At 63.6% G+C, this 54,170-nt stretch carries 60 protein-coding genes (2 of these 60 only partly in view); 44 read left to right on the top strand and 16 right to left on the bottom strand.

Annotated features, from left to right (window positions below):
- Both sseA and EJ070_RS26880 read left to right on the top strand, forming a co-directional pair.
- On the top strand, positions 1–4 hold the final stretch of the coding sequence (gene sseA / locus EJ070_RS26885) for a 3-mercaptopyruvate sulfurtransferase (RefSeq protein WP_126094076.1). Its footprint begins 848 nt before the window's first position; only the last 4 of its 852 coding nucleotides appear in the window; its start codon lies beyond the left edge, outside the window; the stop codon is at positions 2–4.
- 5 nt (positions 5–9) lie between these two features.
- Positions 10–573, top strand: a complete 564-nt coding sequence (locus tag EJ070_RS26880) for a GNAT family N-acetyltransferase (protein ID WP_126094075.1) — start codon at positions 10–12, stop codon at positions 571–573.
- 49 nt (positions 574–622) lie between these two features.
- On the opposite strand, the gene EJ070_RS26875 is transcribed toward EJ070_RS26880, so the two are convergent.
- Positions 623–1,033, bottom strand: coding sequence for a GFA family protein (locus EJ070_RS26875; RefSeq protein ID WP_126094074.1), 411 nt, complete (start codon positions 1,031–1,033; stop codon positions 623–625).
- Between the two features lie 207 nt (positions 1,034–1,240).
- Here EJ070_RS26875 and EJ070_RS26870 point away from each other — a divergent pair, with 207 nt between their 5' ends.
- Entirely contained in the window at positions 1,241–1,708 is a 468-nt protein-coding gene (locus EJ070_RS26870; RefSeq protein WP_126094073.1) for a DUF1203 domain-containing protein, read from the top strand.
- A 397-nt stretch (positions 1,709–2,105) separates the two neighbouring features.
- Here EJ070_RS26870 and ald read toward each other — a convergent pair whose 3' ends face one another.
- The gene (ald, locus tag EJ070_RS26865) at positions 2,106–3,221 is read right to left on the bottom strand and encodes an alanine dehydrogenase (protein WP_126094072.1); all 1,116 of its coding nucleotides are present in this window, start codon (positions 3,219–3,221) and stop codon (positions 2,106–2,108) included.
- Positions 3,222–3,434: 213 nt separating this feature from the next.
- Between ald and EJ070_RS26860 the strand changes: the two genes are divergently transcribed.
- Positions 3,435–3,908, top strand: coding sequence for an Lrp/AsnC family transcriptional regulator (locus EJ070_RS26860; RefSeq protein WP_126094071.1), 474 nt, complete (start codon positions 3,435–3,437; stop codon positions 3,906–3,908).
- Positions 3,909–3,912: 4 nt separating this feature from the next.
- Here EJ070_RS26860 and EJ070_RS26855 read toward each other — a convergent pair whose 3' ends face one another.
- A complete protein-coding gene (locus EJ070_RS26855; protein ID WP_126094070.1) occupies positions 3,913–4,572 on the bottom strand; it encodes a 5-formyltetrahydrofolate cyclo-ligase in 660 nt (219 codons plus the stop codon).
- Between the two features lie 174 nt (positions 4,573–4,746).
- Here EJ070_RS26855 and EJ070_RS26850 point away from each other — a divergent pair, with 174 nt between their 5' ends.
- The 6 genes from EJ070_RS26850 (at position 4,747) to kdsA (ending at position 10,671) form a co-directional block, all read left to right on the top strand.
- Complete coding sequence (locus tag EJ070_RS26850; RefSeq protein WP_126094069.1) at positions 4,747–6,012, top strand: NAD(P)/FAD-dependent oxidoreductase; 1,266 nt, start codon at positions 4,747–4,749, stop codon at positions 6,010–6,012.
- Positions 6,013–6,152: 140 nt separating this feature from the next.
- A complete protein-coding gene (locus EJ070_RS26845; RefSeq protein ID WP_126094068.1) occupies positions 6,153–8,126 on the top strand; it encodes a bifunctional 2',3'-cyclic-nucleotide 2'-phosphodiesterase/3'-nucleotidase in 1,974 nt (657 codons plus the stop codon).
- Positions 8,127–8,353: 227 nt separating this feature from the next.
- Entirely contained in the window at positions 8,354–8,488 is a 135-nt protein-coding gene (locus EJ070_RS37495) for a hypothetical protein (protein ID WP_281059629.1), read from the top strand.
- A gap of 104 nt (positions 8,489–8,592) precedes the next feature.
- Positions 8,593–8,883, top strand: coding sequence for a Dabb family protein (locus tag EJ070_RS26840; RefSeq protein ID WP_126094067.1), 291 nt, complete (start codon positions 8,593–8,595; stop codon positions 8,881–8,883).
- A gap of 70 nt (positions 8,884–8,953) precedes the next feature.
- Entirely contained in the window at positions 8,954–9,829 is an 876-nt protein-coding gene (locus EJ070_RS26835; RefSeq protein ID WP_126094066.1) for a VOC family protein, read from the top strand.
- On the top strand, positions 9,826–10,671 hold the full coding sequence (gene kdsA, locus EJ070_RS26830) for a 3-deoxy-8-phosphooctulonate synthase (RefSeq protein ID WP_126094065.1): 846 nt from the start codon (positions 9,826–9,828) through the stop codon (positions 10,669–10,671). Before EJ070_RS26835 ends, kdsA begins: the two co-directional genes overlap by 4 nt.
- 11 nt (positions 10,672–10,682) lie before the next feature.
- On the opposite strand, the gene EJ070_RS26825 is transcribed toward kdsA, so the two are convergent.
- The gene (locus EJ070_RS26825; protein WP_126094064.1) at positions 10,683–11,372 is read right to left on the bottom strand and encodes a hypothetical protein; all 690 of its coding nucleotides are present in this window, start codon (positions 11,370–11,372) and stop codon (positions 10,683–10,685) included.
- A 140-nt stretch (positions 11,373–11,512) separates the two neighbouring features.
- Here EJ070_RS26825 and EJ070_RS26820 point away from each other — a divergent pair, with 140 nt between their 5' ends.
- From EJ070_RS26820 to EJ070_RS26755, 14 genes are all read left to right on the top strand, one after another.
- The gene (locus tag EJ070_RS26820; protein ID WP_126094063.1) at positions 11,513–11,716 is read left to right on the top strand and encodes a dodecin family protein; all 204 of its coding nucleotides are present in this window, start codon (positions 11,513–11,515) and stop codon (positions 11,714–11,716) included.
- Positions 11,717–11,801: 85 nt separating this feature from the next.
- On the top strand, positions 11,802–12,167 hold the full coding sequence (locus tag EJ070_RS26815) for a PRC-barrel domain-containing protein (RefSeq protein WP_126094062.1): 366 nt from the start codon (positions 11,802–11,804) through the stop codon (positions 12,165–12,167).
- Positions 12,168–12,560: 393 nt separating this feature from the next.
- Positions 12,561–13,835 (top strand): phosphopyruvate hydratase, encoded by a 1,275-nt coding sequence (eno, locus tag EJ070_RS26810; RefSeq protein WP_126094061.1) that lies wholly within the window; start codon positions 12,561–12,563, stop codon positions 13,833–13,835.
- 154 nt (positions 13,836–13,989) lie between these two features.
- Positions 13,990–14,313: a septum formation initiator family protein gene (locus EJ070_RS26805; protein ID WP_126094060.1), complete on the top strand. Its 324-nt coding sequence runs from the start codon at positions 13,990–13,992 to the stop codon at positions 14,311–14,313.
- Positions 14,314–14,489: 176 nt separating this feature from the next.
- A complete protein-coding gene (gene pdhA, locus EJ070_RS26800; protein ID WP_126094059.1) occupies positions 14,490–15,536 on the top strand; it encodes a pyruvate dehydrogenase (acetyl-transferring) E1 component subunit alpha in 1,047 nt (348 codons plus the stop codon).
- A gap of 15 nt (positions 15,537–15,551) precedes the next feature.
- Complete coding sequence (locus tag EJ070_RS26795) at positions 15,552–16,946, top strand: pyruvate dehydrogenase complex E1 component subunit beta (protein ID WP_126094058.1); 1,395 nt, start codon at positions 15,552–15,554, stop codon at positions 16,944–16,946.
- Positions 16,947–16,950: 4 nt separating this feature from the next.
- Positions 16,951–17,244 (top strand): DUF5076 domain-containing protein, encoded by a 294-nt coding sequence (locus tag EJ070_RS26790; RefSeq protein ID WP_189350087.1) that lies wholly within the window; start codon positions 16,951–16,953, stop codon positions 17,242–17,244.
- A 9-nt stretch (positions 17,245–17,253) separates the two neighbouring features.
- Positions 17,254–18,627 carry a pyruvate dehydrogenase complex dihydrolipoamide acetyltransferase gene (locus tag EJ070_RS26785; protein ID WP_126094056.1) on the top strand — a complete coding sequence of 458 codons (1,374 nt, stop codon included), beginning with the start codon at positions 17,254–17,256 and terminating at the stop codon, positions 18,625–18,627.
- Positions 18,628–18,642: 15 nt separating this feature from the next.
- Positions 18,643–19,068, top strand: coding sequence for a hypothetical protein (locus EJ070_RS26780; protein ID WP_126094055.1), 426 nt, complete (start codon positions 18,643–18,645; stop codon positions 19,066–19,068).
- Positions 19,065–19,703 (top strand): SGNH/GDSL hydrolase family protein, encoded by a 639-nt coding sequence (locus EJ070_RS26775; protein ID WP_126094054.1) that lies wholly within the window; start codon positions 19,065–19,067, stop codon positions 19,701–19,703. Before EJ070_RS26780 ends, EJ070_RS26775 begins: the two co-directional genes overlap by 4 nt.
- A 27-nt stretch (positions 19,704–19,730) precedes the next feature.
- The gene (gene lpdA, locus EJ070_RS26770) at positions 19,731–21,176 is read left to right on the top strand and encodes a dihydrolipoyl dehydrogenase (protein ID WP_126094053.1); all 1,446 of its coding nucleotides are present in this window, start codon (positions 19,731–19,733) and stop codon (positions 21,174–21,176) included.
- A gap of 120 nt (positions 21,177–21,296) precedes the next feature.
- Positions 21,297–21,554 (top strand): GlsB/YeaQ/YmgE family stress response membrane protein, encoded by a 258-nt coding sequence (locus EJ070_RS26765; RefSeq protein ID WP_126094052.1) that lies wholly within the window; start codon positions 21,297–21,299, stop codon positions 21,552–21,554.
- A 130-nt stretch (positions 21,555–21,684) separates the two neighbouring features.
- Entirely contained in the window at positions 21,685–22,650 is a 966-nt protein-coding gene (gene lipA, locus EJ070_RS26760; RefSeq protein WP_126095920.1) for a lipoyl synthase, read from the top strand.
- 8 nt (positions 22,651–22,658) lie between these two features.
- Positions 22,659–23,114, top strand: coding sequence for a type II toxin-antitoxin system RatA family toxin (locus EJ070_RS26755; protein ID WP_126094051.1), 456 nt, complete (start codon positions 22,659–22,661; stop codon positions 23,112–23,114).
- A 3-nt stretch (positions 23,115–23,117) separates the two neighbouring features.
- On the opposite strand, the gene EJ070_RS26750 is transcribed toward EJ070_RS26755, so the two are convergent.
- Positions 23,118–23,606, bottom strand: coding sequence for a CinA family protein (locus EJ070_RS26750; protein ID WP_126094050.1), 489 nt, complete (start codon positions 23,604–23,606; stop codon positions 23,118–23,120).
- Positions 23,603–24,832 carry a bifunctional 2-C-methyl-D-erythritol 4-phosphate cytidylyltransferase/2-C-methyl-D-erythritol 2,4-cyclodiphosphate synthase gene (locus tag EJ070_RS26745; RefSeq protein WP_126094049.1) on the bottom strand — a complete coding sequence of 410 codons (1,230 nt, stop codon included), beginning with the start codon at positions 24,830–24,832 and terminating at the stop codon, positions 23,603–23,605. The genes EJ070_RS26750 and EJ070_RS26745 overlap by 4 nt, the downstream gene beginning before the upstream one ends.
- Before the next feature lie 139 nt (positions 24,833–24,971).
- Between EJ070_RS26745 and dusB the strand changes: the two genes are divergently transcribed.
- The 3 genes from dusB to ntrC are packed head-to-tail and all read left to right on the top strand — an operon-like array spanning position 24,972 to position 28,596.
- Positions 24,972–26,000, top strand: a complete 1,029-nt coding sequence (gene dusB, locus EJ070_RS26740; protein WP_126094048.1) for a tRNA dihydrouridine synthase DusB — start codon at positions 24,972–24,974, stop codon at positions 25,998–26,000.
- On the top strand, positions 25,997–27,139 hold the full coding sequence (locus tag EJ070_RS26735; protein ID WP_126094047.1) for a nitrogen regulation protein NR(II): 1,143 nt from the start codon (positions 25,997–25,999) through the stop codon (positions 27,137–27,139). The genes dusB and EJ070_RS26735 overlap by 4 nt, the downstream gene beginning before the upstream one ends.
- The gene (gene ntrC / locus EJ070_RS26730; RefSeq protein WP_126094046.1) at positions 27,136–28,596 is read left to right on the top strand and encodes a nitrogen regulation protein NR(I); all 1,461 of its coding nucleotides are present in this window, start codon (positions 27,136–27,138) and stop codon (positions 28,594–28,596) included. Before EJ070_RS26735 ends, ntrC begins: the two co-directional genes overlap by 4 nt.
- A 98-nt stretch (positions 28,597–28,694) precedes the next feature.
- Here the strand turns inward: ntrC and EJ070_RS26725 are convergent, their stop codons facing one another.
- A complete protein-coding gene (locus EJ070_RS26725) occupies positions 28,695–29,585 on the bottom strand; it encodes an NAD-dependent epimerase/dehydratase family protein (protein ID WP_126095919.1) in 891 nt (296 codons plus the stop codon).
- Positions 29,586–29,702: 117 nt separating this feature from the next.
- Here EJ070_RS26725 and EJ070_RS26720 point away from each other — a divergent pair, with 117 nt between their 5' ends.
- From EJ070_RS26720 to hflX, 6 genes are all read left to right on the top strand, one after another.
- Complete coding sequence (locus tag EJ070_RS26720; RefSeq protein ID WP_126094045.1) at positions 29,703–30,524, top strand: AraC family transcriptional regulator; 822 nt, start codon at positions 29,703–29,705, stop codon at positions 30,522–30,524.
- A gap of 168 nt (positions 30,525–30,692) precedes the next feature.
- Entirely contained in the window at positions 30,693–32,984 is a 2,292-nt protein-coding gene (locus tag EJ070_RS26715) for a PAS domain-containing sensor histidine kinase (RefSeq protein ID WP_126094044.1), read from the top strand.
- A complete protein-coding gene (locus tag EJ070_RS26710) occupies positions 32,974–34,335 on the top strand; it encodes a sigma-54 dependent transcriptional regulator (protein WP_126094043.1) in 1,362 nt (453 codons plus the stop codon). The genes EJ070_RS26715 and EJ070_RS26710 overlap by 11 nt, the downstream gene beginning before the upstream one ends.
- A gap of 172 nt (positions 34,336–34,507) precedes the next feature.
- Positions 34,508–35,371: a D-amino-acid transaminase gene (locus EJ070_RS26705; protein ID WP_126094042.1), complete on the top strand. Its 864-nt coding sequence runs from the start codon at positions 34,508–34,510 to the stop codon at positions 35,369–35,371.
- A gap of 143 nt (positions 35,372–35,514) precedes the next feature.
- Positions 35,515–35,760, top strand: coding sequence for an RNA chaperone Hfq (gene hfq / locus EJ070_RS26700; RefSeq protein WP_066989720.1), 246 nt, complete (start codon positions 35,515–35,517; stop codon positions 35,758–35,760).
- Positions 35,761–37,149 carry a GTPase HflX gene (hflX, locus tag EJ070_RS26695; protein ID WP_126094041.1) on the top strand — a complete coding sequence of 463 codons (1,389 nt, stop codon included), beginning with the start codon at positions 35,761–35,763 and terminating at the stop codon, positions 37,147–37,149.
- A gap of 8 nt (positions 37,150–37,157) precedes the next feature.
- On the opposite strand, the gene mazG is transcribed toward hflX, so the two are convergent.
- Both mazG and EJ070_RS26685 read right to left on the bottom strand, forming a co-directional pair.
- Positions 37,158–37,982, bottom strand: a complete 825-nt coding sequence (mazG, locus tag EJ070_RS26690; protein WP_126094040.1) for a nucleoside triphosphate pyrophosphohydrolase — start codon at positions 37,980–37,982, stop codon at positions 37,158–37,160.
- An 81-nt stretch (positions 37,983–38,063) separates the two neighbouring features.
- Complete coding sequence (locus EJ070_RS26685) at positions 38,064–39,248, bottom strand: amino acid aminotransferase (RefSeq protein WP_126094039.1); 1,185 nt, start codon at positions 39,246–39,248, stop codon at positions 38,064–38,066.
- 191 nt (positions 39,249–39,439) lie between these two features.
- Between EJ070_RS26685 and EJ070_RS26680 the strand changes: the two genes are divergently transcribed.
- The 5 genes from EJ070_RS26680 (at position 39,440) to EJ070_RS26660 (ending at position 42,999) form a co-directional block, all read left to right on the top strand.
- Positions 39,440–39,985: a sigma-70 family RNA polymerase sigma factor gene (locus tag EJ070_RS26680; protein ID WP_126094038.1), complete on the top strand. Its 546-nt coding sequence runs from the start codon at positions 39,440–39,442 to the stop codon at positions 39,983–39,985.
- The gene (locus EJ070_RS26675; protein WP_126094037.1) at positions 39,982–40,755 is read left to right on the top strand and encodes an anti-sigma factor; all 774 of its coding nucleotides are present in this window, start codon (positions 39,982–39,984) and stop codon (positions 40,753–40,755) included. The genes EJ070_RS26680 and EJ070_RS26675 overlap by 4 nt, the downstream gene beginning before the upstream one ends.
- A 38-nt stretch (positions 40,756–40,793) precedes the next feature.
- A complete protein-coding gene (locus EJ070_RS26670; RefSeq protein WP_126094036.1) occupies positions 40,794–41,510 on the top strand; it encodes a Bax inhibitor-1/YccA family protein in 717 nt (238 codons plus the stop codon).
- Between the two features lie 191 nt (positions 41,511–41,701).
- A complete protein-coding gene (locus EJ070_RS26665; RefSeq protein ID WP_126094035.1) occupies positions 41,702–42,574 on the top strand; it encodes an aldose 1-epimerase family protein in 873 nt (290 codons plus the stop codon).
- Between the two features lie 14 nt (positions 42,575–42,588).
- Positions 42,589–42,999 (top strand): hypothetical protein, encoded by a 411-nt coding sequence (locus EJ070_RS26660; protein ID WP_126094034.1) that lies wholly within the window; start codon positions 42,589–42,591, stop codon positions 42,997–42,999.
- Here EJ070_RS26660 and EJ070_RS26655 read toward each other — a convergent pair.
- On the bottom strand, positions 42,996–43,439 hold the full coding sequence (locus tag EJ070_RS26655) for a class I SAM-dependent methyltransferase (RefSeq protein WP_126094033.1): 444 nt from the start codon (positions 43,437–43,439) through the stop codon (positions 42,996–42,998). The genes EJ070_RS26660 and EJ070_RS26655 overlap by 4 nt on opposite strands.
- Before the next feature lie 119 nt (positions 43,440–43,558).
- On the opposite strand from EJ070_RS26655, the gene EJ070_RS26650 reads away from it, so the two are divergent.
- Positions 43,559–43,951 carry a GFA family protein gene (locus EJ070_RS26650; RefSeq protein WP_126094032.1) on the top strand — a complete coding sequence of 131 codons (393 nt, stop codon included), beginning with the start codon at positions 43,559–43,561 and terminating at the stop codon, positions 43,949–43,951.
- A gap of 51 nt (positions 43,952–44,002) precedes the next feature.
- Here the strand turns inward: EJ070_RS26650 and EJ070_RS26645 are convergent, their stop codons facing one another.
- Entirely contained in the window at positions 44,003–45,520 is a 1,518-nt protein-coding gene (locus tag EJ070_RS26645) for a winged helix-turn-helix domain-containing protein (RefSeq protein ID WP_189350085.1), read from the bottom strand.
- Between the two features lie 125 nt (positions 45,521–45,645).
- On the opposite strand from EJ070_RS26645, the gene EJ070_RS26640 reads away from it, so the two are divergent.
- A complete protein-coding gene (locus EJ070_RS26640; RefSeq protein ID WP_126094031.1) occupies positions 45,646–45,900 on the top strand; it encodes a DUF1127 domain-containing protein in 255 nt (84 codons plus the stop codon).
- 62 nt (positions 45,901–45,962) lie between these two features.
- On the opposite strand, the gene EJ070_RS26635 is transcribed toward EJ070_RS26640, so the two are convergent.
- A complete protein-coding gene (locus tag EJ070_RS26635) occupies positions 45,963–46,874 on the bottom strand; it encodes an agmatinase (RefSeq protein ID WP_126094030.1) in 912 nt (303 codons plus the stop codon).
- 441 nt (positions 46,875–47,315) lie between these two features.
- On the opposite strand from EJ070_RS26635, the gene EJ070_RS26630 reads away from it, so the two are divergent.
- Positions 47,316–47,771 carry a phasin gene (locus EJ070_RS26630; protein WP_126094029.1) on the top strand — a complete coding sequence of 152 codons (456 nt, stop codon included), beginning with the start codon at positions 47,316–47,318 and terminating at the stop codon, positions 47,769–47,771.
- 151 nt (positions 47,772–47,922) lie between these two features.
- Here the strand turns inward: EJ070_RS26630 and EJ070_RS26625 are convergent, their stop codons facing one another.
- The gene (locus tag EJ070_RS26625) at positions 47,923–48,360 is read right to left on the bottom strand and encodes a CBS domain-containing protein (RefSeq protein ID WP_040971192.1); all 438 of its coding nucleotides are present in this window, start codon (positions 48,358–48,360) and stop codon (positions 47,923–47,925) included.
- A 532-nt stretch (positions 48,361–48,892) separates the two neighbouring features.
- Here EJ070_RS26625 and EJ070_RS26620 point away from each other — a divergent pair.
- The 3 genes from EJ070_RS26620 (at position 48,893) to EJ070_RS37645 (ending at position 51,243) form a co-directional block, all read left to right on the top strand.
- On the top strand, positions 48,893–49,342 hold the full coding sequence (locus tag EJ070_RS26620) for a hypothetical protein (RefSeq protein ID WP_189350083.1): 450 nt from the start codon (positions 48,893–48,895) through the stop codon (positions 49,340–49,342).
- A 76-nt stretch (positions 49,343–49,418) separates the two neighbouring features.
- On the top strand, positions 49,419–50,903 hold the full coding sequence (locus tag EJ070_RS26615; RefSeq protein WP_126094027.1) for a multicopper oxidase family protein: 1,485 nt from the start codon (positions 49,419–49,421) through the stop codon (positions 50,901–50,903).
- Between the two features lie 13 nt (positions 50,904–50,916).
- On the top strand, positions 50,917–51,243 hold the full coding sequence (locus EJ070_RS37645; RefSeq protein WP_126094026.1) for a hypothetical protein: 327 nt from the start codon (positions 50,917–50,919) through the stop codon (positions 51,241–51,243).
- 285 nt (positions 51,244–51,528) lie between these two features.
- Here EJ070_RS37645 and EJ070_RS26605 read toward each other — a convergent pair whose 3' ends face one another.
- The 3 genes in view from EJ070_RS26605 to metG are tightly spaced (at most 3 nt apart) and all read right to left on the bottom strand, a layout consistent with a single transcriptional unit that may run on beyond the window.
- Positions 51,529–52,350 (bottom strand): MBL fold metallo-hydrolase, encoded by an 822-nt coding sequence (locus EJ070_RS26605; RefSeq protein ID WP_126094025.1) that lies wholly within the window; start codon positions 52,348–52,350, stop codon positions 51,529–51,531.
- A 3-nt stretch (positions 52,351–52,353) separates the two neighbouring features.
- On the bottom strand, positions 52,354–53,148 hold the full coding sequence (locus tag EJ070_RS26600; RefSeq protein ID WP_126094024.1) for a TatD family hydrolase: 795 nt from the start codon (positions 53,146–53,148) through the stop codon (positions 52,354–52,356).
- Positions 53,148–54,170, bottom strand: partial view of a methionine--tRNA ligase gene (gene metG, locus EJ070_RS26595; RefSeq protein WP_126094023.1) — the 3' portion only. It continues 528 nt past the right edge of the window; only the last 1,023 of its 1,551 coding nucleotides appear in the window; its start codon lies beyond the right edge, outside the window; it ends in the stop codon at positions 53,148–53,150. The genes EJ070_RS26600 and metG overlap by 1 nt, the downstream gene beginning before the upstream one ends.

The following is a 54,170-nucleotide window of genomic DNA, read 5'->3' as shown; positions in this document are numbered from 1 at the left end:
ATGACGGCGATGGAAAATAGTGTGCCTAAGGATATCGAGGTCACGGTCACATTTCTGGAAATGCATGTGCCGCCGGCCGCGTCGCCGCCGCTGCCGTACAACCGCCAGATCGCGCTGCTGAGGACCAAGGACGTTCCGCTGCATTTCTACCGCTATCTGATGGATCGCGTCGGACGCAAATGGCACTGGGTCAATGTGCTGAGGCTGAGCGACGAGGAACTGGCCGCCGGCCTGCATCGCGAGGACCGCGACATCAGGGTGCTCTACCTCGACGGCTCCCCGGCCGGCTTCTTCGACCTCAAGCCGCATCTGCCGGACGAAGTGGAACTCGCCTATTTCGGCATGATGGAGCACGCGCACGGCCAAGGCATCGGCCGCTGGTTCCTGGGTGCCGCGATCTCGGCTGCCTGGGCGTATGGGCCAAGGCGCGTCACGGTGCAGACCTGCACGCTCGACCATCCGGCGGCGCTGCCGCTTTACCAGAAGCTCGGCTTCACACCGGTGGCGCAGAAGAAGGAGGTCGTGCATCCGATGACCTTCGCCGAGCGCTCGGCGAGTGTGATGAGGCCATAGTTCGGGGCGGAGCTAGGCAGCAAGGAACCGGTCGACTGCGTCGATGCCCCTACGCCACCGGCGGCGGCTGGCCCTCGAAGGTCGGCAGCGAGGTGTCGATACAGGCCCAGGGAGGCGCCTTGCTCGTCCAGATCGTCGCTGCGGGCCGGATCACGTGCGGATCGTCGAGTGTGCCCGCGCGCACGAAGATCAGATGCGGGCGCGATTCGGCTTCACTAAAGAGATGCACGCCGCAGGCTGGGCAGAAGCGCCGGTGCATCCTGTTGCCGCTGTCGGCCTCGCTTTCGTAATCGCGCATCTCGCCGGCGATCTTGATGTGCGCTGTCAGGAAGCAGACGCTCACCGCAGCATTGCCAGCCGCAATGTACTGGCAGAAGCGGCACCAGCACAGCCGCGCTGTGATGGGCTCCGCGCGGCTCTCGTAGCGGACTGCGCCGCACAGGCATCCTCCAGTGATCATGCTCGGATCATCGCCAGACCTCAGCCGCCCACGCGCCACAGCCTTCTTCTGCGATCATCTTGGCGCGGAGTGCCGTGCCTGGCGAGTCTGATAACGCACTATTTCGATATTGCGCTCCGAGCAACGCGCGGTCCGCTTGGCAGGAATCGGGTGGGAGGCGCCGTCGCGCGGGCATAATTTCCGGTCAACGACACCGGAGATTTCGCCATGAGCATCCAGTTCAAAGCCTTGCCGACCGAAGCCGTGCGCGCCTTGCAGCGGGGAGGGCCGGACGCCTACGGCCGCACGTCTGAGCAAAGGATTTCCGACGGCGACGGCGTGCCGTGCCGGCATTGCATGAAGAATGTCGCCGCGGGCCAAGGCTATCTCATCCTCGCCTACCGGCCTTTCCCGGAACTTCAGCCTTATGCCGAGACGGGGCCGATCTTCCTGCATGCGCAGGAATGCGAGCGCGCCGCGGAGGCGGATGCGCTGCCCGAGATGCTCGAGAGCAGCGACTACATCGTGCGCGGCTATGGCAAAGACGACCGCATCGTCTACGGCAGCGGCGCCGTCATCGCGACCGGCGACATCGCGGCCCGCGCCGAGACTTTGTTCGAACGCGACGACATCGCCTACATCCACATCCGTTCGGCGCGAAACAATTGCTACCAGTGCCGGATCGAGCGGGCATGAGGGAAAAAAGATGCCCGCCGATGGTCTGGCGGGCAGTTGGGAAAAAGCCTGCGACAGAAGCCATTGGCGAAATCGCCAAGCAGGCCGGTCGTGTCTAGGCACTTTTCCCCGGCGCCGAATGTGAAACGCTTCACACAACGCATATTGGAGGGTCGGCATTTTCGAAGTCGAGAGAGCGCCAGTAACGCTGTCGCATTGCCGTCGTATAACCGCGTTAAAAGGATAGTCGTTGATCGATGGCCGACCGCGGATGGACCGGCGGCACATCGCAACACCGAGGAAGCGGGGCTCTGGCTCCGCTTTTTTGTTGCCCGGATTTCTCGCGCGAGAACCAGAAAAGAAAAAGCCCGCCGGAAGGGCCGGCGGGCGCGACAGGAGGAAGCTGTTTTCTTCTAAATCAGGCGGCGAGAACCGCCTTCGGCTCGACCATTTCGTAGCCGAGCGCTTCGGCGACGGCGCGGTTGGTGATCTTGCCCTTGTGGACATTGAGGCCGTTGCGCAGGTGGTGGTCGTCGACCAGCGCCTTCAGGCCCTTGTCGGCAAGCTGCAGGCCGTGGTGCAGCGTCGCGTTGTTGAGCGCATGCGCGGAGGTGACCGGCACGGCGCCCGGCATGTTGGCGACGCAATAGTGGATCACGCCGTCGACCTCGTAGGTCGGCTCGGCATGCGTCGTGGCATGCGAGGTCTCGAAGCAGCCGCCCTGGTCGATGGCGACGTCGACGAGCACCGAGCCCTTCTTCATGCCGGAGAGCATTTCGCGGGTGACGAGCTTGGGTGCGGCGGCGCCCGGGATCAGCACCGCGCCGACGACGATGTCGGCCGAGAAGCACTCTTCTTCAAGCGCCTCGACGGTCGAGTAACGCGTATGGACGCGGCCGCCAAAAATGTCGTCGAGCTGGCGCAGGCGCGGGATCGAGCGGTCGATTATGGTAACGTCGGCGCCGAGGCCGGCGGCCATCTTCGCCGCATGCAGGCCGACGACGCCGCCGCCCAGCACCGTCACCTTGCCCGGCAGCACGCCGGGAACGCCGCCAAGCAGCACGCCGCGGCCGCCATTGGCCTTCTGCAGCGCGGTGGCGCCAGCCTGGATCGACAGGCGGCCGGCGACTTCCGACATCGGCGCGAGCAGCGGCAGGCCGCCACGGTCGTCGGTCACCGTCTCATAGGCGACAGCGGTGACGCCGGACGCCAGCAGGCCCTTGGTCTGCTCCGGATCCGGAGCAAGGTGGAGATAGGTGTAGAGGATCTGGCCGTCGCGGAGCTGGACCCATTCGTTGGGCTGCGGCTCCTTGACCTTGACGATCATGTCCGACTTGGCGAACACGTCGGCGGCCGTCTTGGCGATGGTGGCGCCGGCGGCGCGATAGGCGTTATCGTCGGCACCGATGCCGGCACCGGCGCCGGTCTCGACCAGCACCTCATGGCCATGCGCGACATATTCGCGGACCGAGCCGGGCGTCAGGCCGACGCGATATTCGTGGTTCTTGATTTCCTTGGGGCAGCCGACGCGCATTTTCTTCTCCTGTCCGGCCCTTGAAAGGGCGCTCTCCCTGTTATTTCCGGGCATGCCGTTAGGCCCAAAACCACCTCGCAGTCTTGGGCGACATGCATGAGACGCAGTGAAGCATGAATCGTTCCGTATGTGTTTGCGAATGCGCTTGCGGTAGCGTCGAGTCTTCGATAATCGTTGCGCGAAATACCCATATGTTCGCAGGAACCACGAAAAATGTCGCTCGATAGGATTGATATCGCCATTCTGGAAGCTTTGCAGAAGGATGGCCGGATCCCCAATGCGGCGCTTGCCGAGAAGGTCGGGCTGTCGCAGTCGGCGTGCTCGCGCAGGCTCGACAATCTGGAGAAATCCGGAACCATCCGCGGCTATCATGCGCGGCTTTCCAACGCCGCGCTCGGCCATCAGATGACGGCGATCGTGCATATATCGCTGTCGGGGCAGTTCGAGAAGACGCTGTCGGACTTCGAGGCGGCGATCAAGCGCTGCCCGAACGTGCTTTCTTGCCATTTGATGTCGGGCGAATACGACTACATCCTGCGCATCGCGGCGAAGGACCTCGCCGACTATGAGCGCATCCACAAGGAGTGGCTGTCCGCCATGCCGCATGTGACGAAGATCAACTCGTCCTTCGCCTTGCGCGAGATCATCGATCGCACGGCGGTGGGCCTAAGGCCGGAGATGGCCTAGGCTTCTAGGCCCCATAGGCCTCCGTCACCACCTCGCTCATCGGGATGTCGTGCGGCCGCGGGTAGATGGTCGGAATGCGCTGCAATTCATAGCCGACGCCGATGACCAGCGGCCGGAACGGCATCGCGGCCAGCGTGCGATCGTAGAAGCCGCCGCCATAGCCCAGCCGGAAGTTGCCGGGAGCGATGCCGACCATTGGCGAGATCACGATGTCCGGCAGCACCGGATCGCCCACGGCGGGGATCGGAATGTTCCAGACACCCTTTTCCAGCCGGTCGCCCGGCGCATAGGCGCGAAACACCAGTGGATGGCCTTTCTCGATGACGACGGGGAGCGCCGTGCGGCCGCCGCGTTCGTTGACCGACACCATCCAGCCGCGCAGATCCGGCTCGCCGCGGAACGGCCAGTAGAGGCTGACCATGCGGCCGGCAACGTCGCCGATCAGCGCGTCGAGGCTCTCGGCAATGCGCGCCGACATGGCCGCGCGTGCATCTGCTGAGACGGCAAGCCGGGCGCCGATCAACCGTTCGCGCTCCGCCTTGCGCCAGCGCCTGACATCGGTCCAGTCGGAGAGCGGCATCCGATAAGTCGGGTCGAGTTCGTGCATGAAACAAGGCGGCGAGGCGTATTGGGCTGGGCTCTCGTCATCGCGATTGTCAGTCATGCTTCACTCCTGTCGCTCTGCCCCACGCTATACCCGACGCTCCCAGAGCGGCATGCGCGTTCACGACACCCAGCGGCGACTCCCGGGCAGGAGCGTGGCCAGCGGCAATGTTGTTGCAGTGCACAAAACTGCTTACATCTAGGCTATCTGGTTGGTTTGGCGAGGTGACTGAGAATGGACGAGGCCAAGCATCATGTCGTTGTCGTCGGCGCGGGCTTCGGCGGTCTCGAACTGACCCGCGCGCTGGCCGCAGCGCCGGTGCGCATCACCATGATCGACAAGCGCAATCATCACCTGTTCCAGCCGCTGCTTTACCAGGTGGCGACCACCTCGCTGGCCACTTCGGAGATTGCCTGGCCGATCCGGCATCTGCTGCGCGAGCGCAGGGACGTGACGACGCTGCTTGGCAATGTCACCGGTGTCGACCGCCAGGCCAAGCGCGTATTGCTCGATGATGGCAGCGCCGTCGCCTACGACACGCTGGTGCTCGCCACCGGCGCGCGCCACGCCTATTTCGGCCACGACGAATGGGAGCCTTTCGCGCCCGGACTGAAGACGCTCGAGGACGCCACCGAAATCCGGCGCCGCATCCTGCTTGCCTTCGAGCAGGCAGAGCGAGAGACCGATCCGGCCACGCGCCAGGCATTGCTGACGCTGGTCATCGTCGGCGGCGGGCCAACCGGCGTGGAGCTTGCCGGCACCATTGTCGAGCTCGCGCACGACACGCTGCGTGGCGAATTCCGCAACATCGATACGCGGCAGGCGCGCGTGGTGCTGATCGAAGCCGGCGACCGGATACTCGCCAATTTCGCGCCGGAGCTCTCAGCCTATGCGCGGAAAGCGCTGGAGCGGCTTGGCGTGACGGTCGAGCTCGGCCATGCCGTCACGCAACTGGATGCCGAAGGCGTCGTCTTCGGCGACACTCATTTGCCGGCAAGGACCATCCTGTGGGCGGCCGGCGTCGCCGCTTCCCCGGCAGCGGAATGGCTGGGAGCGTCGGCCGACCGGGCCGGCAGGGTGCTGGTCGAGCCCGATCTCACCGTGCCGGGCGGCCCGGACATCTTCGTCATCGGCGACACGGCGCATCTGTTGCGGCCGGATGGAAAGCCGGTGCCGGGCGTCGCCCCCGCGGCCAAGCAGCAGGGCCAGCATGTCGCCGCGACCATCAAGGCGCGGCTTGCCGGCGATACGGCGCCGCGACCGTTCCGCTACCGGCATGATGGCGATCTGGCGACGATCGGCAAGCGCGCCGCTGCGATCGACTTCGGCTGGATCAAGCTCACCGGCTGGCTCGCCTGGTGGCTTTGGGGCATCGCCCACATCTATTTCCTGATCGATTTCCGCAACAGGCTCGCGGTTTCGCTTAGCTGGCTATGGATATATCTCACAGGGCAGCGCAGCGCCCGGCTGATCACCCAGGGCGACGACGACAAGCGCTGATTGCCCGCCAAGCCTGTTTCATCGACGCGTCACCTTGTCGTGATCAACAGGCTTCCAACAGACGTGGACTCAAAGTGCCTTCAGCGCCATGTTCCGAACCCAGGGGCAGGGGTTGTCGCGTTGTCGAAGAGGAGGAAGCAATGTCACAACCGCTCGTCACTCGCCGTTCGCTGCTGGCCGGCGCCGCCGCCAGCGGGGCGCTGATCATGTTGCACCCGTTTTCCGTCCGTGCTCAGGCCAATCAGGCGCACCTCAGGATCATGGAGACGACCGACATCCATGTGAACCTGCTGCCCTATGATTATTACGCCGACAAAGCGAACGACACGATGGGCCTGTCGCGGACGGCTTCGCTGATCGAGGCGGTGCGCAAGGAAGCCGCCAATTCGATGCTGATCGACAATGGCGACCTTTTGCAGGGCAATCCGATGGGCGACTACGTCGCCTACGAGAAAGGCCTGAAGGACGGCGACCTGCATCCGATCATGAAGGGCATGAACCTGCTCGGTTATGAATGCTCGACGCTCGGCAACCACGAATTCAATTACGGCTTGTCCTTCATGGACAAGGTGCTGGCCGGCGCCAATTTCCCCTTCGTCTGCGCGAACCTGATCCGCGGCACCGCGCTTGCCGCCAACCCGCGCGACGACAAGCTCTACCTCAAGCCCTATGTCATCCTCGACAAGAAGATCAAGGACGGGTCCGGCGCCGAGCAGCCGATCAGGATCGGCGTCATCGGCTTCGTGCCGCCGCAGATCATGGTCTGGGACCTGAAGAACCTCGAAGGCAGCGTCAAGACGCGCGACATCGTCGAAGCGGCCAAGGCCTGGGTGCCGCAGATCAGGGAGGAGGGCGCCGACATCGTCATTGCGCTCTCGCATTCCGGCATCGACGTCAAGCAAGGCGACATGATGGAGAATGCCTCGTTCTTCGTCGCCGGCGTCGAGGGGATCGATGCGGTCTTCACCGGCCACCAGCATCTCGTCTTCCCCGGCAAGAAGGATTTTCAGGCGCTCGATGGCGTCGACACCGAGAAAGGCACGCTGCAGGGCAAGCCGGCGGTGATGGGCGGCTTCTGGGGCTCGCATATGGGCTTGATCGACCTGCTGCTGGAGCGCGACGGCTCGAAATGGCGTGTCGTCTCGGCGACCTCCGAAGCGCGGCCGATCTATGAGCGCGTCGACAACAAGAACAAGGCGACGGTCGGCGACGACAAGCGCATCATCGCCGCGCTCGAGCAGGATCACGAGGCGACACTCGCCTATGTCCGCCGCCCCGTCGGCAAGACCTCCGCGCCGCTCTATTCCTATTTCGCGCTGGTCGCCGACGATCCCTCGGTGCAGATCGTCAACCAGGCGCAGAGCTGGTACCTGAAGGACATATTGAAGAGCACGCAGTGGAAGGATGTGCCGCTGCTCTCAGCGGCCGCACCCTTCAAGGCCGGCGGACGCAATGGCGCAGACTACTACACCGACGTTCCGGTGGGCGATGTCGCCATCAAGAACGTCGCCGATCTCTATCTTTATCCCAACACGGTGCGGGCGGTCGAAATCACCGGCGCCGAAGTCAAGGAATGGCTGGAGATGTCGGCGGGCATCTTCAACAGGATCGAGGCCGGCAAGGCGGACGAGCCGCTGATCAACACCGATTTCCCGTCCTACAATTTCGACGTCATCGACGGCGTCACCTACAGGATCGACCTGTCGCAGCCGCCGAAATACGATTCAAAGGGCGGCGTGGCCAACGCCGGCTCAAGCCGCATCGTCGACCTTCAATTCGACGGCAAACCGATCGATCCGGCGGCGAAATTCGTGGTCGCCACCAACAACTACCGCGCCGGCGGCGGCGGCAATTTCCCCGACATCAACGCTTCCAAGATCATTTACGAGGCGCCGGACACCAATCGCGACGTGATCGTGCGCTACATCGTCAGCGAAGGCACGATCAACCCGTCGGCGGACGGCAACTGGTCGTTCGCGCCGTTGTCTGGAACCAGCGTCGTCTTCGAGACCGGCCCCAGGGCGAAGGACTTCATCGATCAGGTGAAGTCGCTGAAGATCGAGCCGGCGGGCGAGGGCGAGGCGGGATTTGCCAAATACCGCATCGCGCTTTGAAGCGCGGCAGGGCCGAATCCATATCCACCGGCGCGCCGGAAGGTCGCATAAGGAGTTTTTGTGGTCGCACGCTGCGGCTCTTCATGTCGCGGCTCCGCAGGCATCGCCCGCCGAGGGTGAGGCATCAAAACTGCCGGGAAGGCGCATGAAGCACAAAAAGCAGTGCCCTCGGACAATTGCCGCCAAGGCTCTCTGGTTCCGGCCGGAGACATGCGTTAGCTTTAGCCATGCGTTATGTGATCGTCATCGTCGCCATCACCTTCTTCCTGATCTGGGACGGCCTCTACAATCAGGGCCGCTACCTCGATGCGACCGTCAGGGAGATGTCGCGCATCGTGCGCTACGTCACCGGAGCAGCCTGAGGCCGGCGCTGCCGTCTCGACTGCAGGGCGCGACATCGTTGCCGGTTGACGCGACGGCCCCGCTCCCACAAAAACGCGCTCACCTGTCGATCAAGGAGGCTGGATTGATCCGGCACATCGTTTTCTTCAGCGTCAGGCGCAAGGAAGATGTGGGGGCCGTGCGGTCCGGCCTGCAGGCACTGGGCCATATCCCGCACTCGAAACATTTCGAGGTGACGCTCAACACCAAGGTCGATCTGTTCTCCAACGCGATCGATGTGGTCGTCTATGCTGAATTTGAGGACGAGGCAGCCCTCGCTGCCTATAAGGCACATCCGATCTATGCGGAGACGACCAGCAGGGTGAAGCCGTTGCGCGAACTGCGCTATTCGGCGGACGTCGTGGCCGCCGCCTGAACCAGCGGCCAGTCGCTTCGCTGACGCCGGGCCTTGAACCCGTTCCCGGAATGAGGCAAACCGCGCCGGCATGATCGAAACTTCGACCCACCCGCTCGACCATTTGGTTCTGCCCACACGGAGCCTCGAGGTCGCGAGGCAGCGCCTCTCGTCGCTCGGCTTTATCGTTGCGCCAACCGGCGTCCATCCTTTCGGAACCGAGAACGCTTGTGTTTTTCTCGCCGATGGAACCTATCTGGAGCCGCTGGCCATCAGCGATGAGCAAACGGCGGTGAGGGCGATAGGCGAAGGCAACGTCTTCGTCGCGCGCGACCGCCTTTACCGCAACAAGCTCGGCGACGAGGGTTTTTCCGCTATCGTTTTCGGCACGGCCGATGCCGATGCCGACCACGCGCGCTATGTCGAGGCGGGAGTGTCGGCGGGAGATACGCTGAGCTTTTCGCGCGCCTTCACCGACGCGGGCGGGAAAAGCGATATGGCGTCGTTCAAACTGGCATTCGCGACCGGCAGGGAGGCAACGGACGCATTCCTCTTCGCCTGCGAGCGCATCAACGCGCCGAACATCGACCGCACCGCGCTGCAGGCTCACGCCAATGGGGCGACCGGCATCGTCGAGATCGTCGCGGTCAGCGACAGGCCTTCGAGCCAGGCCGGGCTGGTGTCCACCGCTGCCGGCAAGAGGGTGGAAGCGGGCGACAAGGTTGAGTTGCCCAACGCCATCCTGAGCATCATGGCGCCCGACGCATTTGCCTCACGCTTCGGTCTCTCGGCGGGGGTCTCTTCGGATATGCGTTTTGCGGCGGTCATTTTCTCGATCCGCGACACGGCCGCCGCCGCGCGCCTGCTTGCAACGAACGCGATCGAACACAACATGAGCGGCAACGATATTGTCGTGCCGCCGGCGCCCGGTCAGGGCGCGGCCTTCATCTTTCGGGAGATCCCATGAGCGAGCCCCTGGCGCCTAATACATCGGTAACTGTCGGCAAGGTCGTCTTCGCGAACAATGCGCCTTTGTCGCTCATCGCCGGCCCATGCCAGCTCGAATCGCGCCAGCACGCCTTCGACATGGCCGGCGCGCTGAAGGAACTGACTGAGCGGCTGGGCATCGGCCTCGTCTATAAGACGAGCTACGACAAGGCTAACCGCACCTCGCTGTCGGCGACGCGCGGAGCCGGGCTCGACGCGGCGATGCCCATCTTTGACGATCTGCGCAAGACGTTTTCACTGCCGGTGCTGACCGACGTCCACACCGAGGAGCAATGCGCGATCGTGGCGCCGCATGTCGACGTCCTGCAGATACCGGCCTTCCTTTCGCGCCAGACCGACATGCTTGTCGCCGCTGCGCGGACCGGCAAAATCGTCAACGTGAAGAAGGGCCAGTTCCTCGCGCCCTGGGACATGAAGAATGTCGTCGCCAAGATCACGGGTTCCGGCAACCCGAACGTGCTGGTCACCGAGCGCGGCGCATCCTTCGGCTACAACACGCTGGTGTCGGACATGCGCGCGCTGCCGATCATGGCCGAGATCGGCGCGCCGGTGATTTTCGACGCCACTCATTCCGTGCAGCAGCCGGGCGGGCAGGGCGCCTCCTCCGGCGGTGAGCGGCGCTTCGTGGCAACACTGGCCTGCGCAGCCGTCGCCGTCGGCGTCGCCGGGGTCTTCATCGAGACCCACCATGATCCGGACAACTCGACCTCTTCCGACGGCCCCAACATGGTGCCTCTCAAGGACATGCCGGCCTTGCTGGAAAAGCTGATGGCATTCGACCGCGTCGCAAAGGGGCGCTAAGTCCCGCCCCGTCATTCTCTGCTTCCGGCGCCACGCATGTCGATTGCGAAGACGGCGTAGTAGTCCAGCCCCCGCATGGGAGCGCTGACGGTCAGGATCCATCGCACATTGCCATCCACCCGCTCATATATCGGCGGCCCTTTGGAGGCCAGCGCCTCGGGCGGTATCTGGAAAGCGAAGGGAATGCCTGCGCTCGACCGGATCGACGCGCATGGCACGGCGATCGTTTCCTGCCATTTGAGCTCGTCCTTGTAGGTCGATTTTTGCGTCCCGCTGGTGTTCACGATCGGGCCGCCGACCCGGTAGGTGCGGATGCACTTCAGTTGCACCGTGTAGTCGCCGTCCGGCGCCAGATCGCGGCTTGATCGTACCGAACCTTCGAAGCGCCGGCCGGCCGTCGCGGGTCCGGCGACAAGTGTCGTCGTGCCGAACTTGCGAACCCGCAACGTGTCGCGGATCGCCTTCAGCAGCGAGTAGAGCGCAATGAGGACGAATACGACGGGGATGAAGATCAGCGGATTGAATTCGCGATCCGTGACGTCGAAGTTGAGTGGGAGCTCGAACCACCAGACGATCAATATGCCGATCAGGCCCATGCCGCCGGCAAAGAAGTATCCGCTGGACGCATTGGCGGCGTTGGCGTCGACCACCGGCGCCGGCGCTTGCACACTGGTCTGCCGCCGATTGCGCTTTCCGCTCATCGCCACCCCCTGATGCGACAATGCCATGCAATGCGACGGGGAGCCAATGCTGGCGAGCCTGCAATCTCGTCTGGCTTGTCGCTGGCAACCGCCGGCTGTACGCTCTTCTTCGCAACTGAGTGCGTTGGCAGGAGGAAGCCATGTCTGTCGCCCGGGTCACCGAGATCACGTCGTCGTCCAACAAAAGCTTTCAGGACGCAATCGAGAATGGCATTGCGCGCGCCGCAAAGACCCTGAAGAACGTGGAAGGCGCCTGGATCCAGGACCAGAAGATCGTGATCGAGAACGGCAAGATCTCCGCCTATCGCGTCAATATGAAGGTGACCTTCATCCTTGCCGATTAGGATCAGGCCGCCGGCGGAAAAGTCTGGAACCTTCGCCCGCTCCCCTCATTGTCCAGACGGACATTCAAATGAGAGGAGCACAACAATGACCACCCCGTCTGGGCATACCGAAGCCATTGCCGCCTCACGCGTCATCGGTACTTCGGTCTACAACACCGCCGGCGACAGCATCGGCAGCATCGAGGATGTCATGCTCGACAAGATGTCGAACGGCATCATGTTCGCTGTGATTGGCTTCGGCGGCTTTCTCGGCATGGGCGAGAAATATCATGCCGTTCCGTGGGCGACGCTCGACTATGACGAAGATAGAGGCGGCTATGTCGTGCCGTTCACCAAGGACCAGCTCAAGGCGGCGCCGGCCTACTCGATCAAGGAGCTGACCGGCGCCGATGGCGAAGCAGCCCGCGATGCGTCCTTCCAATACTATCACGTAAAGCCTTACTGGCATTGACCAACCAGGTCGGCTGGCTGAAAGCGAAAGGCCCCGGAGAACCGGGGCCTTGAACGTCTCAACCACTCTGTTCGAGCTACTCTGTCGCGTGAAAAAGCTCCACGGAGCTTTGCTGGGGTTTCTGGCTGTCGCACGACGTCAGGAACGCAGCCGCGATCAGGAACAAACTCACGATACCGCTCAACTGGGACATGGCGAAACTCCTCCTGTTTCGCCCCGCGCGAACCCGATCATAGTTCAGAAGGGCCGGTCATGCGCATGACTTATGATGACAGAAATTTGCGCATCGTGACTCTTGCCGCCGGCAATATTTGCAGGCGGCCCGATTGCCTTTTGCGGTGCTTTGGCTAAGAGGGGCGCGACGCTTCAATCGATCAATCGGGGACATCGCAAATGACCGCCATCATCGACATTGTCGGGCGTGAAATCCTGGACAGCCGTGGAAATCCGACCGTTGAGGTCGACGTGGTGCTGGAAGACGGCTCGATGGGCCGCGCCGCGGTGCCGTCCGGCGCCTCGACCGGCGCGCACGAGGCGGTCGAAGTACGCGACGGCGGACCGCGCTATCTCGGCAAGGGCGTCGAGCGCGCCGTCGAGGCGGTGAACGGCGAGCTGTTCGAGGCGATCGGCGGCATGGAGGCCGAGAACCAGATCCATATCGACCAGACGATGATCGAGCTCGACGGCACGCCGAACAAGAGCCGCCTCGGCGCCAACGCCATCCTCGGCGTGTCGCTGGCGGTTGCCAAGGCTGCCGCGGATGCCGCCGGCCTGCCGCTCTACCGCTATGTCGGCGGCACCAAGGCGCATGTCCTGCCGGTGCCGATGATGAACATCATCAATGGCGGCGCCCACGCCGACAATCCGATCGACTTTCAGGAATTCATGATCCTGCCGGTCGGCGCGCCGACGCTGCGCGACGGCGTGCGCTGGGGCTCCGAGATCTTCCACACGCTGCGCAAGAAGCTGAAGGACGCCGGCCACAACACCAATGTCGGCGACGAGGGCGGCTTCGCCCCCAACCTGAAGAGCGCGCCGTCGGCGCTCGATTTCATCATGGAATCGATCGAGAAGGCCGGCTTCAAGCCGGGCGAGGACGTAGCCCTCGGCCTCGATTGCGCCGCGACCGAGTTCTTCAAGGACGGCAACTACGTCTATGAGGGCGAGAAGAAGACGCGCGATCCGAAAGCGCAGGCGAAATACCTTGCCAAGCTCGCCTCCGACTATCCAATCATCACCATCGAGGACGGCCTTGCCGAGGACGACTGGGAAGGCTGGAAGATACTGACCGACCTGATCGGCACGAAGACCCAGCTTGTCGGCGACGACCTCTTCGTCACCAACACGGCGCGGCTGCGCGACGGCATCCGCATGGGCGTCGCCAATTCGATCCTGGTCAAGGTCAACCAGATCGGCTCGCTGACCGAGACGCTCGACGCCGTCGAGACCGCGCACAAGGCGGGCTATACCGCCGTCATGTCGCACCGCTCGGGCGAGACCGAGGATTCGACCATCGCCGACCTCGCCGTCGCCACCAATTGCGGACAGATCAAGACCGGCTCGCTGTCGCGCTCGGACCGCATGGCCAAGTACAACCAGCTCATCCGGATCGAGGAGGAGCTCGGCAGGCAGGCGCGCTACGCGGGCAAGTCGGTGATCAAAGGCTGATCCGGCTCATTTGGAACCATAAAAGGGCGGGGACATCCCGCCCTTTTTTGTTCTTGCAAACCTCGACCCGACCGGCCGTAACCGTCCATTAAGCACAATCGGGCGAAAAAGACTCAAATGGCCGCTTGCGTTCGCGGCCGCGAGGGTTCGGGTCATGTGGACACGTCAGCACAAGAAGAGAAACACCGGCCGGCTGATCATTCCGTCGTTGTGCGTGCTGTTCCTGACCTATTTCGGCTTCCATGCCTATCATGGCGAATTCGGCATCTATTCCAAGTATCGGCTGCAGGCCCAGGCGGCCGAACTGCAGGCCCAGCTCGACGCGGTCAAGGCGCGCCGGGTCGATTTCGAGCGCCGCGTCCAGCTCCTCCATGAAGGCACGCTGGAAAAGGACATGCTTGACGAACAGGCTCGAAAGGCGCTCAATCTCTCGCAGCCCGACGAAATCACCATCATGCTGCCTGCCTCGACGAAATAACCGAATTCCGGTTAATCGAACTTATTCGCAATGATTCTAGTCGCTTAGACGCATGCCAGCCATGCATTTTTCAGCATGGCGCAATGCACCCTTGCGTGTTAGCCTCGCTCAAATCGGTGGGGAGGCGATCGCTCTCCCTGAAATGTCCGCGAAGAGACGCCAACAGGGAGTGATGCATGGCCACCGCCGCCAGAAAAGCGCCTGCCAAATCCAAATCCAAATCCGACGGCAAATCGCCGAACCTTTCCGCACCAAAGCCAGCCGAATTCACCAAGGAAGAAGAGCTTTCCGCCTACCGGCACATGCTGCTCATCCGCCGCTTCGAGGAGAAGGCCGGCCAGCTCTACGGCATGGGCTTCATCGGCGGCTTCTGCCACCTCTATATCGGTCAGGAAGCCGTCGTCACCGGCATGAAGATGGCGCTGATCGAAGGCGATCAGATGATCACCGCCTACCGCGACCACGGCCACATGCTGGCGATGGAGCTTTCGCCGCGCGGCGTCATGGCCGAGCTCACCGGGCGCCGCGGCGGCCTGTCGAAAGGCAAGGGCGGCTCCATGCACATGTTCTCCAAGGAGAAGCATTTCTACGGCGGCCACGGCATCGTCGGCGCGCAGGTGTCTCTGGGCACCGGGCTCGCCTTCGCCAACCGCTATCGTGAGAACAAGAATGTCTCGCTGACCTATTTCGGTGACGGCGCCGCCAACCAGGGCCAGGTCTACGAGAGCTTCAACATGGCTTCGCTGTGGAAGCTGCCGGTGATCTTCATCATCGAGAACAACCGCTACGCCATGGGCACGTCCGTGTCGCGCTCGTCCGCCGAGACCGATTTCTCGCATCGCGGCGCATCCTTCAAGATCCCCGGCATCCAGGTCGACGGCATGGATGTCCGCGCCGTAAAGTCGGCCGCCGAGCTCGCCACCGAATGGTGCCGCGCCGGAAACGGGCCGCTGATCCTCGAAATGCAGACCTACCGCTATCGCGGCCACTCGATGTCCGATCCGGCGAAGTACCGTTCCAAGGAGGAAGTGCAGAAGATGCGCTCGGAGCACGACCCGATCGAGCAGGTCAGGGTGCGGCTGCTCGACAAGAAGTGGGCGAGCGAGGACGAGCTCAAGGCCATCGACAAGGAAGTCCGCGACATCGTCGCCGACGCCGCCGAATTCGCCCAGAACGACGCCGAGCCGGATCCGTCCGAGCTCTGGACCGACATCGTACTCTAAGGAGAGGGCAAGGACATGCCGATCGAAATTCTCATGCCCGCGCTTTCCCCGACGATGGAAGAGGGCAATCTTTCCAAATGGCTGAAGAACGAGGGCGACAAGGTCGTCGCCGGTGACGTGATCGCCGAGATCGAAACCGACAAGGCAACGATGGAAGTCGAAGCCGTCGACGAAGGCACGCTGGCCAAGATCGTGGTTCCCGCCGGCACCGAAGGCGTCAAGGTCAATGCGGTGATCGCCGTGCTTGCGGTCGATGGCGAAGACGTCGACAAGGCCGGCGAAGGCGTCGGCGAAGAGCCTGCCAAGGCCGAACCGGCTGCGGCAGCGCCAGCGCCGGCCGCAGCCAAGAGCGAAGCCGCGGCACCCGTCGCGGCCGCGCCGAAAACGGAAGTCGCGGCCGATCCGGACATCCCCGCTGGCACCGAGATGGTCTCGACCACGGTGCGCGAGGCGCTCCGCGACGCCATGGCTGAGGAAATGCGCCGCGATGGCGACGTCTTCGTCATGGGCGAGGAGGTCGCCGAGTACCAGGGCGCCTACAAGATCACGCAAGGCCTGCTGCAGGAATTCGGACCGCGTCGCGTCGTCGACACGCCGATCACCGAGCACGGCTTTGCCGGCGTCGGCGTCGGAGCGGCCATGGCCGGCCTGAAGCCGATCGTCGAGTTCATGACCTTCAATTTCGCCATGCAGGCGATCGACCAAATCATCAACTCGGCCGCGAAGACGCTCTATATGTCCGGCGGCCAGATGGGCGCGCCGATCGTGTTCCGCGGACCGAACGGCGCCGCCGCGCGCGTCGCCGCCCAGCACTCGCAGTGCTACGCCGCCTGGTACAGCCACATCCCCGGCCTGAAGGTGGTGATGCCGTATACGGCGGCCGACGCCAAGGGCCTGCTCAAGGCGGCGATCCGCGACCCGAACCCGGTCATCTTCCTCGAGAACGAGATCCTCTACGGCCAGTCCTTCGACGTGCCGAAGCTCGACGATTTCGTGCTGCCGATCGGCAAGGCGCGCGTCCACAAACAGGGCAAGGACGTCACCATCGTCTCCTTCGGCATCGGCATGACCTATGCGGTCAAGGCGGAGGCCGAACTGCGCGGCATGGGCATCGATGCCGAAATCATCGATCTGAGGACCATCCGCCCGCTCGACTTCGACACCATCATCGCCTCGGTGAAGAAGACCAACCGTCTCGTGGTGGTGGAAGAAGGCTTCCCGCAGAGCTCGGTCGGCGACCACATCGCCAACCAGGTCTCGCAGCGCGCCTTCGACTTCCTCGATGCGCCGGTGATCACCATCGCAGGCAAGGACGTGCCGATGCCTTATGCGGCCAACCTCGAGAAGCTGGCGCTGCCCAATGTCGGCGAAGTCGTCGAGGCAGTCAAAGCCGTCACGTACCGGGGTTAACAAGATGTCGCGCGAACTAGAAGTTCCCGCGATGGTCGTCGAGAGTAGCGAATTCAATGAAATACTCCGCGTCTGGATTGGTTCGGACGCGGTCGTCACGATGCAAGACCTCTTTGGACCAAACGCTCACAACTGGGGAATGGTGCTTGCTGATATCGGCATGCACATAGCCAGGATGAGACTGGAACAAGATGGCATACCTGAAATCGAGACGCTTCAGGCATTGGAAGAAGGCTATCGCGGCAGAATGTCGGAGCAGTTCAATATCCAGCACCGTTCGCTGACCGGGCGGAACTGAGGAGGAAAAATGCCGATCAACATCACCATGCCGGCGCTCTCTCCGACCATGGAAGAGGGCAATCTCGCCAAGTGGCTGGTCAAGGAAGGCGACAAGGTTTCGCCCGGTGACGTGATCGCCGAGATCGAGACCGACAAGGCGACGATGGAAGTCGAATCCGTCGATGAAGGCACCGTCGCCAAGCTCGTCGTTCCGGCCGGAACCGAAGGCGTCAAGGTCAACGCCGTGATCGCCATCCTGGCCGGTGAAGGCGAGGATGCCCGCGCTGCTGCAAAAGCCGACGGCGGCGCCGTGCCGAAAGCGGAAGCCGCGAAAGCGGAGGCTCCGAAGGCCGAAGCGCCCAAGGAAGCGCCGAAGCCGGCAGCTTCCGCTCCAGCGCCTGCACCGGCTAAGGCCGAGCCCGCTCCGGTCGCCAACGGCCATGCCGGCGGCGAGCGCGTTTTCGCTTCGCCGCTTGCGCGCCGCATCGCCAAGGATGCCGGTGTCGACGTGGCGGCGCTGGCCGGCTCCGGTCCGCACGGCCGCGTGGTGAAGGCCGATGTCGAGGCGGCGATCTCTTCCGGCGGAGCCAAGGCAGCGCCTGCCGCCAAGGCCCCGGCCGAGGCACCGGCGGCCGCGCCGATTGCGAAGCCGATGTCGGACGATCAGGTGCTGAAGCTGTTCGCGGAAGGCTCCTACGAGCTCGTCCCGCACGACAATATGCGCAAGACCATTGCGCGCCGCCTCGTCGAGGCCAAGAGCACCATCCCGCATTTCTACCTCACGCTCGACTGCGAGCTCGACGCGCTGCTCGCGCTGCGCACGCAGCTCAATGCGGCGGCGCCGATGCGGAAGACCGAGAAGGGCGAAGTTCCCGCCTACAAGCTCTCGGTCAACGACATGGTGATCAAGGCGATGGCGATGGCGCTGATGGCGGTGCCGGACGCCAACGCCTCCTGGACCGACAGCGCCATGGTCAAGCACAAGCATGCCGATGTCGGCGTGGCCGTGTCGATCCCCGGCGGCCTGATCACCCCGATCATCCGCCACGCCGATGAAAAGACGCTGTCGGTCATCTCCAACGAGATGAAGGATCTGGCGAGCCGTGCCCGCAGCCGCAAGCTGAAGCCAGAAGAATACCAGGGCGGCACCACGGCCGTCTCCAATCTCGGCATGTTCGGCGTCAAGGATTTCGCCGCCGTCATCAACCCGCCGCATGCGACCATTCTCGCGGTCGGAGCCGGTGAAGAGCGCGCAGTGGTGAAGAAGGGCGAGATCAAGATCGCCACCGTGATGTCGGTAACTTTGTCCACCGATCATCGTGCCGTCGACGGCGCGCTCGGCGCGGAACTGCTCGGCGCCTTCAAGCGCATGATCGAGAACCCGATGGGCATGCTGGTCTAGGAAGGAAAAGAGGCGGTGCGGAAGTTCTTCACCAGCCTTTTCGCCTTCATCCTATCCGGTCTGGCTGGCGGACTGGTCGTGCAGGAACTGGCCGTGCTTACCGGCGCGACCGAAGAATACATTCTGGTCTTCGCCGCAACGGTGATGATCCTCATCGTCGTGACGATCGCCTTCTTCCTGGTCCAGTTCCGCGCTGAGCCGGTTCGGGCGGTCGACCGGATGTTCTGGTGGCTGCTTGCGATCTTCGCGATCATTCTGGTCGCGCTCGCCGGTTGGACGTTTTCGGTGCCGCCCGAGAACCGGGCGACCGCAAGCGACCTTTCGATCGTTGCCGGACTGATCCTGCCCGGCGTTGTGGCGATCATCGTGCAATGGCTGTTCGTGCGCTGGCGGCTCAAGCGCTCGTCGGCACCGTTCGGCAGGGATGGGGTAAGGGCATGAAGACAATTCTCTGCTACGGCGATTCGCTGACCTGGGGCTACGACGCCGCCAGCCTCGGCCGCCATGCGTTGGAAGACCGCTGGCCGAGCGTGCTCAAGGCGGCGCTGGGCGAGGGCATTGAGGTCATTGCCGAGGGCCTCAACGGCCGCACCACTGCCTTCGACGATTACCTGGCCGGTGCGGACCGCAACGGCGCGAGGACGTTGCCGACGATCCTGACGAGCCACGCGCCGCTCGACCTTGTCATCATCATGCTCGGCGCCAACGACATGAAGCCATGGATCCACGGCAATCCCGTCGCCGCCAAGCAGGGCATCCAGCGCCTGATCGATATCGTGCGCGGCCATGACTATCCATTCGACTGGCCGGCGCCGCAGATACTCATCGTCGCGCCGCCTGCGGTAACGCGCACCGACAATGCCGAATTCAAGGAAATGTTCGCCGGCGGCGACGACGCCTCGAAGCGCCTGGCGCCGCAATATTCGGCGCTGGCCGACGAGGCCGGCTGCGGCTTCTTCGATGCGGGCACCGTGGCAACGACAACGCCGCTCGACGGTGTCCATCTCGATGCCGAAAACACACGGCGGATCGGCCAGGCTCTGGCCCCGCTCGTGCGTGTGATGCTCTCACTCTAACCCCCAGAAAGATCAGGGAGAAAACCCGTGGCTGAGAACTACGACGTTATCATCATCGGCTCAGGTCCCGGCGGCTATGTCACCGCGGTGCGTTCCGCCCAACTCGGCTTCAAGACGGCGATCGTCGAACGCGAGCATCTGGGCGGCATCTGCCTGAACTGGGGCTGCATCCCGACCAAGGCGCTGCTGCGCTCGGCCGAGATCATGCATTATTCCGACCACCTCAAGGATTACGGCCTGAAGCTCGACGGCAAGGTCAACCCCGACACGGCCGCGGTGGTCGACCGCTCCCGCAAGGTGTCGCTCAGGCTGAACGGCGGCGTTGCCTTCCTGATGAAGAAGAACAAGGTCGACGTCATCTGGGGCGAGGCGAAGCTTTCCAAGCCCGGCGAGATCGTGGTCTCCAAGACCGCCAAGAAGCCGATGGAGCCGCAGCCGCCGGTGCCGAAGGGCGTCAAGGGCGAGGGCACCTACACCGCCAAGCACATCATTCTGGCGACCGGCGCCAGGCCGCGCGCGCTGCCCGGCATCGAGCCGGACGGCAAGCTGATCTGGACGTATTTCGAGGCGATGGTGCCGAAGGAGATGCCGAAATCGCTGCTGGTGATGGGCTCGGGCGCCATCGGCATCGAGTTCGCCTCCTTCTACCGCACAATGGGCGCGGACGTGACGGTGGTCGAGGTCTTGCCGGCGGTGATTCCGGTCGAGGATGCCGAGGTCTCGAAATTCGCGCAGAAGCAGTTCGAGAAGCAGGGGATGAAGATCCTCCTCGAAGCCAAGGTGACCAAGGTCGAGAAATCAGCCAATTCGGTCACCGCCCATGTCGAGATGAAGGATGGCAAGGTCGAGAAGATCACCGCCGACCGCATGATTTCGGCTGTCGGTGTGCAGGGCAACATCGAAAATCTCGGCCTCGAGGCGCTCGGCGTGAAGACGGATCGCGGCTGCGTCGTCGTCGACGGCTACGGCAAGACGAACGTGGCCGGGATCTATGCGATCGGCGACGTCGCGGGACCGCCCATGCTTGCCCACAAGGCCGAGCATGAGGGTGTCGTCTGCATCGAAAAGATCGCCAATTTCCCCGGCGTGCATGCCATCGACAAGTTGAAGATCCCGGGCTGCACCTATTGCAGTCCGCAGGTCGCGTCGGTCGGCCTGACCGAAGCCAGGGCCAAGGCCGAAGGCAAGGACATCCGCGTCGGCCGCTTCCAGTTCGGCGCCAACGGCAAGGCCATCGCGCTCGGCGAGGACCAGGGCTTCATCAAGACCATTTTCGACAAGAAGACCGGACAACTTCTCGGCGCGCATATGATCGGCGCGGAGGTGACCGAGCTCATCCAGGGCTTCGTCGTGGCGATGAACCTGGAGACCACCGAGGAAGAGCTGATGCACACGATCTTCCCGCATCCGACCCTGTCGGAGATGATGAAGGAAAGCGTGCTCGACGCCTATGGCCGCGCTTTGAACGCATGATAAATGGCCAATCGGTGATAGATTGGTTGGGCGAGACTCAGACGCGGCAGCCGGAGGACTTTGACGGCAGGGCAGTTCGTATCCGGATGCATTTTCACCTGATCGAGGAGGATTTGGCATATGGACGTGAATGGCGTGGGCTGGATTGCAGCCATCATCATAGGCGGCTTGGCCGGATGGCTCGCCGAAATGGTCATGAAGAGCAACACCGGCATCTTCATGAACATCATTCTGGGCATCGCCGGCGCGGTGGTGCTGAACGCAATCCTGAGAGCGCTCAACGTCGAGGCCTTCGGCGTCGGCTGGTTCGCCTATCTGATCACAGGCTTCATCGGCGCCTGCCTGCTGATCTTTGCGGGTCGGCTGGTGCGCCGCTGAGCCCCGGCGAACGCCGCTATGCGAAAATGGCCGTGGCGGCATGCGCCGGCGCGGCCTTTTTCTTTGCTTCGAAAAGTCCTAGATGACGCAGACGGACGGTCGCGTTACCAGCGGCCGCGAAGGGTTTGAGATGGTCACTGTTCTCGACACGATCGCCAACGCGCCGCGCCCGCGGCACCCCGAAAAGGCGCACAGGCCGGACCAGGAAGTGCTGCGCAAGCCGGACTGGATCCGCGTCAAGGCGCCGGTCTCGAAAGGCTATGCCGAGACGCGCGAGATCGTGAAGTCGAACAAGCTGGTGACGGTGTGCGAGGAGGCCGGCTGCCCGAACATCGGCGAATGCTGGGACAAGAAGCACGCCACCTTCATGATCATGGGCGAGATCTGCACGCGCGCCTGCGCCTTCTGCAATGTCGCCACCGGCATCCCGACGGCGCTCGACCCGGATGAGCCGGCGCGCGTCGCCCACGCCGTCAAGCAGATGGGCCTCAGCCACGTCGTCGTCACCTCGGTCGACCGCGATGATCTGGACGACGGCGGCGCGCAGCATTTCGCCGACGTCATCCATGCCATCCGCGCGGCCGCGCCCTCGACGACGATCGAGATCCTGACGCCCGATTTCCTGCGCAAGGACGGCGCGCTGGAGGTCGTCGTGGCGGCCAAGCCTGACGTCTTCAACCATAACCTCGAAACCGTTCCGTCGAACTACCTGACGGTCCGGCCGGGCGCCCGCTATTTCCACTCCATTCGGCTGCTGCAGCGGGTGAAAGAACTCGATCCGTCGATCTTCACCAAATCCGGCATCATGGTCGGTCTCGGTGAGGAGCGGAACGAAGTGCTGCAGCTCATGGATGACCTGCGGTCGGCCAATGTCGACTTCATGACCATAGGCCAATACCTGCAGCCGTCGAAGAAGCACCATCCGGTGATCCGCTTCATCACGCCCGACGAGTTCAAGTCCTACGAGACGATCGGCAAGACCAAGGGCTTCCTGCTGGTGGCGTCGAGCCCGCTGACGCGCTCCTCGCATCACGCCGGCGAGGACTTCGCCAGGCTGCGTGCGGCGCGCGAAGCGCAGCTCGAGAAAGCCGGCTGACCATCTAAATGCCGAAATTCGAAGCCATCCGCCGCGTCACCCACACGCCGCAGGAGATGTTCGCGCTGGTGGCGGATGTCGAGGCCTATCCGCAATTCCTGCCGCTCTGCGAGGCGCTGACGGTGCGCTCGCGCAAGGAGCGCGACGGCCGCACCATCCTCGTCGCCGACATGAGCATCGGCTACAAGGCGATCCGCGAGACCTTTACCACGCAGGTGCTCCTGAAGCCGGACGAGAACGCCATCGACGTCAAATACATCGACGGCCCATTCAAATATCTCAGCAACATCTGGCGCTTCGATCCGGCCGATCGCGGCTGTGAGGTGCATTTCTTCATCGACTACGAATTCAAGAGCCGCATTCTCGGAGCGCTGATGGGGACGATGTTCGACCGCGCCTTCCGCATGTTCTCCGAAGCCTTCGAGAAGCGCGCGGACGTGATCTACGGCGCGAAGCCGGCCTGATCTTCACTCAGCTCCAAGCGCGCGCAGCCCAAGCTGCAACGCGTGCCGCACCGTCTCGTGGCGGATGAACTCGCGGCCCTTATGCGCAAAGAGCTGGCGCTCGGCGACGACCGGCTGCCCGGTAAGCGCTACCCCGAACCAGACGAGGCCGACCGGCTTTTCCGCCGAACCACCGGTGGGGCCGGCGATGCCGGTGACGGCAAGCGACAGGCTCGCGCGCGAATGCGTGAGCGCGCCTGCCGCCATCTCGAGCACCGTCTCGCGCGAGACGGCGCCATGCGCGTCGAGCGTTGCGGCGGAGACGCCGAGCATCTCCATCTTTGCTTCGTTGGAATAGGTGACGAAGCCGCGGTCCACCACGGCGGAAGAACCGGCAATGTCGGTGAGTGCGGCAATGATCATGCCGCCGGTGCAGCTTTCGGCCGTCGCCAGCATGATGCCGCGCTGCTGGCAGGCCTGGAGCAGGGCGATGGCGAGTTCGGCGTTGCTCATTTGGGGACATCTCCCGGGAAAACCACGCTTGCGGTGGCGATCGCCGCTATGCCTTCGCCGCGGCCGACAAAGCCGAGCTTTTCGTTCGTCGTAGCCTTGATCGAAATGCGTTCGGCCGCAATGCCCAGCATCGCCGCCAGCGCCGCCGTCATCGCCTCGCGGTGGGGCCCGACACGCGGCGCTTCGCAGATCAGAGTGATGTCGGCATTGGCGATGCGCCCGCCATGCTCGCGCACCAGCTTCGCTGCATGCTCGACGAAGATCTTCGAGGCAACACCCTTCCATTGCGGGTCCGATGGCGGGAAATGCGTGCCGATGTCGCCGGCGCCGCAGGTGGCAAGCAGCGCGTCGGTAAGCGCGTGCAGCCCGACATCGGCGTCCGAATGGCCGGAGAGTTTTCGATCGTAGGGAATGGCGACGCCGCACAGCGTGACATGGTCGCCGGGCTCGAAGGCATGCACATCATAGCCATTGCCGGTGCGGATGTCCGGAAAGCGCGGCAGCGCGTTGGAAAGCCGCTGGTCGGCCATCGCGATATCCCTTGCCCAGGTAAGCTTCACATTGTCCGGCGAGCCGGCGACGATCTTGACCGGAATATGCGCCCATTCGGCGATCGCTGCGTCGTCGGTGAATTCGGACTTGCCCAAATGATGCGCCTTCTCGTGGGCCGCCAGCAGCGGCCAGAACGGAAAGCCTTGCGGTGTCTGCGCGGCATGCAGGCCGGCTCGCGACACCGTCTCCTCGATCATGCCCGTTGCGGATTCCCGCTTCAGCGTGTCGGCGACGGGAAGGGCGGGCAGCGCGCCCTGCCGTTCCCCGATGGCGTCGATGATGCGGTCGATCAGCCCGGCATCAAGGAACGGGCGCACCGCGTCATGCACCAGCACTTTTCCCGGCGCCAGATCCCTCAATGCCAGGAGACCGAGCCGAACCGAGGCCTGGCGGGACGAACCGCCAGTGACCGCGAAAACACGCTTGGCATTCGCTCCCGCCGCGCGCTCGAAGAGTTCGGCATCGTCGGCGTGGATCGCCACGACCACCGGGCCAATTCTCGGATGTGAAAGAAACGTCTCCAGCGTGTGCGCGATGACGGCGCGGCCGCCGATACGCTGATATTGCTTCGGCCCATCGGCCTGCCCGGCACGGGCGCCGCGCCCGGCGGCGACGATCACAACGCCGACTTTGCCGTCTGCGTCCAAACCCTGATTTTCACTTGCGTCGGTCATGGCGAGAGGCTTAGTCGCGGCTCGAAGGGAAGGCCAGCATTTTCCAAAATGCGCCTTAATGTGACGTCATTGCGCGTTGCACAATGCCTTGCATCTGGCTAGAGAATGTGCAGCAATTGAACATGCTTGGTTTTTGTGCATGCCTGAATTGATCACATTGGCTTCGCCACTCGACATTGGCGGCGTGAAGATACGCAACCGCGTGTTCCTTGCGCCGATGTCGGGCATCACCGACGAGCCATTCCGCCAGCGCGCCCACAACCATGGCGCCGGGCTGGTCGTGTCGGAAATGGTGGCCAGCGGCGAACTGGCCAAGGGCAGGGCCGGCTGCGACCTGCGCATCCGCCATTCCGGGCTGCCCGTCCACATGGTGCAGCTTGCCGGCCGCGAGGCGGCGCACATGGCCGAGGGCGCGCGAATCGCCGCCGGCGAGGGCGCCGACATCATCGACATCAACATGGGCTGCCCGGCGAAGAAGGTGACGGGCGGCTATGCCGGCTCGGCGCTGATGCGCGATCTCGATCATGCGCTCTCCCTGATCGAAGCTGTGGTCGGCGCCGTTTCGGTGCCGGTGACCGTCAAGATGCGGCTCGGCTGGGACGAAAGCGCGCTCAACGCGCCGATGCTGGCGCGCCGCGCCGAACAGGCGGGCGTCCGGATGGTGACCGTGCACGGCCGCACCCGCTGCCAGTTCTATCAGGGCAAGGCCGATTGGCGGGCCATTGCCCGTGTCAGGCAAGCGGTCTCTATCCCGGTGGTGGCCAACGGCGATGTCGGCTCGCCGGAAGAGGCGGCGACGATCCTCGAACAGTCGGGCGCCGACGCGGTGATGATCGGCCGCGCCCACTACGGCGCGCCGTGGGCCGCGGGCAGTGTCGCGGCGGCTGCCGCCGATACATCGACGCACGGCATTCCCGAAACGCCGCAAGCGCTCGCCGACTACGTCGCTGCGCATTACGAGGACATGCTCTCGCTCTACGGCGTCGAAAGCGGGCTGCGTCAGGCGCGCAAGCATCTCGGCTGGTATCTCGACCGGCACGCGGCCAGGGCGTCGGCGGAGCAGCGGAAGCGTATCCTCACCTCTTTCGAGCCCACGGAGGTCATCCGAGGGCTGCGCGAGGCTCTTGCCGATCCTGTCATGCTGACCGAAATGCGGAGCGCGGCATGAAGGCGAGCGCTCCACAGCCAACCGAAATGGCGGATGCCGCCAACATCGTGCTGAACACCATCCGCCGCCCGGTGATCATGGTCGATGCCGACGGCTTCATCACTTTCGCCAACGCGGATGCCGAGGATTTCTTCCGCTCCAGCGCTACCATGCTCGCCCGCAACACTTTGTCCAAGCTGGTGCCGTTCGGCAGCCCGCTGCTGACGCTGGTCGACCAGGTGCGCGAGCGCCACGCGCCGGTCAACGAATACCGCGTCGACGTCTCCTCGCCGCGCCTCGGCATCGAGAAGATGGTCGATCTCTATGTCGCGCCGGTGCCGGAGTTCCCGGGTTCCGTCGTGGTGATGTTCCAGGAACGGTCGATGGCCGACAAGATCGATCGTCAGATGACGCACCGGGGTGCCGCCCGTTCCGTCACCGGCCTCGCGGCTATGCTGGCGCATGAGATCAAGAACCCGCTTTCGGGTATCCGCGGCGCCGCCCAACTGCTCGAACTGTCGGCCTCCGACGAGGACCGCGCGCTGACGAGGCTGATCACCGACGAGACCGACCGCATCGTCTCGCTGGTCGACCGCATGGAGGTGTTTTCCGACGAGCGGCCGATCGAGCGCTTCCCCGTCAACATCCATGTCGTGCTGGATCATGTGAAGGCAATCGCCAAAAATGGTTTTGCGAAGCGAATCAAGATTTTGGAAGAGTATGATCCATCGCTTCCTCCGGTCTTCGCCAATCGCGACCAGTTGATCCAGGTGTTCCTGAACCTGGTCAAGAATGCCGCCGAGGCGATCGGCGCCGACCCGCAGGGCGAGATCGTGCTGTCGACCGCCTTCCGGCCCGGCATCCGCGTTTCCGTGCCCGGAACGCAGGACCGTGTCTCGCTGCCGCTGGAATTTTGCGTGCACGACAACGGGCCCGGCGTTTCCGAGGACATCCTGCCGATCCTCTTCGACCCATTCATCACCACCAAGCCGAACGGCTCCGGCCTTGGGCTGGCGCTGGTTGCAAAGATCGTCGGTGAGCATGGCGGCATCATCGAATGCGATTCGACGCCGCGCGGGACCACGTTCCGCGTCCTAATGCCGGCCTGGAAGGAGACTGCGCCCGGCGCCGGCGACGAAGCTGAAGGAGACCGCAAATGACCGTTCGCGGCAATATTCTCGTCGCCGACGACGATGCGGCCATCCGCACCGTGCTCAACCAGGCGCTGTCGCGCGTCGGCCATGAGGTGCGCGTAACCTCGAATGCCTCGACGCTGTGGCGCTGGGTGGCAGCGGGCGAGGGCGATCTCGTCATCACCGACGTGGTGATGCCGGACGAGAACGCCTTCGACATGCTGCCGCGCATCAAGAAGGCGCGGCCGGAGCTGCCGGTCATCGTCATGAGCGCGCAGAACACCTTCATGACCGCCATCCGCGCTTCCGAGACCGGCGCCTACGAATATCTGCCGAAGCCGTTCGACCTCACCGAGTTGCTCAACATCGTCAATCGGGCGCTGGCCGAGCCGAAGCGGCCGAAGCTCGATTCGCGCGCCGACGAGCAGCCGGAGACGATGCCTTTGGTAGGCCGTTCGGCAGCCATGCAGGACATCTACCGCATGCTGGCCCGCATGATGCAGACGGACCTGACGGTGATGATCAGCGGCGAATCCGGGACCGGCAAGGAACTGGTGGCGCGCGCGCTGCATGAATATGGCCGCCGCCGCGGCGGGCCTTTCGTGGCAATCAACATGGCGGCGATCCCGCGCGACCTCATCGAATCGGAACTGTTCGGCCACGAGAAGGGCGCCTTCACCGGCGCCCAGAACCGCTCCACCGGCCGCTTCGAGCAAGCCGAGGGCGGCACGCTGTTCCTCGACGAGATCGGCGACATGCCGATGGAGGCGCAGACGCGCCTGCTGCGCGTGCTGCAGCAGGGCGAATACACGACAGTCGGCGGCCGTACCCCGATCAAGACCGACGTGCGCATCGTCGCCGCCACCAACAAGGACTTGCGGACGCTGATCAACCAGGGCCTGTTCCGCGAAGACCTGTTCTACCGCCTGAACGTCGTGCCGCTGAGACTTCCGGCGCTGCGCGAGCGGTCGGAAGACGTCCCTGACCTTGTGCGGCACTTCTTCAAGCAGGGCGCCAGCGAAGGCCTGCAGACCAAGCGCATTTCGGCGGGCGGCATCGAGCTGATGAAGCGCTATCCCTGGCCCGGCAACGTGCGCGAGCTCGAAAACCTGGTGCGCAGGCTGGCCGCGCTCTATTCGCAGGACGAGATTTCGGCCGAGATCATCGAGACGGAACTCAAGACCGGCGAAAGGCCTGTGGTGCCGGGCGTCGGACCGCTCATCCCCGACGATCTGTCGATCGGCCAGGCGGTCGAGCATTTCCTGCAGCGCTATTTTGCTTCCTTCGCCGGCGAACTGCCGCCGTCGGGGCTTTACCAGCGCATCCTTGCCGAGGTCGAGTATCCGCTGGTGCTGGCCTCGATGACGGCGACGCGCGGCAACCAGATCAAGGCGGCCGAGCTTCTGGGCCTCAACCGCAACACGCTGCGCAAGAAGATCCGCGAGCTCGGCGTCAACGTCTACAAGGCCTCAAGACAGATCTAGACCTTCGATGCCTGCCAGATGCTTTGCCGGCCCCATCTCGTTTGTTCAGCCCGTCAGCCGACGGGCGGAACGCTTTGTTTCTACTTCATATAATTGGTTCAGAGATAGTCTCTGACGGTGTCCGCGATCATTACATCAAGGCAGCTGGCCTTCACGCCGAGGAGATGCTCGGTATCGGAAGAATCGACCAGCAGCGGGCGATCGAAGAGATATTTCATTTCCACGAGCTCATGCATGCCCAGGGCTTCCATCTCGGCGATGGAATAGCAACGCATTGACGCAACCTCCCTTCCAAGCATCGCCGCGGTTCTGCGGATAAGATCGCGGGGCGAAGCGTATTGCGACGGGACATGGAAGGCTCGTCCCCATTCACCCGTGTAGAAGGCTGACGCGACGAGCGTCCGGGCGACGTCCTTGATGAAAGCCCAGGCATGATCGGCGTCGAGGTCTCCCAAGAAGGCGACGGGCTTTCCTTGAACGATGGATGGCAGTGCGAGAAGCGAGAAGTAGGTGACCGCGCCATGCCCCAGATAATCGCTGGAACGCACCTCGATGGCCGGTACGCTGGCTCGAGACACACGCTGCCACATTATCGTCCGAACAGTGCCCTTCCTCGATGTCGGGTCGAGCGGCAAGTCTGAGTGAAGGGAACTATCAGCGTTTTCGCCGTAGCCGTAGAGGTTTCCGAGCAGGATGATCTTCGCATCGACGGCCTCCGCCGCGCGCACCGTGCCGTCGACGATCGGAAAGAAGTCGGTCGGCCACCGGTGATAAGGCGCCATGGCGCACATGAAGATGGCATCCGCGCCCCGGCTGATGCGTGAAAGTTCGGCGGCATCGGTGGCGTCCGCCTGCCTCGCGCGCACGCCGGGCAAATCGATATCGCTCCCGCTCCTGCTTATGAGGACGACATCATGCTCCTGCTCACCGAGCAGGCGCGCCGTCTCGCGCCCGACCGGGCCTGCTCCGACGACAACATAGTAACTCATATGAACCTCTTTGCGTTGGCAAACGAGGCGCAGGTCTAAAGGGCTTCGGCATTGAAAATCGCGCAGGAACCGCCAAATGTTGAGCAGGTTCTGCCATGATTTTGAGGCTCGTTTCACATGCATCCGCAGTTCACTTCGGCCCGGGCCTCGGCTGGCATATCAATCGCTTCACGGCATGTCGAAGCAGGCACCTATCGGCTGCCGCGGGCGGATCATCACCGCATCATGGTTCATGCCAGCGCGGCGACGCGCACCTATTGCAATGACGCCGGGCGATATTTCTTACGGCGAGCTGGTGACATTGATTTCGTACCCGCGGGACAGGAGGGCGGGTTCGAGGCTGAAACCTCATTCGAAACGAGGGAGGTTCGCTTGCCGCCTGCCATGCTCGAGGGTGTGGCGTCGGAGATTGAGGGCAGCGCAAGGGCGCGTCATTTCGACATGCGGCACCTGCTTCGGGACGAACGTATCGAATACCTCGTCCGGGCACTTGAAACCGACCAAGACGCAGGCTCGCCGGGTGGGGCTCTGTTCGCCGAAAGTGTCGGCATCGCGCTTGCGGTGCGGCTGGTTGGTCTCGACGATCTGGAGACGGATCGAACGGTTCGGCTGTCGGATGCGCAGTTCAAACGTATCCTGGACTATATCGACGCGCATCTTTCCGAACCGCTCACGATCGATACGCTGACCCGCATCGCTAACGCCAGCAGCTCGCATCTCAGGACATGGTTCAAGGCGGCGACCGGCATGACCCTTCACCGCTATGTGCTGCGACGCCGGGTTGAGCGTGCCCGTTCCCTGATTCTGGGAAGTGACCTCAGCACCAGCGAGGTGGCCTATCTGACAGGCTTCGCGCATCAGTCGCATCTGGCGCATTGGATGCGCCGCGAGATCGGGCAGACGCCGCGCAGCTTGCGACGGGCGCGACCGGAGCAGTGACGCGAGCCATCGCATCGCCGGCCGCATCGTTCGGCGGTATTGGATCACCGGCATTGTCCTTTTTGCGTGATTGAGCCGGGGAAAGATTTCCGTCCCGGCCACACTTGTTGCATAATCGCCACAATGCGTTGCATACATCCGACGCTATGACCGACTCTAGACGGCGATATGGCTGCTGAGGCTCCAACACTGAACCAACCGCTTTTCAGCCGGGCTGGCGTACCCGACGGCCGCCGGTTGCTGGCGCTGCCGGGCGTGGTCGCGATCGTGGGCGCCATGATCACGGCGGCGATCTCGTTCGCCATCCTGGTCGGCGCGACGCCGATCGCGCCGAACGCCGACACGACCTGGGCGCTGATCGCGCTCAACGCTGTCTTCGTCCTGTTCCTGATCGCGCTCGTCGCCCGCGAGGTGCGTCGCATCGTCATGGCCCGCCGGCACGGCAGGGCAGCCTCACGGCTGCATGTGCGCATCGTCGCCATGTTCGCGCTGGTCGCCGCCATTCCGGCGATCATGGTGGCAATCATCGCCTCGATCACGCTGGATATCGGCCTCGACCGCTGGTTCGAAATCCGCACCAAGACCATCGTCAATTCCTCGCTGTCGATCGCGGATGCCTATGTCCAGGAAAACGCGCGCAACCTACAGGGCACGACCCTGTCGATGGCCTATGATCTCGACGCGTCGCGCACGCTCTATGGCCTCGATCGAAACGGCTTCCTTGACCTCATGAACAAGGAAGCCGTCGGCCGCGGGCTGGCGCATGCGGCGCTGATCAAGCCCGACGGCTCCTTCGTGATGAGCGCCAAGACCGACGCCGATTTCGCCATGCCCGAGCCGCCGCCCGGCGCTGTCGATACCGCCGCCGATGGCAAGCCCGTGCTGATCGAGCCGCGAACGCGCAACATCATGGGTGCCATCGTCAAGCTGCGCGAGATCGAGGGCCTTTACCTTTACACGATCCGGCTGGTCGACCCCGAAGTGATCCGCGCGCGCCAGATCGTCAAATCCAACACCGACGAATACCGTAACCTCGAGGACAACCGCCGCACTTCCCAGGTGGCCTTCGCGCTGCCCTATCTGTCGCTGACGCTGATCATCATCCTGTCGGCGATCTGGACCGGCATTGCGGTCGCCGACCGGCTGGTGCGGCCGATCCGCCAGTTGATCGGCGCGGCCGACGAGGTGGCGACCGGCAATCTCGATGTCGCCGTTCCCGTACGCCATTCGGACGGCGATGTGGCCTCGCTTGGCGACACCTTCAACAACATGATCCTCGAGCTCAAATCGCAGCGCAACGAGTTGCTATCGGCCAAGGATCTGATCGACGAGCGGCGGCGCTTCTCGGAGGCGGTGCTGGCAGGCGTCACCGCCGGCGTCATCGGCGTCGATCCGTACGGCATCGTCACCATCGTCAATCGCTCGGCCGAAACGATGCTCGCGATCTCGGCAAGTGCCGCGCTCGGACAGAACCTGTCGGCCATCCTGCCGCATGTCGGCCGCGTCTTCGAGATCGGCCGCCAGTCCGGCAAGCCGGTCTATCGCGAGCAGGTCACCTTCTTCCGCGCCGGCATGGAACGGACCTTCAATGTCCAGGTCACAGTCGAGGCAGAAGACGAGGCCGCAGAAGAAAAATCCTATGTCGTCACCGTCGACGACATCACCGATCTGGTTCAGGCGCAGCGCTCGTCCGCCTGGGCGGACGTCGCGCGGCGCATCGCCCATGAGATCAAGAATCCGCTGACGCCGATCCAGCTCTCGGCCGAGCGCATCAGGCGCCGTTACGGCAAGGTCATCACCGAGGACCGCGAGGTCTTCGATCAGTGCACCGACACCATCATCCGCCAGGTCGAGGACATCGGCCGCATGGTCGACGAATTCTCGGCCTTCGCCCGTATGCCGAAGCCGGAGATGAAAGTCATCGATCTGCGCGAATCGCTGCGTGAGGCGTCGTTCCTGGTGGAAGTCAGCCGCTCCGACATTGCCTTTGAGCGCGATTTCGGCAACGAGCCGCTGAAGGGCACGTTCGACAGCCGCCTGATGGCGCAGGCTTTCGGCAACGTCATCAAGAACGCCGCCGAGGCCATAGATGGACTTGATGCGAAAGACCGTTCCGACGGCACAATCCGGATTCAAGCCGGGCGCCAAGATAGCGCCATAAGAATCGACGTTATCGACAACGGCAAAGGGCTGCCGCGCGAGAATCGGCAGAGGCTGCTCGAGCCCTATATGACGACGCGCGAAAAAGGCACCGGCCTTGGCCTCGCTATCGTCAAGAAGATCGTGGAGGACCATGGCGGCCGGCTCGAATTGCACGACGCGCCGCCGGATTTCCACGGCGGCCGGGGCGCGATGATCTCGATCATCCTGCCGCCGGCGGCGGTCGTAGCCGCGCCGCCACGCGGCGAAGGCCGCAACGAACACGAACGAGAAACTGAAAAGGTCGGTAATGGCGTCTGACATTCTCATCGTCGATGACGAGGAAGACATCCGCGAACTAGTCGCCGGTATCCTGAGCGACGAAGGTCACGAAACCCGCACGGCACACGATGCCGACAGCGCGCTGGCAGCAATCGCAGATCGGGCGCCACGGCTGATTTTCCTCGATATCTGGCTGCAGGGCTCGCGCCTCGACGGTCTGGTGCTGCTGGACGAGATCAAGACGATGCATCCTAACATGCCGGTGGTGATGATCTCCGGTCATGGCAACATCGAAACGGCGGTGTCGGCCATCCGTCGCGGCGCCTATGATTTCATCGAGAAGCCGTTCAAGGCCGACCGCCTCATCCTGATCGCCGAACGCGCTCTGGAGACGTCCAAATTGCGGCGCGAGGTCTCCGATCTCAAGCTGCGCAGCGGCGAGACCTTCGACCTGATCGGCATGTCGTCAGCGATGAGCCAGTTGCGGCAGACCATCGAGCGCGTCGCGCCGACCAACAGCCGCGTCATGATCATCGGCCCGTCCGGCTCCGGCAAGGAACTGACGGCGCGCGCCATCCACGCGCTGTCGGCACGCAAGAACGCACCTTTCGTGACCTTGAGCGCTGCCACCATCACACCCGAGCGCATGGAGATCGAGCTGTTCGGCACCGAATCGAACGGCACCGAGCGCAAGGTAGGCGCGCTGGAGGAGGCGCATCGCGGCATCCTCTACATCGATGAAGTCGCCGACATGCCGCGCGAGACGCAGAACAAGATCCTGCGCGTGCTGGTCGAGCAGCAGTTCGAGCGGGTAGGCGGCACCAAGCGGGTCAAGGTCGACGTCCGCATCATCTCGTCCACCTCGCAGAACTTGGAGGCGATGATCGCCGACGGCCGTTTCCGCGAGGATCTCTACCACCGCCTGGCGGTGGTTCCGGTCATGGTGCCGGGGCTCGCCGAGCGGCGCGAGGATATCCCGTATCTCGTCGACAATTTCATGAAGCAGATCGCGCGCCAGGCCGGCATCAAGCCGCGCCGCATCGGCGACGACGCTTTAGCCGTTCTGCAGGCGCATAACTGGCCGGGCAACGTCCGCCAGTTGCGCAACAATGTCGAGCGGCTGATGATCCTGGCCCGCGGCGGCGACGCTGATGCGCCGATCACCGCCGACCTTCTGCCCTCCGAGATCGGCGATGTCATGCCGCGCACGCCGAACCAGTCGGACCAGCACATCATGGCGCTGCCGCTGCGCGAGGCGCGCGAGCAGTTCGAGAAGGACTATCTGGTCGCTCAGATCAACCGCTTCGGCGGCAACATCTCGAAGACGGCCGAATTCATCGGCATGGAGCGGTCCGCTCTGCACCGCAAGTTGAAGTCGCTCGGTGTCTAAAGCAATTCCAGGAAAAGTGCGCAGCGGTTTTCCGTCCGGAATTGCGATGCTCAGAGCGGGGCGGCGATCCTCTCAAACGCTGAACGGCTCCAGGATCGCTTGGTCCACCCGATTGTTCATTACGGCAGCGGCGGAATCGCCTAAGAAAGCCGAATAGCTCCGAGGGGTTTCCATGCCGCGCATTGCCTATGTCAACGGGCGCTACGTCGCCCATGCTCAAGCCCGCGTCCATATCGAGGATCGCGGCTACCAGTTCGCCGACGGCGTCTATGAGGTCTGCGAGGTGGCGCGCGGCTTTATCGTAGACATGCCGCGCCATCTTGCCCGGCTCAAGCGCTCGCTGAAGGAGCTGTCGATTGCCTGGCCGGTTTCGGAAGATGTGCTGCCGCTGCTGCTGCGCGAGGTGGTGCGCCGCAACCATGTCGTCAACGGCCTCGTCTATGTCCAAGTGACGCGCGGCGTCGCCGGCCGCGACTTCGTCTTTCCAGGGGCAGGCATCAGGCCGGCCCTCGTCATAACCGCCCGCAAGGCCGATCCTGCTGCCGCCGCCAAGCGTGTGGAGACCGGCATCAAGGTGATCACCGTGCCGGAGAATCGCTGGGATCGCGTCGATATCAAGAGCACCGGCCTTCTCCCCAATGTTCTGGCCAAGCAGAAGGCCAAGGAAGCCGGCGCCCAGGAGGCCTGGTTCGTCGACGCCGACGGCACGGTCAAGGAAGGCGGCTCGTCCAACGCCTGGATCGTCACCCGCGACGGCGTTCTGGTGACGCGGCCGGCGGAGCACGGCATCCTGCGCGGCATCACGCGCACCACGCTGTTCGATGTCGCGGCCAGGCTCGGTCTGAGGATCGAAGAACGGGGGTTTTCGGTTGCGGAAGCCAAGGCGGCGCGCGAGGCGTTCATCAGTTCCGCGACCACGATTGCCATGCCTGTGGTCGAAATCGATGGCGCGCCGGTCGCAAACGGCCACCCTGGTTCCATGACACTTTCGTTGCGGCAGGCCTTTTTTGACATTGCGGAAAAAAGTCCGGCCTGATAACCGCAAAGGTGGAATGAACCTCAACTATCTCGTTCTGCTTGTCGTTTAGGCGGCAAGAGGGGGTTTGCGCGCTTGACACGTGCCGCGTAATTTGGCGCATTGGCCCGCAAACCGAAGGGGATCGGCGAAAGACAAAAACAATGGCGGAACGATCGCAAAACCTTCAGGACCTGTTCCTGAATTCAGTTCGCAAGAGCAAAAATCCACTTACCATCTTCCTCATCAACGGCGTGAAGCTGACCGGCGTCGTCACTTCGTTCGACAATTTTTGTGTGTTGTTGCGGCGCGACGGGCATTCCCAGCTCGTCTACAAGCACGCCATTTCCACGATCATGCCGAGCCAGCCGGTACAGATGTTCGATGGCGAGGAAGGCCAGGGCGCCTGATTGGCACGTGAAAAGGACGCGGACCGCAGCGTTCGCGGGAAACAAGGGCACCAGCTCGGGCCGGAGGCTAAGGATCCGACCCGGGCGGTCGTCATTGTGCCGGTGCTTACCCGTCAGCCGCGCGGCGAAGACGATTCGAACCGTCCGCGCCTGAGTCGCTCGGCCGATGCCCGCCACGACGAAGCGGTCGGCCTTGCGAGCGCCATCGATCTCAATCCGGTCCACACCGCGGTGGTGACGGTCGCCGACCCACGCCCGGCGACGCTGCTCGGCAGCGGTAAGGTGGCGGAGTTCGCCGACATCGTGAAGGAGCGCAAGGCGGAGCTGGTCATCGTCGACCACCCGCTGACGCCGGTGCAGCAGCGCAATCTCGAAAAGGAACTCAACGCCAAGGTGCTCGACCGCACCGGGCTGATTCTCGAGATCTTCGGCGAGCGCGCGCGGACCAAGGAAGGCACGCTGCAGGTCGAGCTGGCGCATCTCAACTACCAGAAAGGCCGGCTGGTGCGGAGCTGGACCCACCTCGAACGGCAACGCGGCGGCGCCGGTTTTCTCGGCGGTCCCGGCGAAACACAGATCGAGTCCGACCGGCGCATCCTGCAGGACAAGATCACCAAGCTGAAACATGAGCTGGAGACGGTTCGCCGCACGCGCGACCTGCACCGGGCCAAGCGCAAGAAGGTTCCTTTCCCGGTTGTAGCGATCGTCGGTTACACCAATGCCGGAAAATCGACGCTGTTCAACCGGATGACCGGAGCAGGGGTTCTGGCCGAGGACATGCTGTTCGCCACGCTCGATCCGACACTGCGCCGCGTGCGGCTGCCGCACGGCACGCCGATCATCCTGTCCGACACTGTCGGCTTCATCTCCGACCTGCCGACGCATCTGGTCGCGGCCTTCCGGGCGACGCTGGAAGAGGTCGTCGAGGCCGATCTCGTGCTGCATCTGCGCGACATTTCCGATCCCGACACGGCAGCGCAGGCGGAGGATGTCGAGCGCATTCTCGGCGATCTCGGCGTCGATGCCGCGGACACCAGCCGCGTGATCGAGGTGTGGAACAAGATCGACCTGCTCGACGAAGGCAATCGCGAGCGCCTGCTTGTCGGGAGCGCCGGCGGCAAGGCGCCGCCGATCGCGATATCGGCGGCGACCGGCGAGGGAATCGACGCGCTGAAGGCGCTCATCGAGACCAGGGTGTCGGGCGAGCTCGAAACAATGACGGTGACGCTGAGCCCGGCCCAACTCGGCCAGGTCGACTGGCTCTACCGCAACGGCGATGTCGTCTCACGGACCGACAACGAGGACGGCAGCGTCACCCTCTCGCTGACGGCGACGCACAGCGCCCGGCAAGAGATCGAGAGCAGGCTGCATCGCAAGACAGGCAGTTAACCTGCTGCTTATTTTGCGCTTTTGGCCTGCTGCCAGAGCGCTTCCATCTCGTCCAGCGTCGCTCTCTCGAGCGTACTACCCGCAGCCTCCAGAGCCTGCTCGACATAGTGGAATCGCGAGCGGAATTTCTCGTTGGTGCCGCTGAGCGCGGCTTCGGCATCAAGCTTCAAATGGCGGCCGAGGTTGACGACGGCAAACAGCATGTCGCCGAACTCGTCCTTGATGGGCGCTGCGTCACCCGTGGCGAGCGCCTCGCGCAACTCGCCGATCTCTTCCTCGATCTTGTCGAGGATCGGCGCCGCCTCGCTCCAGTCGAAACCGACGCGGGCCGCTTTCTCCTGCAGCTTGAGCGCACGGGTCAAGGCAGGCAGCGCAACCGGCACGCTGTCAAGATAACCCTTGCCGTGATCTTCCGGGTCGAGGCCGCGCGCGATGCGGGCGTTGCGCTTGTCGGCCTTCTCCGCCGACTTGATCTTCTCCCACATGCCCTTGGCCATGCCGGCGCTGCGCGCTTCCTCGTCGCCGAAGACATGCGGATGGCGGCGGATCATCTTGGTGGTGATGGCCTCGACGACGTCGCCGAACGCGAACTCGCCGGCTTCCTCGGCCATCTGCGCATGATAGACGACCTGCAGCAAGAGGTCGCCCAGTTCCTCGCGCAGATCGTCGAGATCGCCCCGCGCGATCGCGTCCGCCACCTCATAGGCTTCCTCGATCGTGTAGGGCGCGATGGTCGAGAAATTCTGCTCGATGTCCCATGGACAGCCAGTCTTCGGCGCCCTGAGCGCCGCCATGATCTCGATCAGCCGGGAAATGTCCTTCGAGGGTTTCATCTTGCAAACTCTAGCGCGCGCAGCGGCAGGCGGCCAATCCCGCTGGCCGGCAAAAGCCTATTGTCCACAGTTGCGCCGTTTTCAGTCGAGAACCGAGACGATCGCCTTGGCGAGATCGTCCATGCCGTCCTCCGGCAGGCCGGCCACGTTGATGCGGCTGTCGCCAACCATATAGACGGCATGTTCGGTGCGCAGGCGCTCGACTTGGGCTTCCGTCAGCCCGAGGCGGGAGAACATGCCGCGATGGCTGGCGACGAAATCGAAGCGGTCGGAGTTGGACTGCCGGCGCAACGCCTCGGCGAAAGCGACGCGCAGCCTGAGCATGCGCAAGCGCATCTCTTCGAGCTCCGCTTCCCAGTCCTTCTTGAGCGAGGCGTCTTCCAGCACCATGCGCACGGCCGCCGCGCCGTGGTCCGGCGGCATTGAATAGAGCGCTCGGGCCGCCGCCAGCATCTGGCTCATCGCCACATCCGCCTGCGCGCTGTCCTTGGCCATGATCATCGCGGCGCCGACGCGGTCGCGATAGACGGCGAAATTCTTCGAACAGCTCGAGGCCACGACCATTTCCGGGACCTTGTCGGCCAGCAGCCGCAGTCCGGCGGCGTCGGCGTCGAGGCCTTCGCCGAAACCCTGGTAAGCGATATCGACGAAGGGCAGCAGGTCGCGCTCGAGCAGCACCTCGGCAACCTTGGCCCACTGCGCCGCATCGAGATTGGCGCCCGTCGGGTTGTGACAGCAGCCATGCAGCAGCACGACATCGCCGCTGTTGGCCGTCTTGAGCGCCGCCACCATGTCGTCGAAGCGGACGGCGCCCGACGCGGCGTCGAAATAGGGATAGTCGCGCACCTTGAGGCCGGCGGCGCGCATCACCGGCAGGTGGTTCGGCCAGGTCGGATCGGACAGCCAGACCGTCGCGCCGGGGCGCGTGCGCTGCAGAAGTTCCGCCACCAGCCTGAGCGCGCCCGATCCGCCCGGCGCTTGCGCCGCGCGGATGCGCGAAAGATCCGCCTTCTCGCCGAAGGCAAGCTTGATCATCGCGGCGTTGAAGCCGGTATCGCCGGCAAGACCGAGATAGGTCTTGGTGTCCTGGCTGGCGAGCAGCCGCTTCTCCGCCTCGCGAACGGCGCGCATCACCGGTGTTTTGCCATCCCGATCCTTGTAGACGCCGACGCCGAGGTCGACCTTGCCGGGCCGCGTGTCGGCGCGGTAGAGGCCGATCAGGGCGAGGATCTTGTCGGAGGGCGCGGGCTGCAGGTTTTCGAACATCGATGAGGCTCCAATGGCGGCGGAGTGATACGCAAATCGGCCGCGCTTCGCCAGCGGTTTTCGTTCGCCATGTCTGAAGCGGACAAGCGTCGGCATCTGGACGGCTGGCGAGCCGGCGACTGGCAAAGTCTCGGCTGGTGGCGTGTCCCGTAATCGCAAAAGAAAGCGGCGGGCGGGATTAAAGTCCCCACATGCTCCGTAAACAGGGCATGAAACGGTCGATGGTCGATATTGTCGGGCAGTTGGGGTCGCTGCGGCGCTACGCGCGCTCGCTGACGCGCGACAGCGCCGATGCGGAGGATCTGGTCCACGATGCGCTGGTGCGCGCCTATGAGCGTCGCGGCACCTTTCGCTCGGGCGGCAATTTGCGCGCCTGGCTGCTCGCGATCGTGCACAACATCTTCATCGACGGTGTGCGCTCGCGCCGGTCGGAAGCCGCGCGCATCGAGCAGGCCGGACATCTTGCCGATGTCAGCGCACCCGCGCCGCAGGATCACCGGGTGCGCCTCTCGCAGGTGCGGGAAGCCTTCCTGTCGCTGCCTGAGGAACAACGCTCCGCCCTGCATCTCGTCGCCATCGAAGGGCTGAGCTACGCCCAGGCAGCGGAAGTCAGCGGCGTGCCGCTCGGAACGTTGATGTCGCGCATCGGCCGCGCGCGTGCCGCGCTGCGCGAGATGGAGGAGGGCGCTTCGGCGCGCGGCAAAAATCACCTGAGGATCGTGGGAGTTGAACCATGACCGCTATCGTCGATCCCGTAACCGATGCCGATCTCGACGCCTATGTCGACGATCAGCTCGACGTTGCCCGCCGCATCGAGGTCGAGGCGTTCCTGTCCGCCCGTCCCGAGGTGGCGGCGCGGGTGATGTCCGATCTCAGGACGCGCGACGAGTTGCGCGTGGCGTTGGCCGGGTCGGGCGGCATGGCGCAGCCGGCAACAACCGAGGCGGCGCGCCGGCTGGAGAGGGCGCTCGCCAGGGATCGCGTCTTTTCCGTGCTGCAGCGGGCGGCCGCGGCCGCCGTGCTGGTGGCGGCGGGCTGGCTCGCCAACGGCTTCTTCGGGCCGATCGCGGTGACCAAGGTTGTCGCCTCGACGCAGCCGCCCGCCTATGTCGAGGAAGCGGTGAGCGCGCACCGGACGACGCTGGTGCGCGAGACGATGCCATCTCAGGCCGAAGCGCCAAATTACAATGCCGACGAAATCCGCGCCGCGACAGCGATCGTCATGCCCTCGCTTCCCGATGACTGGAAGATACGAGACGTCCAGATCTATCCGTCGCGTTTCGGGCCGAGCGTCGAGATGGCGGTCGAGACGAAGGACCTCGGCCTGGTGTCGCTCTTCGCCATCAGGCCGGGCACGTTCGACGTGGTGAAACCGACGGTCGCGCCCTCGGGCGATATCTCATCCGCCTATTTCCAGATCGGCGAGGTGGCCTACGCCGTCGTCGGACGAGGCGATGCCGGCGATCTCGACCGGGCCGCCGAAAAGCTGGCCCGAACGCTTTACTGAAACGCCCAATCAAACCGATCCAACCAAGGAGAACCCAAATGAACAGCCCCAATCTGGGATACCGAATGGGCGCCGGCGTCCAGACCGGCGCGGTCTATGACGAGGGCCTGCGCAAGCACATGCTGCGCGTCTACAACTATATGGGCCTCGGCCTCGTCGTCACCGGCCTTGTCGCCTTGGCCGTCGCCTCGACGCCGGCGCTCTACGTGCCGATCTTCTCCAGCCCGCTGAAATGGGTGGTGATGCTGGCGCCGCTCGCCTTCGTCATGCTCTTCTCGTTCAAGATGCAGACGATGTCGGCGGCAAGCGCGCAGGCCATGTTCTGGGCCTTCTGTGCCGTCATGGGCCTGTCGCTCGCTTCCGTGTTCCTGGTGTTCACCGGCACCAGCATCGCGCGCACCTTCTTCATCGCTGCGACGATGTTCGGCGCCACCAGCCTCTATGGCTACACGACCAGGCGCGACCTGACGCAGTTCTCGTCCTTCCTGATCATGGGCCTGATCGGCGTGGTGATTGCCAGCCTCGTCAACCTGTTCCTGGGCTCGACCGCGCTGCAGTTTGCCATCTCGGTGATCGGCATTGCCGTCTTCATCGGCCTGACCGCCTGGGATACGCAGACGATCAAGGAGCAGTATGCCGACAATTTCGACGCGGAATCGCAGCAGAAGCTCGCCGTCTTCGGCGCCTTCTCGCTCTATCTGAATTTCATCAACATCTTCCAGCTGCTGCTGAATTTCACCGGCGAGCGCGAATAGTCCGGACCGTAGCAGGCACCACTGCTGACCTTGGCGTGGCTGGAGGGCAACCTCCGGCCACTTTTTTCGGGCAGGCACGGGTCGTGGATCGTTCGTCCTGAAAGCGTGAAGTGCGTCATGGCCCGCCGCCCTTGAGTTCACGCGCGGCCTTTTGCTAGCCTGCCGGGCACACGAGCCAGCCGCGAGGTCACATGGAACAGGATAGCCTGATGCTTCACGGTGACGGCATCTCGGCGACCATCGTCGGGCAGGGCGCCGAATTGGTTTCCTTGCGCGACGCCGACGGCACGGAGCTTCTGTGGCAGGCAGGGCCTGCCTGGCGGCGCCATTCCCCAGTCCTGTTTCCGATCGTCGGCCGGCTCAAGGGCGACCGGTTGCGCCATCGCGGCCAAAACTATCCGATGACGCAGCATGGTTTCGCCCGCGACAGGCGCTTCGCCTGGGTGCAGCGGACGCCTTCGTCCTGCACCCTGGTCCTAATGGACGGTGCCGAAACCAGTGTCCATTACCCATTCGCTTTCTATCTGACCGTAAGCTATAGCCTCGCTCCTCGGCAGCTAGACGTGACCTTCGAAGTTACCAACATAGGCGAAGAACTGCTGCCGGCCTCGATCGGCGCTCACCCCGCCTTCAACTGGCCGCTGCTGCCGGAACTGCCCAAGGAAGCCTATCGGCTGACCTTTGCCGACAATGAGCCCGCGCCGATCCGCCGCCTGAAGGATGGGCTTTTGCTCCCGGCACCGCAGCCAACGCCCATCGAAGGCAAGGCGCTTGCGCTCTCCGAACGGCTGTTCGACGATGACGCGGTCATCCTGGACCAGCCTGCCAGCACCAGCGTCCGCTATGCCGCCGACCGCGGCCCATCGATAGAGATGTCCTGGCAGGGGTTCAACGAGCTGGGCATCTGGTCCAAACCCGGCGGGGCGCCGTTCCTGTGCATCGAGCCCTGGCATGGCCTCGCAAGCCCGGTCGATTTCGACGGCGAATTTGCCGACAAGCCAGGCGTGATGCTGATCGAGCCGGGCGCGAAGCGGACCCTGAGCTATCAGATCGGCGTCGGCTGAGAGCCGTCGAAGCCATGGCGTTCGCGATCAAGGCCGAGATCAGGGATCCGCAGGCGGAGACATTCATCTTCGCCGCGCAGAAGACCATGTATGGCGGCAAGCAAATCGCCGAGGGCGACGTCATCTTCCTGTTCGCCAGCGAGAACGAAGGCGGGCAGGGACTCGTCGCGCGCGGCATCATCACGCTGTCCGAAGCCGCCCCCAGAAGGCCCGACCTCGAACGGCAGACGCCGCGCGTCAGTGTTTCCATCCGCCGCACCGCATCGACCGCTCGGCGATTGGGCCGGGACGAGCTCAAGCGGTTCAAGGACTGGAAGGACGGTCGGCCCGAGACCGAGCTCAATTTCAAATTCTACCGCCAGGCGACGAACAAGGTCATCGGCATTTCAGGCGAGACGGCTGCGTTTCTCGACGGGTTTTTCTAAAGAGGCAGGGCGCCCCCTAACTCGACCTCCTTCAGTGGATCGCCGCCGTCGATGAACAGCCGGCCACCTGGTTTCAGGGCGGACTTGATGCGCGTCAACGCCGCCCGGCCAGCCTCGGGGTGACGCCCGTCAAGGGCGCCGACCCGCATCGCAAAGGCGATATCGAAGAGGTCTTCGCCTGACCTCAACGCGAAGTCCTCGATCGCTACGCACCTGAAATCAAGGCAGCCCAAAGCCATCTCATCGGCCGATCCCGCCCGCGCCAATTGGATTGCCTTTTCCGAACGGTCGATGGCCAGAATGAAGCCATGGCCGATACGGCGAGCGACGGCACGAGCGGCAACGCCGGGGCCGCATCCGATCTCCAGGACGCGAAGTCCCGGTTTCAATGGGAGAGCTTCGACGAAAGCGGTTATCCGCTCGGAGATTCCGGCAGCCATGAGACAAGTTATGCAATTCGGTTTGGGGGCCAAGCAAGCGAGACGGCGCAGCTTTCATGGACGGCTCGGCGCGGTTCGTTGTAAACGTTCCGGCCGATCGATTTTGGAGGAGACGCAACATGGACAGGTTCACGGGCGGTTGCCTGTGCGGCAAGGTCCGGATCGTGGCGTCGGGTCGCCCATACAGGGTCGGCATTTGTCACTGTCTCGACTGCCGCAAGCATCACGGGTCGCTGTTTCACGCTTCCGCGATTTTCCCTCAAGATGCGGTGACGATCGCCGGCGAAACGCGCGACTATGCCGGGCGGTTCTTCTGCCCGCGCTGCGGCTCGTCCGTTTTCGCGCGCACCGCGGACGAAATCGAAGTCAGCCTGGGATCGCTGGACGCCCCTGACCAACTGAGGCCAACCTACGAACTGTGGACCGTCCGCCGCGAGTCCTGGTTGCCGCCGTTTCCGCTCAACAGACGATACGAACGTGATCGCGACGCCACGGGCCGTTTTGAGGAGTAGGGGGCGACCGCCTTCCGGATAGGATGACCGTTTGGAGGGGCGCGCCGACCGTCACTCCGGCAAACCAGCCTTGCGAAAGCCGTCGACGAAATGCTCGAGCGTCGCGGCGTCGCGGAACGGTTCGGTCCAGACCCAGTGGCTGGTGCTGAAATGCGGGTTGGCGACGAGGAACATCTCGACCTCTGCGCGCGCCTCGTCGAACCGGCCGAGTTGGGCAAGGCTTGCCGCCAGGAAACGGCGTGAGCTCGTGCGATAGGTCTCGTCCCTGCGCAGCGTCTCGACGGCGGCTTCGTACTCGCCGGCCGCATACTGCGCCTGGCCGAGTGTCAGATAGTACCAGCTCGGCGGATAAGGGTTGAGCCGGAACGCCTTGCGAATGTGCTCGAGGCTTTCCTCGATCTGGCCGGCCAGAACCTCGATGTCTGATATCGTCGCCCAGGTGTCGGCATCGTTCGGGTCGAGCTCGATCGCCTTGGCGAATTCAGCGTCCGCCTCGTCGAAGCGGCGCTCATAGGCAAGCAGGTTGGCCAGCACCCAGTGGCAGCCGGCATCGTTGGGATCGATCGCGACAGCCTTGCGCGCCAGTTCCAGGGCGACGCCGCGGTTGGGTTCGATGGGTTCGCCCCAATGCACCCATCCCATCCAATGGTTCATGGCAAGCCAGCGATAAGCCTCGGCATAGTCCGGATCGAGCGAAACCGCGCGCATCAGCATCAGATGCGCTTCCCGTGCCGTCTGCGGCGAGTCGTCGATCAGCTTGCGCGCCCGCACGCACAGATCATAGGCCTCGAGGTTCCTGGGCCGGTTGCGCGGCGGCGGCGCGCGCAGGCGGCCGAGCAACGCCTCCACGATCTTGGCCGTCACCTCGTCCTGGACGGCAAAAATATCTTCCAGGCTGCGATCGAAGCGTTCCGCCCACAGATGTTCGCCGCTCACCGCGTCGACCAGTTGCGCGTTGATGCGCACGCGCCCGGCGGCGCGTCTTGCGCTGCCCTCCAGCAGGTAGCGCACGCCAAGCTCCTCGGCGATCCTGCGCACGTCCATCGCCTTGCCTTTGTAGGCAAAGACCGAGTTGCGGGCGATGACGAACAGGCCGGCATTCCTGGACAGGTCGGTGATCAGATCCTCGGTCAGCCCATCCGCGAAGGAGTCCTGCTCGGGATCGCTGGAGAAAGCAACGAAGGGCAGCACCGCTATCGATGGCTTGCTGGGCAGCGGCAAAGGCTTTCGCACCGCGCCGCCGAGCTGTTCGATCGCTCCGGTGAAGCGGTAGCCGACGCGCGGAACCGTGGCGATCCATTCACCGCCATCGGCGGCCGGACCGAGCAGCTTCCTGAGCTGCGCGATCTGAACGGTGAGGTTGCCTTCCTCGACGGCCGTGCCCGGCCACGCAGCATCCATCAACTCGGCCTTGCCCAGGATTTCTCCGGGCCGTCCGGCGAGCGCGGCAAGCAGCTTTATCCCGCGATTGCCAACGGCAACAGGGACATCGTTCCGAAGGAGCGTTCCCGCACCCGGATCAAGCACGAATGGACCGAAGGCGAAGCGCGAGCCCTGCATGCGGCGCATCTATAGTCCGTTTGGAACTTTTTGGAACTATTTGGGAGGGCTTAATTACGGCGCTGTTCGCCTCCTGCAGAATTCAACCTCTTTCAGGTCGATCGCCTACGGGCCTCAACCATCAGGAGGTTGCCATGAACGATATTTTTGCCCCGGCGCCGCATCAGGCAGCGTGCAGAGCGACGGTCGTAAGGCCGTCGAAAATGTCGCCTCGGCGTTACAGCCTGGCGACCCTGCGAAGCATCGTCGCGGGTTGGCGCGAGCAGACGCACTTTCGCTGGGACCTCAAGCGAATCTCGGAAACCAATCCGCATCTGATCGACGATATCGGTTTGACGAGACATCAGGTGGACGAAGAGATCGCCAAGCTGCCTTTCTGGCAACGATAAAGGAACGTTTCCAAAAGGGTAGGGCGGTTGCCTCGTGCAATATCTGGAGGCCGAAGCCGGGTCTAACCCTGCCGGACGATGGCGCCGATCGCATTGACGATAAGTCTCGCTGCGGTGAGCGCCGACAGGCCGTCAATGTCGGCGGGAGGATAGAACTCGACGAGATCGAACCCGGCGATCCTGCCCCGCTTGCCGAGACCCGCGATCAGGTCGATCACCTGCGTGTAGGTGAGACCGCCGGGTGTGCGCGCCGCCACGCCTGGCATGATGAAGGGATCGAGGCCATCGCAGTCGAGGGTGACGACGACTTGCGCGCCTTCCGGAATATGCATGAGAGCGGCTTCGACGCCTTGGGCATGAACCTCGCGGGCGGTCACGAAGCGGCTGCCGTAGCGCCGCGCCGCTTCGATTTCTGCGCGGCGTGCGCTGCCGACGCTGCGCAGGCCGACCTGTACGATGCCGGCGATATGCGGCATCTCGCTCGCCCGGCGCATCGGGCTCGAATAGCCGAAGCGTTCGCCATCGACCTCGTCGCGCCAATCGATATGGGCATCGATCTGCAGGATCCAGACTGGCCCGTGATCCGTAAAGCCGGCGAGGAAGGGAATGACCACGGAATCGTCGCCGCCGAGCAGGGTCGGCACAGCCTGCAATGCCAGGACCTCGCGCGTCTTCGCCTCGATCCGGGCGCGGTTGCCGTCATTGTCGTGCATGATGGTCAAGACGTTGCCGGCGTCGACGCAGCAGACCGGCTTGCCGTCGAACAGCGGGCCGCCGAGATCGAAATCCCAGTTCTCGATCAGCGGCGCATCGCCCTGGCTCGCCGCGCGGATGGCACCGGCGGCCAGGACATAGCCGCTGCTGTCCTTGCCGGGATAGGTGCTGCCGTGACCGGCTCCGAAGATCACCGCGCGGGGTGTACGGCCTTCTGCGAGGCGATCGGGAAAGCCGAGAAAGGAAGGTGAAGCGGTCATTTCTGGATGGCCTTGATTGTGAATGCCGGCGCGAACGAGCAGCTTGGGGCAGGCTAGTTGCTTGTTCGGTTCGACGCCATCACCGAAATCGCGAGCGAGCCGGGGCGAAGCTTGCATTGTTGCAACCAAGTTCGAACAGGGCAGGGTGCGAAGCAGACCTGCGACCCTGTTACAAAAGCCGCACTCTGCCACGTCGTGAAAATCGAGCGCGAAATGGGGTGCTACGGCGCATCACGGACGTCCAGCCATATCCTTCGCTGCGTTGCCAGCTGATTGGCTCCCCTCCTGCCCTGTTTCTTCTGAAGACTGCAGGAAAAGCCCAGTTTCAAATATAAATATATTGCGCTGCAACAAAATGTTGCACTGCAGGTAATACTGCCACATACTGCTCTCGCTGTTCTGGGGCGCGGGCGAGACACATCGTCAACCGGAGGATAGGAAATGTCCAAGACCACCGACAAACCCACCGAAACCGCCGGATTTCCAGCAGTCGACGCTGGCAAGGCCACCGATCAACTTCGTGCAGTCGCCGAAACGGGCGTGGAGCAGTCGAAAGAAGCTCTTGCAAAGTTCCAATCGGGCGCTGAAGACGCCCGGAAGGCGCTTGAGTCGACCGCCGAAACCGCGAAATCGGTCGGCAACGAGCTGTCGCTGAAGATGATCGCCGCGTGGCGCGCCAATGCCGAAGCTGATTTCTCGCACGCCGAAGCTCTGGTCCGTGCGAAGTCGCTGCCGGAAGTTTTTGAGTTGCAGACGACCTTCCTGCGCAAGCGCCTGGAAATGGGTGCCGAGCAAGCCAAGGAATTTCAGGAACTCGCTACAAAAGCGGCGACCGACGTTTCCAAGCCGGTCAAAGCCGCCTTCGAGAAGGTGTTGCAGGATCTCAAGGCCGCCTGATTGTAATCCGAGTCCGAGGGAACAAGCTGTCATAGCGCGCGGACAGGGGTACGAAAGCCAAGCTTTGCAATGCGATCGCAGATATTTTGGGCGGCATGCCAGGTTCCGTTCACGCATGCCACCCATTCGTCGCAAAGCGCCCCTGAAAACCTCAGGCGGCCCGCAAGTGCCGTTCAGCGTCGCGTGCGGCGATTTTGGCAAGCGGCGCGAGGATCGCACTTTCGGCCTTCAGCGCGACATCACCCAACGAGATGAGGCCCGTCATCCGTTTCTGCCGGTTGAGCACCGGAAGGTGATGCACCTGACGCTCCTGCATTTGCCCAAGCGCCTGTTCCAGGGTCTGATCCTCGAAACAGAAGAATATGCCGGGCGACATCACCGCGCGGCATGTCAATTTATCGAGGCTCTCGCCGGCGGCCACGGCGCGGCACGTGATGTCGCGATCCGTGATCATGCCAACGAGCCGATCATTTTCGCCGATCGGCACGCAACCGATACCTTCATCGCGCATGACGCGCGCGACTTCCCGTATCGGTGTATCGGGGGAGTACCAACGCACTTTCCCCGTCATCGCTTCCTTTACCAGCATGGTCGCCTCCATGTGGCCTGGTCCCATCGGGATCGCGGACGGATGCAGCACGAGAGACAGGACCTGGCAATAATCATTGCTGCGGACAATTCCGCCCGCGAAGTCCTGGAAATGACTATGCACCCGAACGATACGGTCTGGCCAGACTCTATTCGGGCCGGTCGGATCCGAAATGACGAGCAGGCCCCCAAACGACTCGGTAATAGCTGATCCGGTCGCACGCCTCGCGAGTGGCTACATCAGATGTTGCAACCAAGTTCGAATGTCGCGTTGCCAGCAAAATAGAAATCGCGATGGGCGTCATCCGCCGATCAACGACCTTCGACAACATCTTCCGCTCACCCAGAACCAATCCCACCGGCTGTCGGCATCCAGCAAAGGGGGCGACATTTCTGGTTCCTTGATAATGAGCTATCGGATCTGAAGTGATCCATCAGCGGCGGCAGGCGGCGAAGGCACATCGCGGCCGGGCTCGGCCTCTTTGACTTAGCGCAAATTCCGGCTGGCTCCTTCAGGTTATGATTGTTGCAGAATGGCCCACTATTCAGGAAGAAGGGATTTGGTTCGGAGCATCATCCGATCAAAACTGGGCGGCCCAATGCGACATTCGTTCGACTTCGAAGTGTTGCGTGGGGTGGCCATCTGTCTTGCGTTGCTGATGGCGCTGACCACGGTCCTTCACGGCCACGTCAACGCGGTCGCTGCTCCGCATGGCATCCAGTGGTCAGCGCAGCATAACCATGGCTCCGCAGCGATCCGGCATGATGGCCGTCACGCTCCGTGCAATGGCGTTGGGCACACGCATAATCAAGGAATATGTTTTGCCGCCGCTTCGGGCTGCTCTTTCTGCGTTCCAGTTGACGCTCAAGCATTCGTGGTGACATCGCACGCCCAGCCGGTCGCGACTGCGCCGCCCTTTGCTTCTTCTCCAGCAGACGTGCCGATTCGTCTGCGCCCTCCAAAACTCACCGTGATCGCCTGAGCGCACGAACCCTCGCGTCCGCGCGCTTCGCCGCCGGTCAATCCGGCCTCGAGTCACGAAACATGAGAGCTTTACAATGCAATCCATATCCCGTCGCCAGTTCCTGGCGTCCACGGCGGCTGCCGGCGCTGCGAGCGTCATCCTGCCGCTGATCACTGCTCATGCCGCGCGAGCGGCCAAGCCTACAATCATCCGGGCCGATACCCGCGTCATCGACGTTGCCGGCCGTGCCGCCAAGGTCTTCGGTCTCGTCCAGCCCGATGGCACGCATGGGCTTACCATGTCGGCAGCCGACGGCTTCCAGGTCCGGCTCGAAAACGCGCTCGCCGCGCCAACCTTGATCCATTGGCACGGCCTGACGCCGCCGTTCGGGCAGGACGGCGTGCCGGATCTGCCGCAGCCGTTGCTGCAGCCGGGCCAAAATCACGACTACAGCTTCCCCGTCGCCGCACCCGGCACTCATTGGATGCACGCCCACACGCTGCAGGAACAGCAACTCCTTGCCGCGCCACTGATCGTCACGGATCCGGCCGATGAGGGCAGGGACGAGCAGCCCGTGGTGGTGCTGTTCCACGACTTCAGCTTCAAGACGCCCGAGGAGTTGCTGGCCGGCCTGACCGGATCGGCGCCCGCATCGGGAACCAATGGCATGGCCGGTCACTCGATGTCGGGCATGTCAGGCATGGACATGCAAGGCATGTCCAGCGGGCAGGGCATGGCCATGCCAATGGACACCAACGACATCGAGTATGACGCCTACCTGGCGAACGACCGCACGTTGGACGATCCGCAGGTGTTCGCAGTCGAGCGGAACGGCACGGTCCGGCTGCGGCTCATCAATGGAGCGACCGCGACGGCATTCTGGATCGACACCGGGTCGATCGAAGGCGAGGCAATCGCCGTCGACGGGAATCCTGTCGCTCCCGTGCGCGGCCGCCGCTTTCCGCTCGCCATGGGCCAGCGCATCGACATCCGGCTGCGCATTCCGGACGAGACGGGGGCCTGGCCGATCCTGGCGCTGCGCGAGGGCGGTGTCGAGCGCACCGGCTTCGTGTTGGCAACGAAGGGAGGCGCGGTAAAGCGCATCGCGCCCGCTGGCGAACAGGCCACGACCGCGCTCGACCTTGCATTCGAGTCCGGTCTCGTCGCCGCCAAGCCCCTGGCGGTGACGCCTGCGGACCGGAACCAGCCCATCGAGATCGGCGGCACGATGCAGGCTTACTCCTGGACGATCAACGGCAGGACATGGGCCAACCATCGGCCGATCCCGGTGCGGAAGGGGGAGCGCATCGAACTGACGCTGCGCAACACCAGCATGATGGGCCATCCCATGCACCTGCACGGCCACCATTTCCAGGTGGTCGCCGTCGACGGCCGCCGCTTCGCGGGAGCCGTCCGCGACACCGTCTGGGTGCCGCCGATGCGCGAGGTGACGGTGGCGTTCGATGCCGCCAACCCTGGGACATGGGCGTTCCACTGCCATCACCTCTATCACATGGCGACCGGCATGATGACCGTCGTCGACTACTCCGCGGGACCGCTTTCGAGGATAAGACCATGAGAAATAAACGCAGATACGGTGCCGTCGCCCTGTCGGTCGAAAACCGGTAGGGCGCTTCGTCTATGTCGCCAACCAGGGTACCGAGGCCAAGCCGAACGACACGGTCTCCGTCATCGACGTCGCGAGCGGCAAGGTCGTCAAGACGATCCACACCGGTGCCGGAACGCATGGAGTCGTTGTCGGCAACGACGCCTTCGTCCTCGTGACCAACATCGTCGACGGCACCGTGTCGCTGATCTCGGTCAAGGACCAGGCCGTCCTGACGTCCTATGCTGTCGGCAAGGGGCCGAACGGGATCACGTACCAGTCTGCCGGCCCGATCCCGGGCGATGCAGGCTGAAGGGGCTGACGACAAGCATATGCCGCCGCTCCATCGAAAAGTCGCATAAGATAGATTATGGAACTGACAGGCCCAGCGTAGGCTTGGGAATTGCTGGAGTTTCAGTCGCTTTGCGCCACGGCAAAGGCGCTGACTGGTCGAAAAATGCTTGAAGACGATCGGGCGTCGGGCTTGGCGCCCGATCGGCTGTCAACCGGCATCCGGCGCAAGCTTTCATTCGCAGCAGCTCGAAACGCCGTTGATGCTGTTACCTGGCCGAGTAAACGGCCAAATGAATAAGCGTCTCTATGACGCTGACTCATAAGGAGTTTCGATCACCATGCCGTCATAGGCCGGCACCACGTGGCCCGGCGTCTCGGCCATCACCACGGCGTAGTCGAGCGGCACGTGCATATGCGTCAGCACGGCGTTTTTCGGTGCCAGCTTCTCGATCCAGCCCAGCGCCTGGCCAAGCGACAGATGGCTGGGATGGGTGTTGTACTGCAGCGCGTCGATGACGAGCGTGTCGAGGCCGCGCAGCCGTTCCGCGGTGGCAGCCGGGAAGTCGCTGATATCAGGGCAATAGGCGAGGCCGCCGACGCGAAAGCCCAACGAGATGATATCGCCGTGAATCTGCGGCAGCGGCTCAAGGGTGAGGGGACCCCCCTCGCCCTCGATTACCACTGGCCTGGCATGGTTGATGAGATGCGGCTTGACGATCGGCGGATAGGAACTGCCGGGCGGCGTCTCGAAGCAATAGTCGAACGCCTGGCGCAGCCGTCCCATCGTCGGCTCGTCTGCATGGATATCGATACGGTGCCGCTGCTCGTGCACATAGCCGCGCAGGTCGTCGATGCCGTGGATATGATCGGCATGCGGATGTGTATAGACGACCGCATCGATGCGTTTTACCGAGGCAAGCAGCATCTGCTCGCGGAAGTCCGGACCGGTGTCGATGACGACCGTGGTGCGGCCGCCACCGGCGGCAATCCGCTCGACAAGGGCCGCCGCCCGCATACGGCGGTTCTTTGGATTGTTCGGATCGCAATTGCCCCAGTCGCCGGTGATGCGCGGCGTGCCGGGCGACGAGCCGCAGCCGAGAATGGTGAGGCGCAGCCGGTCGCCCATCTCTCAGGCGCCCGCCATGTCCGGGCGCGGCATCTTGGTGAACAGCCGGAAGACGTTTTCGGTGGTGATGTCGGCGATCTCGGCCTCGCCGACGCCGATGGTTTCGGCGAGCACCTTTGCCGTGTTCGTGACAAAGGCGGGCTCGTTGCGCTTGCCGCGATGCGGGACAGGCGCAAGGTAAGGCGCGTCTGTTTCGACCAATAGACGGTCGTGCGGGACGTCGGCGGCGATGGCGCGCAGCTCGGTCGAGTTCTTGAAGGTCAAGATGCCCGAGAAAGAGACGTAACCGCCCAGCGCAACGCCGACTTCGGCCAGCCTGCGACCGGACGAAAAACAATGCAGAATGAAGGGGAAGGCGCCCTTCCCTGTCTCGTCCTCGAGGATTGCCGCCATGTCGTCGTCGGCATCGCGCGAATGGATGACCAGCGGCAGCCCTGTCCGGCGCGCGGCGGCGATGTGGGTGCGGAACCCTTGCGCCTGCGCCTCCCGCGGCGCGTGGTCATAGAAATAGTCTAAGCCGGCTTCGCCGATCGCCACCACCTTGGGGTGGCTGGAAAGCCGCACCAGCTCGTCGGCGGTCACGTCGAGTTCTTCCGCCGCCTGGTGAGGATGAGTGCCGACCGAGCAATAGACCTCGTTGAAAGTTTCAGCGATTTCAAGGATTTGCTGAAAGCGCTTCACACGCGTTGAGATCGTCACCATGCGGCCGATGCCGGCCGCCAGGGCGCGGGCGACGATAGCCGCCCGTTCCTCGGCGAAGTCCGGAAAGTCGAGGTGGCAGTGGCTGTCGACGAGCATCAGGCTTTGGTGTCCTGCTCGACATAACGCGGAAATACGCCCTCGGGCGCCGGCAAGGCCGTGCCGGGCACGAGCGCATGGTCGGCGTGGACGTGCTCGAAATTGCGCTTGTCCGCCGGCACTGCCAACAGGTCGAGCAGCTTACTGGCCGACGCCGGAATGAAGGGCTGGCAAAGCACCGTCACCCGCCGGACAACCTCGGCGGTCGTCCATAACACCGTCTCCATGCGCTCGGGGTCGGTCTTCCTGAGCGCCCAGGGCTCCTGGGAGGCGAAGTAGCGGTCGGCTTCGGCCACCACGCTGAAGATCGCCGCCAGCGCCAGATGGATCCCCTGCTCCGCCATCGCCTTGCGCGCGACCTCAAGCGCCTCCACCGCCTGGTCGAGGATTGCCCGGTCGGCTTCGGCCAGTTCGCCGCGCTTCGGCACCGCGCCGCCGCAGTTCTTGGCGATCATCGACAGCGAGCGTTGCGCCAGATTGCCGAGGCCGTTGGCGAGATCCGCGTTGGTGCGGTTGACGATCGCTTCGTGGCTGTAGTTGCCGTCCTGGCCGAACGGTACCTCGCGCAGGAAGAAATAGCGCACCTGGTCGACGCCATAGTGCTCCGCCATGGTGAACGGGTCGATGACGTTGCCGACCGACTTCGACATCTTCTCGCCGCGGTTGAACAGGAAGCCATGACCGAAGACGCGCTTCGGCAACGGAATCCCCGCCGACATCAGGAAGGCCGGCCAGTAGATGGCGTGGAAGCGTACGATGTCCTTGCCGATGATGTGCGCATCCGCAGGCCAGAAACGCCATTTCTCAGCATTTTCATCGGGATAGCCGACGCCGGTTATGTAGTTTGTCAGGGCGTCGACCCACACGTACATCACATGCTTCTCGTCGCCGGGCACCGGCACGCCCCAGTCGAAGGTGGTGCGCGAGATCGACAGGTCCTTCAGCCCCGATTTGACGAAGCGCATCACCTCGTTGCGGCGCTCGGCCGGACCGATGAATTCGGGCTGACTTTCGTAAAGCGC

This window comes from Mesorhizobium sp. M1E.F.Ca.ET.045.02.1.1 (assembly GCF_003952485.1).
GTDB lineage: Bacteria > Pseudomonadota > Alphaproteobacteria > Rhizobiales > Rhizobiaceae > Mesorhizobium.
This window is presented reverse-complemented; position numbering and strand designations above follow the sequence as displayed.

What these genes read in the sequence shown, in the direction of transcription:
- EJ070_RS26745 (WP_126094049.1), bottom strand. Translation starts at nt 24,832, where the DNA reads ATGACCGACGCAAGTGAAAATCAGGGTTTGGACGCAGACGGCAAAGTC.
- eno (WP_126094061.1), top strand. Translation starts at nt 12,561, where the DNA reads ATGACCGCCATCATCGACATTGTCGGGCGTGAAATCCTGGACAGCCGT.
- EJ070_RS26650 (WP_126094032.1), top strand. Translation starts at nt 43,559, where the DNA reads ATGGACAGGTTCACGGGCGGTTGCCTGTGCGGCAAGGTCCGGATCGTG.
- EJ070_RS26880 (WP_126094075.1), top strand. Translation starts at nt 10, where the DNA reads ATGGAAAATAGTGTGCCTAAGGATATCGAGGTCACGGTCACATTTCTG.
- EJ070_RS26655 (WP_126094033.1), bottom strand. Translation starts at nt 43,439, where the DNA reads ATGGCTGCCGGAATCTCCGAGCGGATAACCGCTTTCGTCGAAGCTCTC.
- ald (WP_126094072.1), bottom strand. Translation starts at nt 3,221, where the DNA reads ATGCGCGTCGGCTGCCCCAAGGAAATCAAGAACCACGAATATCGCGTC.
- EJ070_RS26710 (WP_126094043.1), top strand. Translation starts at nt 32,974, where the DNA reads ATGGCGTCTGACATTCTCATCGTCGATGACGAGGAAGACATCCGCGAA.
- dusB (WP_126094048.1), top strand. Translation starts at nt 24,972, where the DNA reads ATGCCTGAATTGATCACATTGGCTTCGCCACTCGACATTGGCGGCGTG.
- EJ070_RS26625 (WP_040971192.1), bottom strand. Translation starts at nt 48,360, where the DNA reads ATGCTGGTAAAGGAAGCGATGACGGGGAAAGTGCGTTGGTACTCCCCC.
- EJ070_RS26785 (WP_126094056.1), top strand. Translation starts at nt 17,254, where the DNA reads ATGCCGATCAACATCACCATGCCGGCGCTCTCTCCGACCATGGAAGAG.
- EJ070_RS26765 (WP_126094052.1), top strand. Translation starts at nt 21,297, where the DNA reads ATGGACGTGAATGGCGTGGGCTGGATTGCAGCCATCATCATAGGCGGC.
- EJ070_RS26680 (WP_126094038.1), top strand. Translation starts at nt 39,440, where the DNA reads ATGCTCCGTAAACAGGGCATGAAACGGTCGATGGTCGATATTGTCGGG.
- EJ070_RS26600 (WP_126094024.1), bottom strand. Translation starts at nt 53,148, where the DNA reads ATGCTCGTCGACAGCCACTGCCACCTCGACTTTCCGGACTTCGCCGAG.
- EJ070_RS26855 (WP_126094070.1), bottom strand. Translation starts at nt 4,572, where the DNA reads ATGACTGACAATCGCGATGACGAGAGCCCAGCCCAATACGCCTCGCCG.
- kdsA (WP_126094065.1), top strand. Translation starts at nt 9,826, where the DNA reads ATGAGCGAGCCCCTGGCGCCTAATACATCGGTAACTGTCGGCAAGGTC.
- EJ070_RS26685 (WP_126094039.1), bottom strand. Translation starts at nt 39,248, where the DNA reads ATGTTCGAAAACCTGCAGCCCGCGCCCTCCGACAAGATCCTCGCCCTG.
- EJ070_RS26750 (WP_126094050.1), bottom strand. Translation starts at nt 23,606, where the DNA reads ATGAGCAACGCCGAACTCGCCATCGCCCTGCTCCAGGCCTGCCAGCAG.
- EJ070_RS26805 (WP_126094060.1), top strand. Translation starts at nt 13,990, where the DNA reads ATGTGGACACGTCAGCACAAGAAGAGAAACACCGGCCGGCTGATCATT.
- EJ070_RS26660 (WP_126094034.1), top strand. Translation starts at nt 42,589, where the DNA reads ATGGCGTTCGCGATCAAGGCCGAGATCAGGGATCCGCAGGCGGAGACA.
- EJ070_RS26790 (WP_189350087.1), top strand. Translation starts at nt 16,951, where the DNA reads ATGTCGCGCGAACTAGAAGTTCCCGCGATGGTCGTCGAGAGTAGCGAA.
- ntrC (WP_126094046.1), top strand. Translation starts at nt 27,136, where the DNA reads ATGACCGTTCGCGGCAATATTCTCGTCGCCGACGACGATGCGGCCATC.
- pdhA (WP_126094059.1), top strand. Translation starts at nt 14,490, where the DNA reads ATGGCCACCGCCGCCAGAAAAGCGCCTGCCAAATCCAAATCCAAATCC.
- EJ070_RS26870 (WP_126094073.1), top strand. Translation starts at nt 1,241, where the DNA reads ATGAGCATCCAGTTCAAAGCCTTGCCGACCGAAGCCGTGCGCGCCTTG.
- EJ070_RS26835 (WP_126094066.1), top strand. Translation starts at nt 8,954, where the DNA reads ATGATCGAAACTTCGACCCACCCGCTCGACCATTTGGTTCTGCCCACA.
- EJ070_RS26620 (WP_189350083.1), top strand. Translation starts at nt 48,893, where the DNA reads ATGGCCCACTATTCAGGAAGAAGGGATTTGGTTCGGAGCATCATCCGA.
- EJ070_RS26715 (WP_126094044.1), top strand. Translation starts at nt 30,693, where the DNA reads ATGGCTGCTGAGGCTCCAACACTGAACCAACCGCTTTTCAGCCGGGCT.
- EJ070_RS26795 (WP_126094058.1), top strand. Translation starts at nt 15,552, where the DNA reads ATGCCGATCGAAATTCTCATGCCCGCGCTTTCCCCGACGATGGAAGAG.
- EJ070_RS26725 (WP_126095919.1), bottom strand. Translation starts at nt 29,585, where the DNA reads ATGAGTTACTATGTTGTCGTCGGAGCAGGCCCGGTCGGGCGCGAGACG.
- EJ070_RS26615 (WP_126094027.1), top strand. Translation starts at nt 49,419, where the DNA reads ATGCAATCCATATCCCGTCGCCAGTTCCTGGCGTCCACGGCGGCTGCC.
- EJ070_RS26640 (WP_126094031.1), top strand. Translation starts at nt 45,646, where the DNA reads ATGAACGATATTTTTGCCCCGGCGCCGCATCAGGCAGCGTGCAGAGCG.
- EJ070_RS26645 (WP_189350085.1), bottom strand. Translation starts at nt 45,520, where the DNA reads ATGCGCCGCATGCAGGGCTCGCGCTTCGCCTTCGGTCCATTCGTGCTT.
- EJ070_RS26755 (WP_126094051.1), top strand. Translation starts at nt 22,659, where the DNA reads ATGCCGAAATTCGAAGCCATCCGCCGCGTCACCCACACGCCGCAGGAG.
- EJ070_RS26675 (WP_126094037.1), top strand. Translation starts at nt 39,982, where the DNA reads ATGACCGCTATCGTCGATCCCGTAACCGATGCCGATCTCGACGCCTAT.
- EJ070_RS26630 (WP_126094029.1), top strand. Translation starts at nt 47,316, where the DNA reads ATGTCCAAGACCACCGACAAACCCACCGAAACCGCCGGATTTCCAGCA.
- EJ070_RS26845 (WP_126094068.1), top strand. Translation starts at nt 6,153, where the DNA reads ATGTCACAACCGCTCGTCACTCGCCGTTCGCTGCTGGCCGGCGCCGCC.
- EJ070_RS26720 (WP_126094045.1), top strand. Translation starts at nt 29,703, where the DNA reads ATGCATCCGCAGTTCACTTCGGCCCGGGCCTCGGCTGGCATATCAATC.
- EJ070_RS26775 (WP_126094054.1), top strand. Translation starts at nt 19,065, where the DNA reads ATGAAGACAATTCTCTGCTACGGCGATTCGCTGACCTGGGGCTACGAC.
- EJ070_RS26820 (WP_126094063.1), top strand. Translation starts at nt 11,513, where the DNA reads ATGTCTGTCGCCCGGGTCACCGAGATCACGTCGTCGTCCAACAAAAGC.
- EJ070_RS37495 (WP_281059629.1), top strand. Translation starts at nt 8,354, where the DNA reads ATGCGTTATGTGATCGTCATCGTCGCCATCACCTTCTTCCTGATCTGG.
- EJ070_RS26860 (WP_126094071.1), top strand. Translation starts at nt 3,435, where the DNA reads ATGTCGCTCGATAGGATTGATATCGCCATTCTGGAAGCTTTGCAGAAG.
- EJ070_RS26705 (WP_126094042.1), top strand. Translation starts at nt 34,508, where the DNA reads ATGCCGCGCATTGCCTATGTCAACGGGCGCTACGTCGCCCATGCTCAA.
- EJ070_RS26825 (WP_126094064.1), bottom strand. Translation starts at nt 11,372, where the DNA reads ATGAGCGGAAAGCGCAATCGGCGGCAGACCAGTGTGCAAGCGCCGGCG.
- mazG (WP_126094040.1), bottom strand. Translation starts at nt 37,982, where the DNA reads ATGAAACCCTCGAAGGACATTTCCCGGCTGATCGAGATCATGGCGGCG.
- EJ070_RS26850 (WP_126094069.1), top strand. Translation starts at nt 4,747, where the DNA reads ATGGACGAGGCCAAGCATCATGTCGTTGTCGTCGGCGCGGGCTTCGGC.
- lipA (WP_126095920.1), top strand. Translation starts at nt 21,685, where the DNA reads ATGGTCACTGTTCTCGACACGATCGCCAACGCGCCGCGCCCGCGGCAC.
- EJ070_RS26815 (WP_126094062.1), top strand. Translation starts at nt 11,802, where the DNA reads ATGACCACCCCGTCTGGGCATACCGAAGCCATTGCCGCCTCACGCGTC.
- hfq (WP_066989720.1), top strand. Translation starts at nt 35,515, where the DNA reads ATGGCGGAACGATCGCAAAACCTTCAGGACCTGTTCCTGAATTCAGTT.
- EJ070_RS26670 (WP_126094036.1), top strand. Translation starts at nt 40,794, where the DNA reads ATGAACAGCCCCAATCTGGGATACCGAATGGGCGCCGGCGTCCAGACC.
- EJ070_RS26635 (WP_126094030.1), bottom strand. Translation starts at nt 46,874, where the DNA reads ATGACCGCTTCACCTTCCTTTCTCGGCTTTCCCGATCGCCTCGCAGAA.
- EJ070_RS26875 (WP_126094074.1), bottom strand. Translation starts at nt 1,033, where the DNA reads ATGATCACTGGAGGATGCCTGTGCGGCGCAGTCCGCTACGAGAGCCGC.
- EJ070_RS26665 (WP_126094035.1), top strand. Translation starts at nt 41,702, where the DNA reads ATGGAACAGGATAGCCTGATGCTTCACGGTGACGGCATCTCGGCGACC.
- EJ070_RS26735 (WP_126094047.1), top strand. Translation starts at nt 25,997, where the DNA reads ATGAAGGCGAGCGCTCCACAGCCAACCGAAATGGCGGATGCCGCCAAC.
- EJ070_RS26605 (WP_126094025.1), bottom strand. Translation starts at nt 52,350, where the DNA reads ATGGGCGACCGGCTGCGCCTCACCATTCTCGGCTGCGGCTCGTCGCCC.